This window comes from Neochlamydia sp. AcF84, from assembly GCF_011087585.1.
Lineage (GTDB): Bacteria > Chlamydiota > Chlamydiia > Chlamydiales > Parachlamydiaceae > Neochlamydia.
This window is the reverse complement of record NZ_VJOT01000038.1, coordinates 1-57,671: the sequence shown is the minus strand read 5'-3', so window position 1 is coordinate 57,671 and position 57,671 is coordinate 1. Positions and strand designations below refer to the sequence as shown.

General features: G+C 38.0%; 45 protein-coding genes and 6 pseudogenes (1 of these 51 running past the window's edge). 18 read left to right on the top strand and 33 right to left on the bottom strand.

What is annotated here, in order from left to right:
* Nucleotides 1–1,579: the 5' portion of a tetratricopeptide repeat protein gene (locus NEOC84_RS03700; protein WP_166155403.1), read on the bottom strand. Its footprint begins 1,145 nt before the window's first position; the window shows 1,579 of its 2,724 coding nt (coding positions 1–1,579); its start codon is at nt 1,577–1,579; its stop codon lies beyond the left edge, outside the window.
* Between the two features lie 347 nt (nt 1,580–1,926).
* On the opposite strand from NEOC84_RS03700, the gene NEOC84_RS03695 reads away from it, so the two are divergent.
* Both NEOC84_RS03695 and NEOC84_RS03690 read left to right on the top strand, forming a co-directional pair.
* Nucleotides 1,927–2,277 (top strand): DUF6444 domain-containing protein, encoded by a 351-nt coding sequence (locus NEOC84_RS03695; protein ID WP_166155401.1) that lies wholly within the window; start codon nt 1,927–1,929, stop codon nt 2,275–2,277.
* Nucleotides 2,267–3,376 (top strand): IS66 family transposase, encoded by a 1,110-nt coding sequence (locus tag NEOC84_RS03690; protein ID WP_166155399.1) that lies wholly within the window; start codon nt 2,267–2,269, stop codon nt 3,374–3,376. The genes NEOC84_RS03695 and NEOC84_RS03690 overlap by 11 nt, the downstream gene beginning before the upstream one ends.
* 115 nt (nt 3,377–3,491) lie before the next feature.
* On the opposite strand, the pseudogene NEOC84_RS09880 reads toward NEOC84_RS03690, so the two are convergent.
* The 7 genes and pseudogenes from NEOC84_RS09880 to NEOC84_RS09875 all read right to left on the bottom strand — a co-directional run.
* Nucleotides 3,492–3,857: pseudogene (locus NEOC84_RS09880) on the bottom strand (IS1634 family transposase); the annotation flags it as partial.
* Nucleotides 3,858–4,026: 169 nt separating this feature from the next.
* The gene (locus NEOC84_RS03680; protein ID WP_166155395.1) at nt 4,027–4,548 is read right to left on the bottom strand and encodes a hypothetical protein; all 522 of its coding nucleotides are present in this window, start codon (nt 4,546–4,548) and stop codon (nt 4,027–4,029) included.
* A pseudogene (locus tag NEOC84_RS03675) lies at nt 4,545–5,108 on the bottom strand (IS1634 family transposase); the annotation flags it as partial. The gene NEOC84_RS03680 and the pseudogene NEOC84_RS03675, both read right to left, overlap by 4 nt.
* A gap of 17 nt (nt 5,109–5,125) precedes the next feature.
* Nucleotides 5,126–5,371, bottom strand: a complete 246-nt coding sequence (locus NEOC84_RS03670) for a hypothetical protein (protein WP_166155393.1) — start codon at nt 5,369–5,371, stop codon at nt 5,126–5,128.
* A 247-nt stretch (nt 5,372–5,618) separates the two neighbouring features.
* A pseudogene (locus NEOC84_RS03665) lies at nt 5,619–6,791 on the bottom strand (IS701 family transposase).
* 73 nt (nt 6,792–6,864) lie between these two features.
* Nucleotides 6,865–7,713: pseudogene (locus tag NEOC84_RS03660) on the bottom strand (IS5 family transposase).
* Between the two features lie 113 nt (nt 7,714–7,826).
* A pseudogene (locus tag NEOC84_RS09875) lies at nt 7,827–7,976 on the bottom strand (IS5/IS1182 family transposase); the annotation flags it as partial.
* A 391-nt stretch (nt 7,977–8,367) separates the two neighbouring features.
* Between NEOC84_RS09875 and NEOC84_RS03655 the strand changes: the two are divergent.
* Nucleotides 8,368–9,993, top strand: a complete 1,626-nt coding sequence (locus NEOC84_RS03655; RefSeq protein ID WP_166155391.1) for an IS1634 family transposase — start codon at nt 8,368–8,370, stop codon at nt 9,991–9,993.
* Nucleotides 9,994–10,130: 137 nt separating this feature from the next.
* On the opposite strand, the gene NEOC84_RS03650 is transcribed toward NEOC84_RS03655, so the two are convergent.
* The 5 genes from NEOC84_RS03650 to NEOC84_RS03630 all read right to left on the bottom strand — a co-directional run bounded on the left by NEOC84_RS03650 (nt 10,131) and on the right by NEOC84_RS03630 (nt 15,749).
* Nucleotides 10,131–11,861: an Mbeg1-like protein gene (locus NEOC84_RS03650; protein ID WP_166155389.1), complete on the bottom strand. Its 1,731-nt coding sequence runs from the start codon at nt 11,859–11,861 to the stop codon at nt 10,131–10,133.
* 448 nt (nt 11,862–12,309) lie between these two features.
* On the bottom strand, nt 12,310–13,464 hold the full coding sequence (gene dnaJ / locus NEOC84_RS03645) for a molecular chaperone DnaJ (protein ID WP_166155387.1): 1,155 nt from the start codon (nt 13,462–13,464) through the stop codon (nt 12,310–12,312).
* Nucleotides 13,465–13,642: 178 nt separating this feature from the next.
* Nucleotides 13,643–13,822, bottom strand: coding sequence for a 30S ribosomal protein S21 (gene rpsU, locus NEOC84_RS03640; protein WP_039384980.1), 180 nt, complete (start codon nt 13,820–13,822; stop codon nt 13,643–13,645).
* Between the two features lie 98 nt (nt 13,823–13,920).
* The gene (tsaB, locus tag NEOC84_RS03635; protein WP_166155385.1) at nt 13,921–14,607 is read right to left on the bottom strand and encodes a tRNA (adenosine(37)-N6)-threonylcarbamoyltransferase complex dimerization subunit type 1 TsaB; all 687 of its coding nucleotides are present in this window, start codon (nt 14,605–14,607) and stop codon (nt 13,921–13,923) included.
* Nucleotides 14,595–15,749, bottom strand: coding sequence for an HD domain-containing protein (locus tag NEOC84_RS03630; protein ID WP_166155383.1), 1,155 nt, complete (start codon nt 15,747–15,749; stop codon nt 14,595–14,597). Before NEOC84_RS03630 ends, tsaB begins: the two co-directional genes overlap by 13 nt.
* Before the next feature lie 362 nt (nt 15,750–16,111).
* Here NEOC84_RS03630 and lon point away from each other — a divergent pair, with 362 nt between their 5' ends.
* Nucleotides 16,112–18,628 carry an endopeptidase La gene (gene lon / locus NEOC84_RS03625; RefSeq protein ID WP_166155381.1) on the top strand — a complete coding sequence of 839 codons (2,517 nt, stop codon included), beginning with the start codon at nt 16,112–16,114 and terminating at the stop codon, nt 18,626–18,628.
* A gap of 252 nt (nt 18,629–18,880) precedes the next feature.
* Here the strand turns inward: lon and NEOC84_RS03620 are convergent, their stop codons facing one another.
* Together NEOC84_RS03620 and ychF are read right to left on the bottom strand one after the other, a co-directional pair.
* The gene (locus tag NEOC84_RS03620; RefSeq protein WP_213152504.1) at nt 18,881–20,023 is read right to left on the bottom strand and encodes a THUMP domain-containing protein; all 1,143 of its coding nucleotides are present in this window, start codon (nt 20,021–20,023) and stop codon (nt 18,881–18,883) included.
* 12 nt (nt 20,024–20,035) lie between these two features.
* Nucleotides 20,036–21,136 (bottom strand): redox-regulated ATPase YchF, encoded by a 1,101-nt coding sequence (ychF, locus tag NEOC84_RS03615; RefSeq protein ID WP_166155379.1) that lies wholly within the window; start codon nt 21,134–21,136, stop codon nt 20,036–20,038.
* A gap of 869 nt (nt 21,137–22,005) precedes the next feature.
* Between ychF and sctU the strand changes: the two genes are divergently transcribed.
* From sctU to NEOC84_RS03570, 9 genes are all read left to right on the top strand, one after another.
* The gene (sctU, locus tag NEOC84_RS03610; protein WP_166155377.1) at nt 22,006–23,079 is read left to right on the top strand and encodes a type III secretion system export apparatus subunit SctU; all 1,074 of its coding nucleotides are present in this window, start codon (nt 22,006–22,008) and stop codon (nt 23,077–23,079) included.
* 3 nt (nt 23,080–23,082) lie between these two features.
* Nucleotides 23,083–25,263 carry a type III secretion system export apparatus subunit SctV gene (sctV, locus tag NEOC84_RS03605; protein WP_166155375.1) on the top strand — a complete coding sequence of 727 codons (2,181 nt, stop codon included), beginning with the start codon at nt 23,083–23,085 and terminating at the stop codon, nt 25,261–25,263.
* Nucleotides 25,264–25,301: 38 nt separating this feature from the next.
* Nucleotides 25,302–26,210 carry a hypothetical protein gene (locus tag NEOC84_RS03600; RefSeq protein WP_166155373.1) on the top strand — a complete coding sequence of 303 codons (909 nt, stop codon included), beginning with the start codon at nt 25,302–25,304 and terminating at the stop codon, nt 26,208–26,210.
* Between the two features lie 21 nt (nt 26,211–26,231).
* Nucleotides 26,232–26,552, top strand: a complete 321-nt coding sequence (locus NEOC84_RS03595; RefSeq protein ID WP_039384997.1) for a TyeA family type III secretion system gatekeeper subunit — start codon at nt 26,232–26,234, stop codon at nt 26,550–26,552.
* Nucleotides 26,553–26,559: 7 nt separating this feature from the next.
* On the top strand, nt 26,560–27,033 hold the full coding sequence (locus NEOC84_RS03590; RefSeq protein ID WP_166155371.1) for a CesT family type III secretion system chaperone: 474 nt from the start codon (nt 26,560–26,562) through the stop codon (nt 27,031–27,033).
* Nucleotides 27,034–27,222: 189 nt separating this feature from the next.
* Nucleotides 27,223–28,824, top strand: a complete 1,602-nt coding sequence (locus tag NEOC84_RS03585) for a 4-alpha-glucanotransferase (RefSeq protein WP_166155369.1) — start codon at nt 27,223–27,225, stop codon at nt 28,822–28,824.
* 6 nt (nt 28,825–28,830) lie between these two features.
* Nucleotides 28,831–30,387: a transglutaminase family protein gene (locus tag NEOC84_RS03580; RefSeq protein ID WP_166155367.1), complete on the top strand. Its 1,557-nt coding sequence runs from the start codon at nt 28,831–28,833 to the stop codon at nt 30,385–30,387.
* Between the two features lie 219 nt (nt 30,388–30,606).
* Nucleotides 30,607–31,623: an HIT family protein gene (locus NEOC84_RS03575; protein ID WP_166155365.1), complete on the top strand. Its 1,017-nt coding sequence runs from the start codon at nt 30,607–30,609 to the stop codon at nt 31,621–31,623.
* Nucleotides 31,624–31,634: 11 nt separating this feature from the next.
* A complete protein-coding gene (locus tag NEOC84_RS03570; RefSeq protein ID WP_166155419.1) occupies nt 31,635–32,225 on the top strand; it encodes a cob(I)yrinic acid a,c-diamide adenosyltransferase in 591 nt (196 codons plus the stop codon).
* Between the two features lie 249 nt (nt 32,226–32,474).
* On the opposite strand, the gene NEOC84_RS03565 is transcribed toward NEOC84_RS03570, so the two are convergent.
* Together NEOC84_RS03565 and ispG are read right to left on the bottom strand one after the other, a co-directional pair.
* The gene (locus NEOC84_RS03565) at nt 32,475–33,413 is read right to left on the bottom strand and encodes an ankyrin repeat domain-containing protein (RefSeq protein WP_166155363.1); all 939 of its coding nucleotides are present in this window, start codon (nt 33,411–33,413) and stop codon (nt 32,475–32,477) included.
* 455 nt (nt 33,414–33,868) lie between these two features.
* A complete protein-coding gene (gene ispG, locus NEOC84_RS03560) occupies nt 33,869–35,785 on the bottom strand; it encodes a (E)-4-hydroxy-3-methylbut-2-enyl-diphosphate synthase (RefSeq protein WP_166155361.1) in 1,917 nt (638 codons plus the stop codon).
* A gap of 641 nt (nt 35,786–36,426) precedes the next feature.
* Here ispG and NEOC84_RS03555 point away from each other — a divergent pair.
* On the top strand, nt 36,427–37,107 hold the full coding sequence (locus NEOC84_RS03555) for a DUF4116 domain-containing protein (protein WP_166155359.1): 681 nt from the start codon (nt 36,427–36,429) through the stop codon (nt 37,105–37,107).
* Between the two features lie 627 nt (nt 37,108–37,734).
* Nucleotides 37,735–40,341, top strand: a complete 2,607-nt coding sequence (locus NEOC84_RS03550) for an AAA family ATPase (protein WP_166155357.1) — start codon at nt 37,735–37,737, stop codon at nt 40,339–40,341.
* A gap of 58 nt (nt 40,342–40,399) precedes the next feature.
* Here NEOC84_RS03550 and NEOC84_RS03545 read toward each other — a convergent pair whose 3' ends face one another.
* Both NEOC84_RS03545 and sthA read right to left on the bottom strand, forming a co-directional pair.
* Entirely contained in the window at nt 40,400–40,921 is a 522-nt protein-coding gene (locus tag NEOC84_RS03545) for a hypothetical protein (RefSeq protein WP_166155355.1), read from the bottom strand.
* Nucleotides 40,911–42,323: a Si-specific NAD(P)(+) transhydrogenase gene (sthA, locus tag NEOC84_RS03540; RefSeq protein WP_166155353.1), complete on the bottom strand. Its 1,413-nt coding sequence runs from the start codon at nt 42,321–42,323 to the stop codon at nt 40,911–40,913. Before sthA ends, NEOC84_RS03545 begins: the two co-directional genes overlap by 11 nt.
* Nucleotides 42,324–42,485: 162 nt before the next feature.
* On the opposite strand from sthA, the gene NEOC84_RS03535 reads away from it, so the two are divergent.
* Together NEOC84_RS03535 and rpmB are read left to right on the top strand one after the other, a co-directional pair.
* Nucleotides 42,486–42,923: a hypothetical protein gene (locus NEOC84_RS03535; protein ID WP_166155351.1), complete on the top strand. Its 438-nt coding sequence runs from the start codon at nt 42,486–42,488 to the stop codon at nt 42,921–42,923.
* 113 nt (nt 42,924–43,036) lie between these two features.
* Nucleotides 43,037–43,312 carry a 50S ribosomal protein L28 gene (gene rpmB / locus NEOC84_RS03530; RefSeq protein ID WP_039385022.1) on the top strand — a complete coding sequence of 92 codons (276 nt, stop codon included), beginning with the start codon at nt 43,037–43,039 and terminating at the stop codon, nt 43,310–43,312.
* Between the two features lie 828 nt (nt 43,313–44,140).
* Here the strand turns inward: rpmB and metG are convergent.
* The 14 genes and pseudogenes from metG to NEOC84_RS03460 all read right to left on the bottom strand — a co-directional run bounded on the left by metG (nt 44,141) and on the right by NEOC84_RS03460 (nt 55,988).
* On the bottom strand, nt 44,141–46,192 hold the full coding sequence (gene metG, locus NEOC84_RS03525; RefSeq protein WP_166155349.1) for a methionine--tRNA ligase: 2,052 nt from the start codon (nt 46,190–46,192) through the stop codon (nt 44,141–44,143).
* Nucleotides 46,193–46,245: 53 nt separating this feature from the next.
* The gene (locus NEOC84_RS03520) at nt 46,246–46,857 is read right to left on the bottom strand and encodes a hypothetical protein (protein ID WP_166155347.1); all 612 of its coding nucleotides are present in this window, start codon (nt 46,855–46,857) and stop codon (nt 46,246–46,248) included.
* A gap of 21 nt (nt 46,858–46,878) precedes the next feature.
* Nucleotides 46,879–47,202 (bottom strand): hypothetical protein, encoded by a 324-nt coding sequence (locus NEOC84_RS03515; RefSeq protein WP_166155345.1) that lies wholly within the window; start codon nt 47,200–47,202, stop codon nt 46,879–46,881.
* Between the two features lie 24 nt (nt 47,203–47,226).
* Entirely contained in the window at nt 47,227–47,808 is a 582-nt protein-coding gene (gene gmk, locus NEOC84_RS03510) for a guanylate kinase (protein ID WP_166155343.1), read from the bottom strand.
* Nucleotides 47,798–48,685, bottom strand: a complete 888-nt coding sequence (locus NEOC84_RS03505) for a YicC/YloC family endoribonuclease (protein ID WP_166155341.1) — start codon at nt 48,683–48,685, stop codon at nt 47,798–47,800. Before NEOC84_RS03505 ends, gmk begins: the two co-directional genes overlap by 11 nt.
* A gap of 346 nt (nt 48,686–49,031) precedes the next feature.
* Nucleotides 49,032–49,784, bottom strand: coding sequence for a hypothetical protein (locus tag NEOC84_RS03500; protein WP_166155339.1), 753 nt, complete (start codon nt 49,782–49,784; stop codon nt 49,032–49,034).
* A 119-nt stretch (nt 49,785–49,903) separates the two neighbouring features.
* Nucleotides 49,904–50,587, bottom strand: coding sequence for a ribonuclease HII (locus NEOC84_RS03495; protein WP_166155337.1), 684 nt, complete (start codon nt 50,585–50,587; stop codon nt 49,904–49,906).
* Between the two features lie 9 nt (nt 50,588–50,596).
* The gene (gene rplS / locus NEOC84_RS03490; RefSeq protein ID WP_166155335.1) at nt 50,597–51,013 is read right to left on the bottom strand and encodes a 50S ribosomal protein L19; all 417 of its coding nucleotides are present in this window, start codon (nt 51,011–51,013) and stop codon (nt 50,597–50,599) included.
* Between the two features lie 35 nt (nt 51,014–51,048).
* A pseudogene (trmD, locus tag NEOC84_RS03485) lies at nt 51,049–51,708 on the bottom strand (tRNA (guanosine(37)-N1)-methyltransferase TrmD); the annotation flags it as partial.
* 12 nt (nt 51,709–51,720) lie between these two features.
* Nucleotides 51,721–52,053 (bottom strand): 30S ribosomal protein S16, encoded by a 333-nt coding sequence (gene rpsP / locus NEOC84_RS03480; protein ID WP_166155331.1) that lies wholly within the window; start codon nt 52,051–52,053, stop codon nt 51,721–51,723.
* A complete protein-coding gene (ffh, locus tag NEOC84_RS03475) occupies nt 52,044–53,372 on the bottom strand; it encodes a signal recognition particle protein (protein WP_166155329.1) in 1,329 nt (442 codons plus the stop codon). Before ffh ends, rpsP begins: the two co-directional genes overlap by 10 nt.
* 41 nt (nt 53,373–53,413) lie before the next feature.
* On the bottom strand, nt 53,414–54,262 hold the full coding sequence (gene prmC, locus NEOC84_RS03470) for a peptide chain release factor N(5)-glutamine methyltransferase (RefSeq protein ID WP_166155327.1): 849 nt from the start codon (nt 54,260–54,262) through the stop codon (nt 53,414–53,416).
* A gap of 242 nt (nt 54,263–54,504) precedes the next feature.
* On the bottom strand, nt 54,505–55,569 hold the full coding sequence (prfA, locus tag NEOC84_RS03465; RefSeq protein WP_166155417.1) for a peptide chain release factor 1: 1,065 nt from the start codon (nt 55,567–55,569) through the stop codon (nt 54,505–54,507).
* 80 nt (nt 55,570–55,649) lie between these two features.
* Nucleotides 55,650–55,988, bottom strand: coding sequence for a type B 50S ribosomal protein L31 (locus NEOC84_RS03460; RefSeq protein WP_166155325.1), 339 nt, complete (start codon nt 55,986–55,988; stop codon nt 55,650–55,652).
* A 310-nt stretch (nt 55,989–56,298) separates the two neighbouring features.
* Between NEOC84_RS03460 and NEOC84_RS03455 the strand changes: the two genes are divergently transcribed.
* On the top strand, nt 56,299–57,159 hold the full coding sequence (locus NEOC84_RS03455) for a rhomboid family intramembrane serine protease (protein WP_166155323.1): 861 nt from the start codon (nt 56,299–56,301) through the stop codon (nt 57,157–57,159).
* Nucleotides 57,160–57,671: the final 512 nt, after the last annotated feature.

Here is a 57,671-nt window from a genome sequence, read left to right as displayed (position 1 = left end):
GTTTTATTCCTTGTCTTTCCGCTTTTTCAATTAGCAACTCTTGTAGGGAGGAATGAATTTCCCATCCATTTTTTCCATCTATTGAAATCAAAGAATAGCTTTCTAATAAATCTAATATTGGATTAAACAAACTAGAGTTACTCGCATGATTTTCAAACCATAATTCTAAGAGGGATCTCTCAATAAAGAAAGGATTTAGAAAAGGTAGGATCGATAAAAGGACAGTGCTTTCACTTTGTTTTTTCTCGCATTCTTCTATGTTCAAAGAATGTACGGCTTTTATAATCTGAGTTGCCTCGATAGAACGCAAAGAAGCCCTCTGAGAGATTCCTCTAATCGCTTTTAGCCTTTTTATATAAGATTCTATTAATGTATCAAAAGAATTATCTTGCTGAGCATCCTTTAAATAAATAGCCGCTTGCTTAATAGCTAAAGGTAAGTAAAAAAGTTGGTCAACTAGTTCGCGTTTTGAGTTATTTGCTTTCTTAAGAGCCCAATGGTCATTACCAAGATTAAAATTAAGAATCTCCACAGCTTCTTGCATATTAATTGGGTTGTTTTGCAGATCAAAAAGTTTGACCCCCTCTAACTTTTCCTCAGTAACGAGTAAAATCCCCCCCTTTTTATTATTTGGAAAAAACTTTTGCAACCTTTCGTAACTTTTAGCATTAACATTGTCTATTACAAAAAGCCAATCAGGCCTTCTTTTAAGTCTATGATTGATTTGCTCGATGATGGCTTCTTCTTGTGCTGCAAGAGGTACATGAATTCCTAAGTCCTCAGCAAGTTTTCTATATGCATGCAAAAATGTTTCTTCGTTTTTCATATCAGCAAAGAAAAGAGTTCTTAACTTATCAGGTTGCCTCCTCATTTCCTGTTCATAATGTATTGCATATTGTTTGGCTAAAGTTGTTCTGCCAGAACCAGCTATTCCTATAATCGCTACTTTTTGGATATTAGATTCTACTTCTTTAAAAGAGTCTTTTAACTTAATCAAGTTGTGGGTTGGAATCCAAGATTCCTGCTGAGATAAAATTTCGTCTGAAAGGACCACATGTTCTTCTTTAGATATTTCTTTTATATATTCTTTAATTAGAGAGCGCAAGATTAATAATGCTAAAACACTACCAGACGCTCCTAATAACAGCCAATCCTTCTCAAAAGGAGCCATATTTATTAAGCGTTCCTGGCTTTTGTTAACAAATTCTTGCCAAGTTTTACTTCCGTCTTTCGCCCCCGTATGCATTTTTCTTAAACCTCTCAACACCTTGGAAGGGCTTTGCTGGAATTTGCTAGCTATATTTTGACTATAAACGTGTTTGCTTTTGGGCCAGCAAGAATGAAGACGTTGGTTTTGGGATATCCCCAAAACGGTTATCCGATATTTTTTATGAGAGACAAATATTGAGGTAGATGAATGATGTTTATAAAACTCCTGGAATAGAGTGGGGGTAGATTTAGAACAGAGAAAAAAAGAAGAAAGCCCTTGAGGCGCTGCATGAAAAGAAGAAGTGTTTCCAAATTTAGAATAAAGGCCTCTGCTTAGAGGAGAAGATAATTTTGAAGAGGAAATTGACATATTATTCACCTTAATTTATGTTAAGACGTAGTTAAAAAAATGAAAAAGCCAATATTCAGGTTTTAATGGCTTAATTTACTTATATTTTAAGTTGTTTTTCCTAAATATTCGCCAATCCAACATTATAAGTCAAAAATATATCAAAATATTTTCTTTCAAAAAATGTTTTGAATAAGGAAAAGCCTTTTTATTAATAATAATTGTCAGTCTATCTCACTAATTGATCCATTCAAAAACCTATTAAACTAAACGAAAAAGGTAACTATTCAGAACTCTCGTTTGTTTAGAAAATTTTGGAACTTGAAAATACCTTTCCTCTTAATAAAAAGTTTAATATCATGATAGGCATGACTAACAAGCCAGAAAAACCAACTGCAATTCGATCGGATGTATTCACATCGCTTCCTCAAGAAGTTCAAGCTTATATTCAGCTTCTTGAGAAACGGGTTGTTGTGCTGATGCATCAAGTTGAAGAGCTTGTAGCAAAAGTTGGAGAACTTGAGGTTCGCTTAACTAAAGATAGATCTAATAATCATAAGCCTCTCATCAGTGACGGCTTAGGAAAAAAGCCAAAAACTAGCAGTCTGCGAGGTAAACCTGATAGAAAACCAGGTGGCCAACCAGGACATATCGGTCGAACATTAGAACAAGTTTTAAATCCTAATTACATTGAAGTTCAAAAGGCTCATGATTTGTGAAAAGTGTCAGAGCAATTTATCTAAAGTAAAGACAAGTGGCTTTGAAAAACGACATGTGTTTGATCTACCAGAACTTGTCGTGGAAGTAACCGAGCATCAAATAGAGATCAAACGGTGCCCTTGCTGCAATTACCGTGCTAAAAATAAATTTCCAGAAAATGTTAAAGTGCCCACACAATATGAGGAAGGTATACTTTCCTTAACTGCCTATTTCGAGCATCAGCATTTAATTCCTATGGAAAGAAGTGCTCAAATTTTTGAAGACCTCTATGGCCTTTCGCTGTCAGCAGGAACATGCCAAAATACAGATAAAAAACTTTATAAAAATCTGGAAACTTTTGAATTAAACCTTAAACCCCATCTGCTTGCTTGTAAGGTTTTGAACTTTGATGAGACTGACATGCGTTGTGAAAAGAAATTACGCTGGATTCATGTGACCTCGTCTGCTTGCGCAACTTTTTATGAGATGCATCATAAAAGAGGACAGCAGGCTTTGAATGATTTTGCTATTCTTTCTAATTTTACAGGCAGTGCTATCCATGATCACTGGTCGCCTTACTTTACCTACCAGCAGGCCCAATATGCGCTGTGTAATGCCCACCATTTAAGAAAGCTTAAATATGTATTCGAGCAAGAAAAAGGAGCATGGGCGCAAAAGAGGGCCTTTCTTCTTTTAAAAGCCAATAAAATGGCTAAGCAAACAAGAGATGAAGGTAAAGAAAAAATGGCGCTGCAAGATATTCAAATCATTCAGCAAGAGTATGCCAGGATTATTCTAGAAAAAGTAAGTTACTATCAAGGCGTTTTAATGGCTGATGAGCAAGAAACCAAGCTACACTTCTCTAAAGAAAAAGTCGGTCAAGCAGGTTGCAATCTTTTGAGAAGACTACTACATAAGACGCATAACGTCTTAGCTTTTATACATGACTTGAAAGTGCCTTTTACTAATAACCAAGCCGAACAAGATCTAAGAATGCTGAAAGTTAAACAGAAAATCTCGGGATGCTTCCGCTCATTTGAAGAAGGGACCATTTTTTGTCGCATACGCAGTTATATCTCAACGGCAAGAAAACAAGGCTGGAGCATTTTAGAACCGTGATTTCTCACCACATTTCAGAATAATAGAATTTTTGATAAGGAGGCTCTAAGCATCTCAGGATAATTCTATGGCGTTCTTTCAAATTGGTAAATTGCAATTTTCTATGGTCAATAAAGAACATATGTAAGCCTAGGAAACAGAAAAACACCCAGCGTGTGGTTGGCTTTTGCGTAGGTTTCTTAAGCTGATTTAAGAAGTTCTCATCATTTTCTCGCAATTTTTCTCGAATTTTATATTCAAGGACAGAATGGAGTAGAAGGCATAGAGTCGTTACCATTAAAAGCGCTTCTATTCTTTCTGGCTTTTTTAGAAAGAAAGAAAGAAAGAAAGAAAGAAAGAAAGAAAGAAGAGACTAGGAAATCGGGGCTTTTCAAGAATCTAAATCCTCTTTCTACACTTTGCTGTGCCTTATATGTTTTCAATAACTCTTGAGCAAGAAAAGCGGTTACATCCATGTCATTGTTGCTAAGATGAAAAATCCTTTGCTCCTCTCTAACTCTGCCTTGTTAAGCAAAGAGCAGGCTACTGTACCTTCTAGACGATAGCTAAGTATAGAAGGTGCTTGCCCAGATTTTGGTCGACCAGATGTAGTCCCGACTTTAACAGTTGTTTTTTAAGTAGTTATGCCTAAGCGGCTTAAGTCTTAAAATTCAGACACAACAGTTGGTTGTTTGAAAAGATTTTAAACGATCAAGGGAAATCCCCAAAGTTTTAAAAATACAGATGGCATCCTCAGAAAGTGCTGAACGTATCACATTCTTTTTATTTGAATCCTGCTCTTCAAAATGCATGGTATGCACACTTGACAGAGCATAATTGATTCTATCAGGCGTTAATGGCGTTCCATTTCTTTTCAAGAGCAATTCTAGAAGCCTTTCAAGAAATAAATTCATAAAACATAATAATATATGGGTTTTTATTTGATGGGGTGACCAGTGAAAAATTGGACGCGTTTTAAGTGTGCATTTGGCAATTCGAAAAGCTTCTTCTACCTGCCAAAGGTCTTTGTACCTAGCCAAAGCCTCTCGTACGCCAAGTTGAGAGCTGTTTGATACCGCAATACCGTGAAAACCATCCCATTTAGCATCTTCTGCTATTGCCGTCTCATCAATTGTTAAGAGTGAGCCTTTTTTAATATTTGTGTACTTCTTATAAGCTCCATTGTTAATCACTTTTTAATAGAAGTCTCATCCGATGAATTACAAAGCTTCTTTTTGAATTTTTCAATTACACGCTCTCGGTCTTCTTTATCTTTCCTAGCTCTGTTAGGACTGTAAGTAGCAGTAAGCAAAGTGTCTTTATATTGAGGATGTTCCATAGTACGAAAAAGAACTTTTTCTTTTTCTATGATAGCTTCTTGATGGGATAATGGCGAATAAGTCGAAAGATCATTAATTTTTAATTTTTTAGACATAGATTTAAGTTTAGTGGCAATGACAAAATGAAATTCTGCATTCTGAAGTGCTTCTATATTTTGCTTGCTGGCTAGGACGCGATCACATACAACCGTGACGTTTTTAATCGAAAAGCTGTTTCTTAACTTTTCTAAAACAGGAATCAGTGTTTTTGTTTCGGCTAGATTTCCTTTAAACACTTCATAAGCAATGGGCAACCCGCGTACATCTACCACTAAAGCCAGAACGATCTGAACCATATAATATTTTTGATCTTTGCTAAAACCAAAATCTTTGATCTCATCTTGCACCACACTTTCAAAGTAAAGGGTGGTGACATCAAAAAAGAAACAATCTACAAGCTTTTCAGAAAATTTACATGCGGTGCTAAAAACGCCTCTTTTTGAATTTCAGCCTCCAGCGATTCTATCGCATCCATCGTTCGATAGATATGCTGCAAGTCAATTCCTTGAAATCCATGCTCTTCTTGCCGTTTATAGGTGCACATTTTACTACTAGGACAATCAAAACGCTGAACAAGAATCAATTTTACTATTTCTTCTAAAGCAAAGGCGCTTTTTCCTTGAGAACGTATCTTCAATCCACTTCACCGCTTTATAAGCTGAGCTTTTATTAACTCCCTAGCATTGGCTAATATGAAAATAGATCTTAGTACTACAGTGGTAAATGTAAACATAGCTTTCTTTGCCTTTGATAATGGTAGTAACAAGCACTCGCTTGATGCTTACGACGCCAATTAGACCATTCTAACCAATAGCTCCAGCATTGCTTGATAGAGGTATGTGCATATATCACTAAACGCCTAGCTTCTTGTAAGGTATATCTAATTAAATTAAATTCCGTACTTTTAGAAACTTCTTCATATGAAGCCGACGAGCTTTTTTTTTCTTCTCCAGTAGATTGAAAGCATCGCGCAAGCCCGAAAGGAAAGTTAAAGCTAATAAACAAAGCGTCATGTGTCGATACCAGCCTGTGTAGCTTCTCACCTCATAGTGGTCAAGTCCAATTTCTCCTTTAGAAGCTTCAAAGCATTCCTCGATCGTCCAACGACTTCCTGCAGCTTTGACTATATCTTGTAAAGTAACATTATTAGGACAACAAACTATATAATAAGCTACATCGCGAGGGTCTTTCATGTTACGTCTTAATAAAAGCCAACGTGTCCACCCTTCAGGGCTATCTGAATTGGCTTCTAGACGATACCAATGATAATAGCGTTCGCCTTTCGCTCCTTTTCCTGCCGATAAACTCTACCAATCTTTTGGCTTAATTTCTGCAAGAAAGTGGCTGGCTGGACTTCGATCAAAATCTACGCTCACATGGTAATTAGAGGGTACAGCTAATATATAAGGGCAGCATTCTTTCTCTAGATAAGCTCTTAAGGGATAAACTCCATATACCTCGTCTCCCACTACCCAAGAAGGCCTGATCCCATGGCCGAAAGCTCGCTGTAGCATCAACATGGCTAATTGTATTTTCGTTTTGAATTTAACTTCTTTAGATATACCCGCTCTTGCTCTACGTTCTTCATCTAAAAACCATTCTTCGGGGATATATAGCTCTCGATCAATTAGTACGTGGCCTTGGTTAGTTGCATAGGAAAGGAAAACCCCTACTTGGCAATTTTCAATTCTTCCTGCTGTTCCACTATATTGTCTTGCCACTCCTGCTGAATGCTTACCTTTCTTTAAAAATCCCGTCTCATCTATAGCTAGTATACCGCCTTCTTTATCTTTCAACACTTCCATTTGCAACCTATCTCTGATTGCATCTGCTTGCCATACACCACGGCGTAGTAGATGTTGAAAAGCATACGGGGTTTGTAAGCCGGCCTCTTCTGCCAATTGCCAGGTATTTTTACGTTCTGCTTTGCTCATTAACCCTTAATGTTATTGCAAAGCTACTTGTCTAGCTTCTTCTCGACTAAAAAAAGGCCTTAAAAATAAGGCTAGCTCTTCTTTTTTTTGTTTTATAGTTTGGTTTATTGCTTTCAATTCCATCCCTCACCTCCCTACTTAACAAATAAAATAGCATACTATATTTTTTATTACCACTGTAGTATTAGAGGATATCTTAAAACCCCTCCTTTAACTTATCAATTCGCCTTAACATCAGTCTAATCATCGATAGATAAATCCAATTCTCACTCGTAGTTGTTAGGTACTCATACTCTTTAGAAGTTCTTCGATTACGCCCAATCCATGCAAAAGTCCTTTCCACAATCCACCTCTTGGGCAGGACTTTAAAGCTTAAATTAATGGTTTTTAAAAACTCTTCTATTTTATCCTCTTGCACCCAGTATCTACGAGGAGGCCTTTTAACGATCTCAAAGTCAATGTTATACTGATCTTGGCAGGTTTGCTTTAATAAAGTGCCTTGATAGCCCATATCCGCCCAAACCTTAGTGATGGTTGAAAATAGGCTTTTGCATTTGTCTAACAGCTTAATTAAGGCCGTTCGATCGTTTTCGTTAGCAGCTCCTACATAGCATGTTAATAAAAAGCCTTGCGTATCCACTACAATGTGCCTTTTACGCCCCTTAACCTTTTTAGCTCCATCATAACCTGTGATCCCCCCCCTTTCTACTGTTTTAACTGACTGGCTATCGACGATGGCAGCGCTGGAATTAAGGTCCCTCCCCATTATAACTCTTAATTTTTTCCTTAAATGATGATTAATTTTCTCAAACAAATGTGCGTCTTTCCACTTTTTAAAGTAAGTGTAAACTGTTTTCTAATGAGGAAAGTCTTTGGGTAGATAATGCCACTGGCAACCGGTTCTTAAGACATAAAAAATAGCTTCCAATAGTTCTCTTTTTGTATGTTTAAAGGGCCTGCCTCCTTTGCTGTAATCTACTTCAAAGTAAATTTTAATGGCTTCCCATTCACGATCTGATAAATGACTAGGGTATGTATTGCTCATCTTTACCTCCCTTTTCTCTCAAAAATTATCTTAAATAAGTTGTTTTGTATCAACCTATTAGATCTTTGATAAAGTAGATGGATAAGGCAAAATAGGGGGTTTTAAGATATCCTCTTATATTTGCGCATATATTCCAACGCCATCAATAGCATATCTTCGAGACCTAGTTTATATTTACGCCCACCTTTAATCTTCTTGGCCTGATCGGCTTGCTGTGAAATTGGCACCATCTTATCAAAGGTACTATGCTTTACCCCTGTCAACCTGCTAAAGCGTTAATCATCTAATTTCACTATCTTATCAAATTTCATGGGGACCCCTTTAAATATTGAGTCACCATTTTAGTAAAATTAACATTTTATTCCAGTTTCGAAAAAGATCTATTTTTATCACAAATGTCAGCTTAAATCCTATCTATTGAAGACATTTTTTAGCAAACGCTAACCATGTAGCTCGTAATAAGCAACGTATACCTTTTTAATATACACCATCTTTTATACTCCATGACTGCTTAACTCCCGGCTTTGACAGTTGCATACATTCGAAACACTTAAGCCTCTAACAATCAAAAGCTTTTAACTTATAATGTTGTGCATAAAAATACTATTGAAATTCTAGTTAAAAGCTGATATAAAGTAGTGCATGTATGTAAGAATGAAGACATCTAAAAAAGCAAAATATCCCACTTTGCAAATTGTTGAAGGTGTAAGGGAGGGCAAAAAGGTAAAGCAACGCACGATTGCCCATTTAGGAGTGATCAAAAACCAGCAAGACTTACAACGACTTAAGAACCTAGCGGACAAGCTTATTCAGCGATTAGAAAAAGAAGGCCTTGAAATTGATCCTAAAGTAGAAGTTAAAGAATTAAAACATAAAAAAACTATATATGATGGTTTTGGGTTAGTTCTAGATCGACTGATGGACCTAACAGGCTTTAATAAGATCATCCAATCAGCTGAGCGAAAGCAACATTTTAGCCTAGAGGAAAGCATTAAGCTCATGCTGGTGCAAAGATTTGATTTACCCAGCAGTAAGCGAAGAACTTATGAACGCCAAGAAGAGCATGGTTTTCAAGGCATTGATTTACAGCATCTTTATCGCTCGATGGATGCTATCGCCTCTTTGGATGAAGCTATTCAAAAACAGGCTTTTGAAACAGCTTGTAATATTTCAGGCTTAGTAGACTGCTTTTTCTTTGACGTAACCACTCTTTACTTTGAGAGCGTACAACAAGATGACATCAGGGATTTTGGGTTTAGTAAAGATCAAAAATATCATATGGTGCAGATAGTGTTTGCTTTAGTAGTTAATGCCCATGGAATACCAGTTGCCTATGAAATTTTTAAAGGAAACCTAGCAGAAACCAAAACCATGCTTCCCGTTTTAAATAAGCTAAGAGAACGGTTTTCCATCAATCATGTCACGGTGGTTTGTGATCGTGGCTTGGCAAGTAAGCTTAACATAGAAGCACTTCAGAATGCTAACTTTCATTTTGTAATAGCCACCAAATTGCGCTCGATGCCCAAGAAATTAAAAGTGAACGACCTATCGAATTATGTAGCTTTACCTAATCAAGCAAATATTGCAGAAGAAGATAGAGTTCTTTTCCACACGTTACCTCACCCTCAATATGCAGATACCCTGCTAATCGTCACTTATAGCCCTAGGCGGGCTAAAAAAGATAAAGAAGATAGAGAGCGGTTAATTGAAAAATTAAAAAGAAAGCTTTCTAATTCCTCCGACAAAGGCTCTATAAAAAAGCTAATCAATAATGCAGGGTATAAAAAATATGCGAATATACAAGCAGACGCTTTGTTTATGTTAAATGAGCAAGCAATCGAGGAAGATGCTAAATGGGATGGCTTTCATGGCATTGCCGTGTCCAATAGCGCAGAAATCAGTGTAGAGCAAGCTTTAGCTCGTTACCAGGATCTGTGGCACGTAGAAGAAGCATTCCGAGTGGCTAAATCTACGCTTAAAACCCGCCCTATTTTTCATTGGGCTCCTCGTCGAATAAAAGCCCATCTATTGTTATGCTTTATAAATTTATTTCTCGAAAGATTTTTAGAGCTACTGCTTCGCCAAAATAATTTCTATCTTACTCCCGATCGCATTAGGCATGCATTAGCTCAGGTGCACACAACCATTTTTGAGGATATATCCACAAAAAGAGAAGGTGCCATGCAATCGCTTCTTTGCCAAGATGCTCAAGCAATTTTCCAGGTGCTGGGAATACCTACCCAAAGAAATACTACCTTTCAATCTCAATGTTGTGCCTGAATTTTTTGATGTAAGTCTTTAAAAATTATCTAGTTATAAAATAACTGTCAAAGTTGAGAATAAGCAACGTATAACTTTTCTATATACACAATCTTTTATACCCCATGACTGCTTAACTTGGAAAAAGGATTAGTTATTCAAATAGAAGAATGAGTGAAATAATCAATCAATTCACGATTAAGAATTTTATTTTTTAGCCAAGCTATTTCTTCATTCTCTAGCAATTCTAGCCGCCGTTGCTCTTCTCTCAAAAGCTCTTTTTTTTGCTTTTTGCGTTGTTCATATTCTTCCATTATCATTTCTAATGAAGGGTTATTTCTAAACAATTCAAGGCTGCATTCCTTTTCAAATGCTTTTAAAGCTGAATTATCTACTTCATCCAAACGTGTTAAGTAGCGCCTTAGATCTAACGTTGTTATTTCTCCAGTAGGAATTTTTAGGAAATATTTTTCAACAATCTTGATATTTGAAAGAAGAGGTAAAATTTTAGCATCTATTCCTGTACACTTAGAGACATTAAATTTCTTATTAGGATTAAAAGTTTTAGCAATTTTACAATAATTAGATAATTCATCTAAAAATTTTCTTGTTTTTTTAGGAAAATGCATTAGATGAAGTTTATAAGGGTCATAAGATTTAACTTTATAATGAAATCTATGTTGATGAAAATAGGCATCCGAAAATGACATTTGATCCGGTTCATATTGATTGCTGGCTTTTGCAAATTTTAAAAAACCAGCATACTCATTTTTATCATAGTTTAATAAGTAATCAAAAGCTAAATTCACTAAACTGGCAAATTCTTGAGCAGATAGGCTTTTAGGGAGGGCTTTCTCAAAAGTTTCTCTAATATGGCTTCCTATGCCTCTATCCTCCTGCGCTTTACGATTCAACAGAGGCCAATCTACAACTTTTTTCATGGCTTTAGGAAGGCCTGTATGAGTATCAAATACTTGGGTAATTTTTTCAATACTATGAGCGTCTAAAATATATTTTTTTTGGGCTAGCAAGCCGTGATAATCTTCCAGATTAGGATAAATGCGATAAATAGTTCCAACATGGCGATTACATATATTAACAGGGTTAGGAGCAGATAAATAAGAAGTAATATCTAAATATTTCAGATTTAATTTTTCTTCTTTAATGCGAGGTTGTAATTTTTTAATCATGTTTTTTATGCCCGGACTATCGAAAGTGATTGTCGGACAGTATGTTCCTTCTTGAGCAAAATGAAAAGCCGTAAGCTTTGCTAACCATGCTCCTAGTGAATGGCCAGTAAGGGATAAATGGTATTTTCTTTCATCTGCTTCTTTTTGCATTTGAGAGGCAAATTCTAAAGCATAGCTAGGATGTTCTACAACCTCGTTTCTAACAATTGCTTGCACGTTTGTATGCCACGCTTTTAGATCTGTAGGACGAGTGCCTCTATGTGCTACGATCATATGGCGATGTTGATCGTTGATAAAAGCTGCCCCATAATAACCGCAGTTAAGCATTTGTTTTTCTCTCAAAAGTCGCCAATGTGATAGAGATGAAGGCAATCGACTAGGGGTTTTCTGATAAACCTGTTGACTTAAGACTGCATGTACATAATCACTAGGACGATCAGGAAAATTTTTAAATAAATTCTTTCTATCATTTTCAAGATGCTGGGTGAAAGAATTACTTGAAGAATAATAACGTATGTTTTTACTTTTTATTATCGAAGAGGCTGGAAAATTTAATGATAAATTACTTCTAATCAAATTACCACCAATCAAAGAAAATGAAATTTTTTTATTCATGTCTTGCAATAAGAAAGGGGAATTTAGGAAAATTTTTTTAGAAAAGTGGGAGGTGTGTAAAGAAGGAGAAGAGATAGCTTGCATAAATGTCCCGGTAGATGATTAAAAAACTATAGCTATACCAAGAAGAAAAAAAAGATGTCAATACAATTTTTAACCTGACTTATCCGGTATGGATTGTAAATTGTTGAGTCAAGAGATTAGAAAAGATCAAGCCCTTAATGATATCTATAACGATGAAATGAATGGAATAAAATTGTAGTTATCATGCTTCGGTCTACTTGATAAAAAGAGGATGTAAAAAAAGAAATTATTAAATTAGGATAGTTGATTATCTTCATCCCGCTAAAAATAAGATGAGAAACCCTTGTGGATTAGTAGAAAGCTTATCTTAGCGAACGTCTCATTATAACTACTAGTTAGCACCCATAAGAGTTGATTTTTAAAAAATTAAAGCTAAGTTAGCCAAATGCATTATTTCTCTATAGATTTCCTCTAAATATAGCGATAGAAGCAAATTTGCCCCCATGACTTATTTAAAAATGCTTTTTATTTTATCCAAAAAGGAGTTGCTTTTAGGTAAATTGGCAGGACCTTGCAAGGTAGAAAACTCTTTTAGCAATTTTATTTGCTTTTCGGAAAGCTGTGTAGGTGTTTCCACAAATATTTTAACTAGCAAATCCCCTTTTCCTTGTCCATGCACACCAGGAAAGCCTTCATTCCTTAGTCGGAATACCTTCCCATTTTGAGTGCCTTCTGGGATGGTAATACGGCAAGTATGGCCATAGAGACCGGGAACGTCTTTTTTGCACCCTAAAGCAGCTTCTGTAAAGCTAATCGGCAGATCTAGCAAAACATCATTCCCTTCACGTTCAAAAATTTCATGCGGCTCGACGTTAATAAAGACATAAAGATCTCCTGCTGGCCCACCACCATGCCCCGCATCTCCATAACCGCTCATCTTAAGGCGCATGCCACTATCCACACCTGCTGGTATATGAATTTTAACATGCTGCTTTTCTTTAATTAAACCCTCTCCTCGACAATCTTTACAGGGCTCAGTAATAATTTCCCCTTCTCCATGACATTGAGGACAAGCCATAGACATGCTAAAAAAGCCTTTCTGCTCATATACTTGTCCGGCGCCATGGCAACGCGGGCACTTTTTCTTGCCCTTAGACGAGGGGGTGCCTTTACCATGGCAAGTCTTACAAGTCACATAGTTATTGATGGCCAATTCCTTATCAACACCCTTAGCTGCTTCTAGAAAGGATATAGTAATATTGGCACGTTTGCTAGCTCCTTGGCGGCGCATTTGAGCTGAGCCTCCCACAAAGTCATTTCCACCAAAATAACTTTCAAATATAGACTCCCCACCCATTCCACCAAAAGCACCCATAAAAGTACGTAAAGCTTCATCGACTGAAGAGAATCCTGAAAATCCTCCTCCAGCAGCTCCTGCCGTTGCTCCTAAGCCTTCTTTACCATACCGATCGTAAGTTTGGCGTTTTTTATCATTGCTCAATACTTCATAGGCTTCTGAAATTTCTTTAAAGCGTTTTTCAGCTTCAGCATTGCCGGGATTTTTGTCAGGATGGTATTTGATGGCTTTTTTTCGATAAGCCTTTTTAATTTCGTCTGCTGTGGCAGTTCGTGGAATTTCCAATGTTTCGTAATAGTCAGCCATAATGCTCACATAGATGTCTTGAGAGTGTATGTCTTTTAACTGAAAAAACATAGCACTCGGTGGAATTCAAAAAATTTAGCCTAAAGGGTAGAGGTATTTATTGTAATAATAAATGTGAACACCCTTTGGGAACTTATATTAAATCATCAGCTTGTTACTTAAACAAGCCTATCTGGTTCTAGCGCTGTCTTTTGTATTTTAAAGCAGCCTTGGATTTTGCACGCTTTTTAACCGATGGTTTAGCATAAAAGCGATGGGCTTTAACAGATTTCATTACACCTTCTTTATCTAATCTTTTTTTCAAGGCGCGAAGGGCTTTATCGATGGGTTCGCCAATACGGACTTTTACTAATGACATTTCGCTAAATTCCTAATTTTATAAGTTTAGTAATCACGGCAACAATTTTGCCAGTTTTCTAATGATAGAAGCATCATACACAATCGATGGGTAATTTATCAATACTGAATACTCTTTTGCAATTCTTTCTCTATTTCCGCTTGGGTTTTACGCAAATATAAAATCTCGAGAGGCTCTCTTTGCATGATCTCTCCCCTTCTCCATTTATCTTCCGATAAACGGCTTAAATAAAGCGCATCAGGGCCTTTTTCTTCCCATATCCACTGCTGGTTAGGATAGATATTTTCTATCTTTTGTTTCAGTATGCGACTATTAGGGGTAAGTAAATAGTTTACGTTTTGTAGATATGCACCTACTTCGCTTAAGGGAAGAAGTTGTACTTTTCCCTCCTGCTTATAAGCTCCTCGGCTAGCTTGGCCTTTTAGTACGTACACTCCCCCTATCTTTGCATCAAAAAGTACAGCATACGAACCCTCTTGAGAGGGGAGAAATCCTTCCAAACTACAAAAAGTAACCAATGGCTTTCTTAGGGAAAAAGCGACTGCTTTAGCAACCACCACCCCTACCCTTATACCCGTATAAGAACCCGGACCAATTCCTACTGCTACATAGCTTAAGTCTGCCGCTTTTCTTCCTAAATGTTGCAAGCCCCGTTCAATTTCGGGCAAAAGGGATTGAGAGGTATTAAATCCAAAGGGAAAATTGCCTTGAAAAATTACTTCTATCCCATCAAAGAAGGCTGCGCAACCGCGCTCACTACTGGTATCAATTACTAATGAAAACATTCTCTTAAGTCAATCCTATGGGGAAGGGTGAGTTTTTCTAAGGTACGTATAAAAAAGCTGTCGGTCATTCCAGAAATATAATCAACCACCATTTGCACTAAAGAAGTAGAATTTTTGTAATCTTCATTTTTATTAAAGGTATAATTTTTCCACAGATAACTTTCTTCGTGTAAATGATTAAGATCTTCTAGTAATAATTCAAATAAAAGACGATACGCTCGCTTGATCTTGCTAGATTCCACTTTAAGTTGAGGATGAACATAGATATGGGTAAAATTAAAATCGCGTAAAAACTTTAGGGCTTCAAAAGCTTCCATAGAAATACCTATGTAAGCTTGCTCATAACTTATCCTAATAATTTCTTTAGCAAGAGTAGCCAGAATTTCTTGATTTGTAGTACCTAGAAATGTTTTGGGCACCTGCTCTTTAGATATGATTCCTAAACGAATAGCATCTTCAATATCTTTGCCTATGTAACTCATGGTATCACATAGCTTCACTAAGCATCCCTCTAAGGTTCCTGGAATTATGTTAGACTCCGGTTCCCTTGCTTTCTGCTTTTTATCATTCAAGTGATCTTCCCATGTTTTATTAAAACAAGGATGGATGATAGAGCTGTGCATGGCGCCATCGTGACAAAGGAAACCATCATAGACAGCAAGTCCAAGATTAAGAGGCTCTATGTCAGTAAAAAGCCGACATGATTGCAAAGGATGGGCGAACGCTCCATTTTCAAACATCTTTGAGAGTTCGGATAAATACTCCTCACCTTCGTGACCAAAAGGAGGATGTCCCACATCATGACCTAAAGAGATAGCCTCTACTAGATCAAGATTCAGGCGTAAAATTTCTGCTATTCCCCTAGCAAAGCTACTAACAAATTGTACATGTAAGCCACGATGGGTAATGTGATCATTATCGACTAAGTATACGACCTGAGTTTTATCATTATAGCGAGCATACGCTCTAGAGTGAATGATTTTATCTACATCGCGTTTATAGGGTAAACGATAATCTTCCTCATTACCAGCCTGCCGACTATGTTCCGATGTACGGGCGGCTAAAGGATGCAAATAAGCTTTTTCCTGTTTCATTAATGCATGACGATAAAAGGAAAGAGTTTCACTAAAAGGGATGGTCATGTATTTACACTCATTCTTTTAAAAATTCCTCATAGTAAATCTTAGTGAAAAATAATTTATAAAACAAGTCGTTTGAGTGATAAACCAAGAATAATAGTGGATAGAAAAAAAGTTTTTTCGATGGTATTCAAAAACAGCCTAACTGACCCCTATTAATGATTAAATATTTTTTTAGAAAATTAACTTTCTTGTTATTCTTAATAGACTAGCTTAGAATAAAGTTTATCTAATAAAACTTTAATAAGAACACCTTTGGCAGGATCTCTGCTGCCTTAAGGAAAAAGCGCTTTCTTAATTGAATGTTTATTCTTTATCCTCCATAATATTATCACTCATATAATTTAAATGGTAAGAGGCCAAGTTTGAATCTAGAAGATATTGAAGATAGTTCTTTTACTCAGCAGCTGGAAAATGCTGTGATCAAGACCCTTGAAAATCAACAAAAAACAGAGAAGAGAAACTCCTTTCCGAATGAGCTATGTATATTTCCTCTTTTGAAAAGACCTTTCTTTCCTGGGATGGCAGCTCCTATAGTTATTGAACCTGGACCTTTCTTTGAAACTTTAAAAATAGTGGCTAAAACTGATCATAAGTCTATCGGTTTGATTTTAACCAGGCAAGAAGATGTTGATATCTATAAAGCTAGCTTTGAAGATCTTTATCAAGTGGGGGTTATCGCTCGTCTGTTGCGAATTATTCCTTTAGAGCAAGGAGGCGCACAAGTTATACTTAACATGGAAAGGCGACTGCGTGTTTTACGTCCTCTTTCTAACTCTAAAGTTTTAAAAGCCAAAGTTTCTTATTTTGAAGATAGCCCTACGCTTACCGCTGAGCTTAAAGCCTATGCTATTAGCATTATTTCTACCATTAAAGAATTACTCAAATTAAACCCTCTTTTTAAAGAAGAATTACAAATTTTTCTTGGTCATTCTGATTTTACCGAGCCAGGGAAACTTGCAGATTTTGCTGTAGCTTTAACGACCGCTTCCCGAGAAGAGCTGCAAGAAGTATTAGAAACGTTTGACATCCAAAAACGCATTGATCGAGCTCTTTTATTGCTTAAAAAAGAATTAGACTTAAGTGTGTTACAAAATAATATCAATCAAAAGATTGAATCCACCATCTCTAAAAGCCAGAAAGATTTTTTTCTGCGAGAGCAGCTAAAAACCATAAAAAAAGAATTGGGGATTGAAAAAGATGACAAAGCTCTTGACAAAGAAAAATTTGAAGGGCGTATCAGAGAACGTAAAATACCCGCGGATGTATTAAAAGTTATAAAAGATGAAATGGAAAAGCTCTCTGTACTAGAGACGCAATCTGCTGAATACGCTGTATGCCGAGGATATTTAGATTGGTTGACCAATTTACCTTGGGGCATTCAAAGTGAAGAGTGCCAGGATATTATGAAAGCTGAAAAGATCCTTGCACACGATCATTATGGCCTAGAAGATATTAAGCAGCGCATCCTGGAATTTATAGGAGTAGGCAAGCTTGTTGGAGGAGTAAAAGGCAGTATATTGTGCTTAGTAGGCCCTCCCGGAGTCGGCAAAACCAGCATCGGTAAAAGTATAGCTCGTGCTTTAAATAGAAAATTTTATCGCTTCTCTGTAGGGGGCATGAGAGATGAAGCAGAAATTAAAGGACATCGCCGCACCTATATTGGAGCGATGCCAGGAAAATTAATTCAAGCACTCAAGTTTTGCCAGACCATGAATCCCGTGATCATGCTCGATGAAGTGGATAAGATGGGAAGTAGTTATCATGGAGATCCAGCATCGGCATTGTTAGAAGTTCTGGATCCCGAACAAAACCGTGAATTTTTGGATCACTACCTAGATGTTCACTGTGATTTATCTAATATACTCTTCATTGTGACTGCAAATGTTTTAGACACAATCCCCGAACCTCTTAAAGACCGCATGGATATTTTGCGCCTTTCCGGCTATATCATGCAGGAAAAAATAGAGATTGCCAAAAAGTATTTACTTCCTCGCAACCGTAAATTAATGGGGTTAAAAGCTAAAGATATCACCTTTACGACTGAAGGCTTAAGAGCCATTATCAATGGTTATGCGCGTGAAGCCGGAGTAAGAAGCCTTGAAAATAATATTAAAAAGATCATGCGTAAGGTTGCTCTACGCATTGTTCGAGAGGCATCCATAGCTGTAGAAAAACCTCGTAAAAATAACAAGCAAAAGCCTACCCAAGTTTCAACTCCTTCTTATCGTGTTACTCCCACGAGTTTACATGAATATCTTGGTAAGCCTATATTTACCTCAGATCGTTTTTATGAACATAATCCTATCGGGGTTAGCACAGGCTTAGCATGGACTTCAATGGGTGGAGCCACCCTCTACATTGAAGCAATTAAAGTAGCCGCGGAAAAAACGGAGATGAAGCTAACGGGCCAAGCGGGCCAGGTCATGAAAGAATCTTCTGAGATTGCCTGGAGCTATTTACATAGCGCCTTAAACAAATATGCCCCCAGCTATAGTTTTTTTGAAAAAGCGCAAGTTCATATTCATATCCCTGAAGGTGCTACTCCTAAAGATGGCCCATCGGCGGGCATCACCATGGTTACAGCCTTATTATCTTTGTTAACCAATACCCCTGTGCTTAACAATTTAGGAATGACAGGAGAGCTAACTTTAACCGGCCGCATTTTGCCTATAGGGGGAGTAAAAGAAAAGCTAGTGGCAGCTAGACGCTCGGGTCTAAAAACTCTTATCTTTCCTAAAGATAATTTAAGAGACTACGAGGAACTTCCTGAGTACATTAAAAAGGGAATAGACATCCATTTCGTCCAACATTATGATGAAGTCTTTCATATTGCCTTTCCTGATCTTGGGCAAGCTCTAGAAGTTAAGCTGGAAAAATAGAAATTTAAAAAAGTTCTCCGTAATAGCTGACTTTGCGGGAATGCATGCATATAAACTATTTAAATATCTAAGAAAATATTAATAGCCCATATGCCCGCATTTTTTTATAAACCTTTCGGTATGAGCAATTTATAAAATCTAAATTTAAGACTTAACTTTTACAAGCACTTAGCAATCAGTAATTTAAACTAAAAAAAGCATGCGGGTAATAGAGTATAGAAAAACTTTGTCTTTTGTTTAGGCAAGCTTTTATTAATAAAGATCAAATTCAAGCAAGCGACTATCGACGCTACTATTAGTAATAACATGGCGACGACTCGCTGATAATCCAATTTCTTTAACCAAAGGTGTATTAGCCGTAAAAACAAATCCTCGCGCAGGTTTAGAAACTTTATGCTTCATAAAGTCTCCTAGCGCTCTGTATAGTGGAATAAGCGTATCTACACTGTCTAATCTTTTTCCATGAGGAGGGTTTGTTAAAATCATGGTAGGCAAGATTGAAGGACTAAACTCTCTGAAGTCAGCTTGCTTGACTAAGACATCCTTTAAAAACCCTGCAGCCCGCAAGTTACCCTGGCAGATACGCGCTACATTTTTATTGATATCTATCCCAAATAAATGATTTTTGGGGATCGCTTGCCGTAAAGCATCTATTTCCGTTTTTACTTTCAACCATTCTTCAAAAGAAAAATGAGGTAAGAGCATAAATCCCCACTTTTGACGCAAATAGCCAGGCGCCGTGCGCGAAGCGATTAATGCAGCTTCTATTAATAACGTTCCTCCCCCGCAACAAGGATCTAGTAAAATTTCATGAGGTTGATAATCAGCTAGGCGTAGCAAGGCTGCAGCTAAAGATTCCTGCAAAGGGGCTTCTGCCGACTCTTGCCGATAACCCCGTTTATGCAAGGGAGTTCCAGAAGTATCTACGCTAATAGTCGCTTGATTATCATGAATAAATAAATTTAATTGCACATCAGGATTTTTAACATTTACACTTGGGCGATTGCCGGTCTTTGCCCGTATTTGATCACAAATAGCATCTTTAAGAACCTGCGCTGCAAATAAGCTATTCTTTAGCTGACGATGGGAAACATTAGCATCTATGGCAAAATTTTTTCCTGAAGGTAAGTATTTTAGCCAATCAATACTGCTTCCCCCTTTGTACAAGCCTTTTTGATCATAGCAGGGAAACTGAGCAAGCGGAAGTAAAACCCTTCCTGCTATACGAGAGCAATAATTAAGGCGAAAAATAGCGGGGAAACTTTTATCCAAGACATAAACCCCTCGGAATCCTTCTCGTACCTGTTGAAAGCCTAATTCCGCTAATTCTTGGATTAATAAAGATTCTAAGCCTTGTCCACAAGTCACAAATAGATGATTAGGATTTTCTAACACAATAAAACCTGCTTAATTATGCATAAATAAAATAACATCGCCGTCTTTTACCACATATTCTCGTCCCTCAGAGCGAGCTTTTCCAGCTTCACGTGCGGCTACACGGCCTTTATAAGCAACCATATCTTCATAAGAAACGACTTCGGCACGAATAAATCCCTTTTGGATGTCTGAGTGGATCTTACCAGCAGCTTCTGCCGCCGAGGTACCTCTATTGATAGTCCAAGCGCGCGTTTCAATTTCCCCGGTGGTGATATAACTAATAAGCCCTAACATCTCATAGGAAGCTCTAATTAAGCGCTGAAGCCCCGATTCTTGCAATCCTAAGCTGTCTAAAAATTGTTCACGTTCGCTTAAATTAAGCTGGGCAATCTCCTCTTCTATACGAGCACAAATAGAAATTACAACATTCCCCTCTGCAGCCGCATAGTCACGCACGCGCTTTACATAAGAATTTTCCATGTCGGGAAGATCGTTTTCCGAAACATTAGCAGCATAAATGACTTTTTTCATGGTCAATAAGGGATAAAGCTGAAGAACTTCCCGCTCTTCGGGTGTAAATTCTAACATTCTCACCGGCTTGCTGGCATTTAAGTGCTCTTGCACACGATTAAGGACCGCCAAGGTTAAGGCTAGCTCTTTTTTTCCTTTAAGCTGCTTTTCAACGCGAGGTATAGCATTTTCAATCATCTGCAGATCTGCTAAGCACAGCTCAAGGTTAATCACTTCGATGTCTCTGATAGGATCTGTTTGTCCTGATACATGCACGATATCGGAAGAATCAAAACAACGCACTACATGAACGATAGCATCTGTTTCTCGAATATTAGCCAAAAATTTGTTCCCTAAGCCTTCACCTTGGGAAGCACCCGCCACTAGCCCAGCAATATCGACAAACTCCATAGTCGCATAAATGATTTTATTGCTATGGGAGATCTCGGATAAAACATGTAGCCTTGCATCTGGTACTTCTACCACTCCAACATTCGGATCGATAGTACAAAAAGGATAATTAGATGCAGGTGCTTGATTGGATGTTAGAGCATTAAATAAAGTAGATTTTCCCACATTTGGGAGGCCTACAATGCCGCAAGAAAGTCGGCCGGCTGCCATATAGATACCTCATAGTAATTGGTGGCAAAAGTATAGGAGGAAATAGTAAAAAAAACAATAGAGAATAATGAGCGGCTTTAGAATGAGAAGGAGATGGGATAAGGGTGTTTTTTCTGCTGACTGCTCATAGAAAAATTAGAGGGTAAGCTTAATTTTTAGCTGTTTAAAGAGGATATTTATAAAATGATTGTTCCTGATCAAAAGACGTGCCTATCCTTGAAAGGATATTCCTCCTTTTTATTTCCTAATAAAATTTTTCTCCTTAACAGAAGCACATTTCTGATTTATTGACCTTATGTTAAAAGATCAGTATAATTGCACTCCTAAGCTTTAATCTTTAAGCCTAAATAAGGTATCATAAAGCCCATCTAAAGATTTAGAAAAAAGCTAAGAAAATTATTATTTTTTATTAAAACTTTTCTTATAAAGTTTGAAATTTATTTTTACACACTTTAATCAAGCTTATTGCTACCCTTTTGCCTATCACCTCTAAGCCCTTCACAATTAGCAAGTTACTAGCTAATTGAAATAAATAAGAATCCTGATTATAATTGGAATAGGTTAGAAGTTTAGCTTTAATTCCTTTTTTAACGCATTTAATTTCTATCTTAAGTCTATTGCCCTCCACCTAAAAAGCTTACATTCCTCCTGTTAACATTAGATAAATTAAAAAAAATAAAATTTGCTTTGTAGACGGTGGAAGCCATTCCAAAACTCCTTGACCATTCAGAGAGAAAAGAATTATACTAGACTTGTAAAGTGAAAGAATTTTTTGTCATCATTTAGGCACTGAGAAATATTTAAATTTTGTTGCCCCCAATAAAATTTCTTTATTTTTGCCAATTTATTTCTAAGCAAAGGCTGTGGCTATGGGCGAAAAAACCGAAGAAGCAACACCAAAAAAGTTAAGGGATGCGAAAAAGAAGGGTCAGGTAGCTAAATCTCAAGACCTTCCTTCTGCTTTTACCTTTATTGTCTCGGTTTATGCAGCCGTAGCATTAAGTTCAACCCTCTATCAGCAATTAGGAGATTTCACGGTAGGGACTTTTCGCATGATAGCCACCACTAATCTGGATGTGGCTATTCCTCAACTCTATTACCAATCTGCTATTGTAATCTTTATAGCTAGCATTCCTCTGATGGCTATCGTATGTGTAGTCGGCGTTATCGTCAATTTTTTAACCGTTGGCCCGGTTTTTGCTATAGAAGTATTTAAGTTTGACCCCAAGAAATTTAATCCGATACAAAACTTAAAAGCAAAATTTAAGCTTAAGACTTTAATTGAATTGTTGAAATCGACGTTAAAGTTGTTTATTGCTAGCTATTTAATCTACCAGGTCATGATGAAGAGCTTACCCATTTTGATAAAAACAGTATCTATGCCGATGATCTCTGCTTTGTTGGTTTTTGATGCTTTTTTGATGGAAGTAGTAGCAAAAATAGGCTTATTTTTTATTATCATAGCGGTAGCCGATTTTATCTATCAGAAGAAAACATTTGCTAAAGAAATGAAAATGGAAAAATTTGAGGTCAAGCAAGAGTATAAAAACTCGGAAGGAGATCCTCATATTAAAGGTAAACGAAAGCAAATTGCCCATGAAATTGCTTATTCAGAAGGACCTGCAGCAGGTGTTAAAAAAGCCAAGGCAGTTGTCACTAATCCTACTCACCTAGCTATAGCAATAGGATACGAACGAGAGATAGACGCAGCTCCTTACATCTTAGTAATGGGTAAAGATTTACTAGCAGAAAGAATTATTAAACTTGCCGAAGAATACGAAGTTCCGGTTTTACGGAATATTAAATTAGCCCATCGACTCTGGGAATCTGGGGAAATCTATCAGTACATTCCCGAAGACACCTATGAAGCCTTAGCAGAAATACTACGGTGGGTTAGCTCGTTAAATACCGAGGCTCAATACGATTATATAGGGGAAAAGTGACACATGAACTTTTTTAGAAAAATTTTGGACGGAATAACTGCCCGCCTAGGAGGAGAAAGATCGCTTGAAAATATTTCAAGATCAAGTGATGTCTTTCTTGCTTGCTTGATCATTGGTATTTTAATGATGATCATCCTTCAGCTGCCTCCTCACCTCATTGATTACTTAATTGCCTTTAACTTAGCTATCTCAGTGGCTCTCTTAATGGTAGGGATGTATATCCCTAGCGCTGTGCATTTATCTATTTTTCCCTCTTTACTGCTGATTACGACTCTCTACCGGCTAGGATTAAATATTGCTTCTACCCGTCAAATTTTATTACATGCTAATGCCGGCGAGATTATTTATGGTTTCGGTAATTTTGTTGTCGGCGGCAACTTTGTAGTGGGAGGAGTTATATTTCTTATCATTACCTTGGTCCAATTTATTGTCATCACTAAAGGTGCCGAACGGGTGGCAGAGGTAGCCGCACGTTTTACTTTGGATGCGATGCCCGGTAAGCAAATGAGTATCGATGCTGATATGAGGGCAGGGATTTTAGACCAAAACCAAGCCCGTGAAAAACGTCTAGCCATCCAAAAAGAGAGCCAGCTATATGGTGCGATGGATGGTGCGATGAAATTTGTGAAAGGTGATGCGATCGCAGGCATTGTAATTACCCTCATAAACATTATAGGTGGAATTATTATCGGTAATACGATGAATGGAATGACCATGGCGGATGCCGCCCAAACCTATAGCGTTTTATCGATTGGTGATGGTCTGGTATCTCAGATTCCATCTTTATTGATTACTATTACTGCAGGTTTAGTTACTACACGTGTTTCCAATGAAACTTCCGATTCTAACTTAGGTGCTGAAATATCAGGGCAAATTTTAAAGCAGCCTAAGGCTCTGTTGCTGGCTGCGGCCTTTTTAATGGGCATGGCCATTATGCCTGGATTTCCTGCCGCCCCCTTCTTAATCCTTTCTGCAGGCATGGGTTTAATTGGCTACTCTCTTATGTCAGCGGCAAGGTTGAAAAGAGAAGCGGCAGGCGGCCTTACTTCAGCAGGCGGGGGAACCATCTCTTCAGTAGCCGCAGCAAGCCCAAGTATAGACACTTCTGTTTCCGGCCATAAAGTAATTGCAGGTGGAGGCATTGATAATTACGCTCTCACCCTTCCTGTGATTCTAGAATGTGGTAGACACTTAAGTGGAGAGATCCAAAAAGCCCAAAAAGGACAAAGCTTTGTCGATCAAATGATTCCTAAGATGCGACAAGCTCTCTATGCCGATCTGGGTGTGAGATTTCCTGGCGTGCACGTACGTACAGACTCCCCTGTCCTTGAATCTGATGAATATTCCATTCACCTAAATGAAGTTCCTATTATTCGAGGAAGAGCTTTAGAAAACAGCGTGCTAACAAACGAAAGTGAAGAAAATCTTAAGCGCTACAACCTTCCTTACGTGAGCTATAAGAACTCCTTAGGGATGCCTTCCTTATGGGTAAGTATACAAAACAAAGAGCTTTTAGATAAAGCAGGTATCAAATATTGGAATGCCTTAGAGGTGATGGTTTTGCATGTATCTTACTTTTTTCGCCATTATGCTAATGAATTTGTGGGCATTCAAGAAGTAAAATCGATGATTGAGTTTGTAGAGAAATCTTTTCCTGATCTAGTCAAAGAAGTTACCCGTTTAATTCCCCTCCAGAAAATGACCGATATCTTTAAACGTTTAATTCAAGAACAAGTTTCAATCAAAGACTTACGCACAATTTTAGAAGCTTTAAGTGAATGGGCTCAGACAGAAAAAGATACAGTTTTGCTGACTGAATATGTACGTTCCTCCCTTAAACGCTACATTAGCTTTAAGTATTCACAAGGACAATCTGTTCTTTCGGTTTATATTTTAGATCCTGAAATTGAAGATATGGTGCGAGGGGCTATTAAACAAACTTCTGCTGGCTCCTATTTAGCTTTAGATCCTGATTCTGTGCAATTGATTCTGCAAAGCATCCGTAATACCGTGGCGCCTCCTCCTCCTGGAGGGCAACCCCCCGTTATCCTAACAGCCATCGACGTTCGCCGATTCGTTCGCAAGCTTGTAGAGATGGAGTTTTCTGACATCTCGGTAGTTTCCTACCAAGAAATTGTTTCTGATATTCGTCTTCAACCCTTAGGGAGAATACAGATAGGATAGCCTAATTTTAACGTTAAGTTTCACAAGAAGGTAAGACTATGGTCGTAGATCTTGGACATTTACAGAACCCTGATGGATTGAAACAAATCTTGATGGGAATGAAAGAGGATCAAGCATCCGATAAATTGGTAGCAAAAGCTGCTATTATCGCTTCTGAGCAGAAAGCAGAATTGCAAGAGCAACAATCGGAGGAAAAAAACCCCTTAGCAGCAGCGCTACGCCGCTCAGATCGCCAGATTAAAGCTCATACTTCTAGTGTTAAAAAAGCTAAGGAAGCCAAATTAGCGCAGAAAAAGTTAATGCCACCTAAAGAGCTAGAGGAAGGGGCTCAACAATTCTCCAAGAGAAACCCTCAATTTCCTCCTGCAGGCTTACTCGCCTTAACTGAAAAGCTTAAAGATGGCATGAGTAAGCAAGATATCTTGGAAATGATTCATAAAGAATATCCCAATCCCATTGAAGCTAGCTTAGCTTTAGAATTTCTTATCTCTGTAGCCTTAGAGGATTTTAAAGACACTCTTCAGGTTGCGCAAGTAGATTTGAACAAGGAAATCATTGATAAACGTGAACAGGAAGTAGCCCATAAGGTCGAGACGGAAGCCAAAAAGGCTACACAAGAAGCCACAGAAGCGGCTTTAAAAATTGTCCAAGGAGGGGATCTCAATAAATTATTAGATTACTTGATGTCAAATCCTATTGAAGCCACAGCTATTTATAAAATGTTAGATGAAGGCTATGGAAAAAATCTAAAAAAAATTGAGTCTTTTCTTTTAAAAAAATGTGGGATAGAAATAAATAAGCTGAAGAAGCTAGATGATAAAGAAGATGTGGCCCACATGAAAAATACAATGGCTCTTTTAAAAAAATTGCAAGCTATCATGGGCGTTGACAGGTATTTTGAAATTCGAAACGCTAGCAAACCTATAAAAGCCGCTAGAGCTGGCTAGAATTTTTAACCACGATTGATTATGGCAAAATTTACTGCCCATGAAGTTTCTAGGCAATTCTTATATCTGGCTGCAGAAAGATTTTTGTCGTCCGATAAGATTATCCAGGCAGCCGTGAAAGCTGGTGCACAGACAATAGAGGATAAGATTACTTTAATCAATCAGATGCGTGATGCAGTTAGACAAGTTTCTATCCATCATATTTTTCGCTCTGTCCAGCATCGCGATGAAATGTTTAGTGCCATCCTGGAAGCTTTAAGTGACTTAGAAGATCAATTAGAAGAAGAGCTAATTAAACAAGAAGAAGAACAGCAGCTACATATTAACCCTAATAATGAATGAGGTTTTAATGCCTTCTCATAATCTAGAATCGCTTCTGAAAGATCTTGGAGAGAAAATTGAACTTTCGCATTTAGAACCGACAGGAAATAATAATATCACCCTTCTTTTAAAAGGCAACAATGAGGTGGTATTGCAGAAGCATAACACTCAGCCTTATCTGATCATTTCGTTTGAAATCCTTGAATTGCCGGCCGGCCGTTTTCGTGAAAATATCTTTCGCGAAGCTCTTAAATTTAATCATCTAAATAAAGCTCATGAAGGCATATTTGCTTTTAGTAAAAAAACTCAAGTGTTTTTTTTGTTTGATATGTTACCTTTTGATGAAATCTCCGGTGAGCAAGTCAATACAATTATGCAGAATTTATCAGAAAAAGTGACTCTTTGGAAAGAAGCTCTTAACCGCGGAGAGATTCCCACCATCGGCTTTTCTAGCTTAACTTCTCCAGGAGGAGGTAGCAGCTTTTTTGGCATACGGCCTTGATGGGCTCATATTTTCTTAAGGCCAGGCAGCTAAGCTGTCTTTATTCTTTAGAGAGATTTTTGGCCAAGAAAGCCTAAAAACAAGCATAAAGCTGCTTATCTTATTTTGAAAATCAATGGCTAAGGATGCTTTAGCCCTTTTTTTGTATTTATTCTTATATAGACTATCTATTAATCTGCAGGCATGACAATGATAACGCCCCAGCTTTGTAACTCGCTTTTGGCCACTCCCTCAGCTCCCGGCTGGAAGACAGTGGGCATAAAACCACACCACGGCATTAATGTTCCCCTATTCTCTTTACATACCCAAGTTAGTGGAGGCATAGGCGAATTTCATGACTTAAAATGGGTGATTGATTGGTGCCATCAAGTTAATTTTAATCTGATCCAGCTTCTTCCTCTCAATGACACGGGCCCTGAACCTAGTCCCTATAGCTCTATTTCAGCTTTTGCTTTAAATCCTCTACATATAAGTCTTTCTTCCCTTCCAGATGTAGAAACTTATAAAGATTTAACAGGCCTACTTGCTGAATTGCAATTGCTCACAAAAAAACAGCGTGTGGATTACCCTACCCTCCATATTAAACGCGATCTCTTTTTGCAGCTCTACTATCAATATACGTATGCGCATCAATCTCAATCTCCTGGCTACCTAAATTTTACTAAAGAAAATCCTTGGCTGCAGAGCTATGCTCTTTTTAAGGCATTAAAAAAAATTAGCAATTGGCAACCTTTAGATAGCTGGCCTTCAGAACTTCAAGATCCTTGTTCAGCAGAAATAAAGCGGCTGCAAAAAAAATATGAAACCCAAATTTCCTATCATATATTCCTACAATATCTCTGTTTCAAACAATTTGAAGAAGTACGAAAGTATGCTCGATCTAAGGACATCTTATTAAAAGGCGATATCCCTATCCTCATTAGCCGAGAAAGCGCTGATGTATGGCTTCATCGTAAACTTTTCATCATGGATCAAAATGCTGGGGCTCCCCCCGATATTTATAGCCAAGAAGGGCAAAATTGGCACTTTCCTCTTTACAATTGGGAGGAGATGGAAAAAGATCATTATACCTGGTGGCAAGAGCGTTTAAAAGTGGCCGGTCGCTTATATGATATTTTTCGCATCGATCATGTCGTGGGTTTTTTTCGTATATGGGCCATCCCTTTAGGTAAAGCTAGCGCTGAGGGAAATTTTTTTCCTGAGGATGAAACACAATGGGTTCCTTTAGGTAAAAAAAATCTTGCGAGGATGCTAAAAAATTGCTCGATGCTACCGATTGGTGAAGACTTAGGGGCTGTCCCTGCGAAGGTAAGAGAATGCTTAAAAAGCTTAGGGATATGCGGCACAAAAGTTATGCGATGGGAAAGAGATTGGCAAGGAGATAAAAGCTTTATTGATATCCATGCTTATCCGCCAGAGAGCATGACCACAGTTTCTACCCATGATTCCGAAACGTTAAAGCAGTGGTGGAAAAATCATCCTGAGGAAGCCCTTTATCTATGCCAAGCCAAGGGGTGGGAGTATGAGCCTGCCTTATCATTTGAGAAAAATCTAGCCATCCTTAAAGACAGCCATCGCTCTCCTAGCCTTTTTCATATTAATCTTCTCAATGAATACTTTTCTCTTTTTCCCTACATGGCCTGGGATGAGCTCAGCGATGAGCGCATTAATGATCCATCGGGACACTCCACTACCAATTGGACCTATCGCTATCGCTTGTGTTTTGAAGAGATTTATCATAACAGCGAATTAATAGCTCTCATGAAGAGCTTAGTTAAAGTAAAAAATTAAATGAAAATGCGCTTGATTTTCTTTATCTTTCTTATTTTTTTCTATCCATCTTTAGGGAAAGCAAGAGAGCCTAGTCATGCTAAGATTAAAACGCTCTATAGTAGCTTAAATCCTCATTCGATTGCAGAGCACCTTGCCTTCTATCAGATTTATCCTCAAAGCATAGAAGGCAAAAAAGCTTGCCATGAGGCATGGCAACTTCTTAATAAAAGCAGTGGTAATGAAATAGTTTCTTTATCCTCCTTGCCTGATGTAAATTCCATCCTTCAAGCGATCATTGCTTTAATTAACAAAGAACCTAATGAAGAGCTCCCTACTCTTTCAGGGGCAGAACTAAATGTGATAAATAAGCTCTGTAGTCAACTAGGCAATAGAAGTCTAAAAGGCTATAAGGCCACTTCAGAAGCAGATATGATTGCTTTACCTTCCCAAGAGATTGATTTAGCACGAGGGATTTTTTTATCGCAACTAGGTGAGGGGCCGGCAGCCATTTTACAAATTGATAGCTATGAAGCGCTGATAGATTTGATGGCTCTTCAAATATTAGCTCAAATTCCTACAGATGCTACTCCTGAACAAATAATTAAAGCGATTAATCATTTTGTGTTTACCGAAATGGAGTTTCGTTTTCCCCCTCACTCTTTATATGCTAAAAATATAGATATTTATACTTTTTTACCCGCTGTACTTGATTCTAGAAAAGGAGTCTGCTTAGGAGTTTCTATTCTTTACCTTAGCTTGGCCCAACGTCTTAGTTTACCCTTAGAGATGATCACTCCGCCTGGCCACATATATGTCCGTTATCATCAAGGTGACAAGGTTATCAACATTGAGACAACGGCACGAGGAGTTGAGCTTGAAAGTGAGGAATATTTGAGCATCGACACATGCCAGCTGCAGTTACGCGATCTTAAAGAAGTTATTGGCTTTGCTTATATCAACCAAGCTTCTGTATTTTTACAGGAAGAAAAATATGATCAGTCCTTAGCTATTTACCTAAAAGCCCTCCCTTATTTACCTCACGACATTTTGCTAAAAGAACTCTTGGGCTTTAATTATTTATTTGTGGGGAATCGTGAAAAGGCAATGGCTTTGTTAGAAGAAGTTAAAAATTATATTCCTACCTATACGATTAGCGGCAGTTCCCTAGCAGAAGATTATCTTTTAGGGAAAATAGATGCAGAAGGAATAAAAGCCATATTTAGGCGCGTAGATGAAACACGTGCCTCCATCCTCGAAAAGCAAAGCCGACTGGCTCAAGCTCTAAAAAAACATCCTCAGTTTCGAGCCGGCATGGCCGCTTTAGCTATCACATGGCTGCAACTCCATCGCGAAGGAGAGGCTCTTGAAATATTAGAGAAACATCATGCCCTTGAACCCTTCGATCCTACGACCAACTATTACATGGCAGCACTCTATGCAGAAAGAATGGATTATAATAAAGCCTGGGATCATCTAAAACTAGCAGAAAAAATTGCACATGGGCGTACTCATTTTCCACTTGCTTTAAAAGAACTTAGATATAAAATTGCCTACTTATGCCCGGAATTTCTTGCGGAGTAGATTGAAAAAAACTCTATGCATGCTTGCAGGCAGGGGTTAAAGCAACCCTTATAGCTTAAAGATGAGTGAGCAAAATTTTAGGCTTACTTTGTAAAAGCAAGATGAAGAAAAAGCATCCTACATTTACTTCTAGGAGTCAAAGTCATTTTTATTAGAAATAATAAATTAAGAATGGATGACATTTGAAGTCGTAACCTACATCTTAAGAGGCTATAGCTGATGATAAAAAAGATCTCCCTTACCCTTCTATTGATACTCACCCTGACCGGTTTGGCATTTTTTTACTTGGCTCCTCGTAGGCAGTTTCTCCATTATCCTCAGAATACTATTTATCGTAGCCAAACGGTTCAGATCGCCGTACCTTCTTGCCCCCTACAAGCAAATTCTTTGATAGTAGAATCTATATTTCCCGAGAAAAGTCTCTCTCAATGGACTAAAAGGCAGCATGCTGAATCCTATCATCTTCTAGAGAATACAGCTCTATTATGGAAAGATAATGAATTTATCGATAATTTTATGATTGTTGCTACCATTCCTCCACGCATGCATGCTGATAATTTTTTCTGGGAAATTATTCCTTATACAAAAAAAAATTATAATTTATTTGAGCAGCTTTTAGTGCTAGGAAAGTTAACCTTTGATAGTCCCTGCCTTCCCAAAGCTGAACGTCAATCCATTAAAAGGAAATATCAAGATTATCTACCTTTTTTTTCCAAAAGTTATAGGCCTGTCCCTGAAGACAACTTTTGCCCTCCCGTCGATGCCTTTTGCCAGCCAGAGATTATTACCAAGCAGCTCCTCTACGAAGGTAAGCATATTCAGCTACTCTACAATCATGCCCCCATAGGGATAGGCGAAGAAAAACCTCATTTTTTAATTATTCCTAAAGCCCATCGTACAAATTTCATGGAACTTACCTTGGAAGAATATATAGAAGCTCAAGAGATTTCTTCTAAACTTATTTTATATTACAAGCAAAGAGGTTATCCTATTGTCTATATTTTTCATAAGTCAGGAAAGTATGCCGGACAAACTGTACCTCATTGGCATGAGCACCTTATTTTTGCCCCGCATCGCACCCATGAATTTGTAGGAAAATTAATGGCCTTGCAAAAAATGCTTCTTCCCACCTCTCCTCTTAATGAGAAAAAATTAAAAAAGCTTGTTGATAAATATCGCCTACAAGTAAAAGAGGCTTTAAACTCTTTAAATGATAGTAATTACACTAAGGAATAGCTATGGCTAAGATTAAAATTTATACTAAAACTGGCGATAAGGGTGAAACCACATTATTTTCTGGCCAGCGTGTCCTTAAAGATGATCCTTTCATCGAAGCTTTAGGCTCTGTAGATGAATGCAATTCAGCGATTGGAACGGCTCTTTCCCTATTACCTCATGATCCACAGTTACAGCTAACCAAAAAGCAACTAGAAACCATTCAACATACTTTGTTTGATCTGGGAGCCGCTATCGCTACTCCCCTCGGTCAGGCTTCAGCAAGTAAAGTTGAGCGCACACGTTTTGATCAGGAAGGCATTGAGATGTTAGAAAAATGGATTGACCTAATGGAAGAGCAACTCCCCCAACTTCATACTTTCATCCTCCCTGGCGGCCATCCTGCCGGTGCTTTCTTGCATCTAGCACGCAGCATTTGTCGCCGCGCAGAAAGGGATGTGATCCCTCTTACCAGAAACGCCGATATCTCAAAAAATGTAGCCATTTATCTTAATCGCTTGTCAGATTATCTCTTTGTGTGCTCTAGATATGCCAATCATCTTTGTAAGCAACCGGAGATCTTTTGGGCTATGCATAAACATTCTTCCCTTCTTGAAAGCTAAAGGAAAAGTGATCATCTCTAGGATAAAGGTTATCTCTTCATTTTTAAAGCTTAAATAAGTTTAATGGCAAAGGACTTTTACCCGGCTTAAGAATTTTTCCTTTCAAGGTAGCGTCTATGGCATATAGATAAAAAATGTGCTTAATCTCACTCTACTATATTTTTTTATAATGAATCAAAAAGTTTTATCCATTCATACAGTCTTAAGAAGCGCTTAATAGTGTTGAACTATCGCTTCCCCAAAAAGGTATTATTTGGTGTCTTTCGAAATAATATATATATCATTTTTTAAAGCTTTTTTCTCAAGTTTTTGAAGATTCTTAAAATATTTCTTAACACACACCATGATTTCATACCGAGCCTTTCTTTCAGGGGTAGAATTTTTATTTGGCAAAAATTTACATTTTTGCTTCGCAAAATCTTTTACATCTGAAGGAAGGTCTAACTGTGAGGAGTATCCCTCTTGTAGGCGTTTTTTATCTAGCTTAAGCAGTTTTTTAGTAGCAAGGAAGTTACCCACTTCTATAGCGTGATATATAAAAGGAAGAGTTCCAGCCACATGAAGGTCAGCCCCTTTTGCTAATAGAAGCTTAATAATTTTAGGATAAAACCGTTTCTTACCGATAGTATAATGGAGAGGAGTTTTCCATTTCTTATCTATGGCATTCATATCTGCACCATAATCAAGTAAGCGAGACGTAACCCCCATTAGACCTCGCTTTGTTGCTAGATGAAGAGGTGTAGTACGTCTCTTACTGTTGCAATCGCTTATTTGCACATCCGCTCCTTTGGAGAGAAGGTAATGCACTAATTCTTCCTGACGAGAACGCACGGCTTCACTTAAAAAATTTTGCTGTTCCTTAAAGAAAGAATCAAGTATCGACGGATCTTTAGCTTCTATAATTTGTTTGACTCGTTTGAGCTGCCCCTGGCGGCAAAACCACTGCAGGGTGGAAACCTTAGGGTCTTTTTTTTCATCAATAAATATTGGAAGGCTCTCATCTCTGGATAAGTGAGTAAACTTTTTACACACTAATCTTAGTTGGCGCATTTCCTCAGCACTTAGATAACGTAAGATAGCAAGAAACAATTCATCGGGCCAAGATTCAAATGAGCTTACCTTCAGGGAGTATCTTTCATGAAAAATAGTAGATACAGAAATAGTCGAATTATTTGTTATTAGATGCATAAGGTTAATCTCCTTAATTCCTGCTCTCCTAATACAAAAGAGGGTTGTAGTTCAATAATAAGCGATCACAGGATATAAAAGGCTTTTTAGATATTAGAAGGTATAGGTTACTTGGTACGAGCTGCATGGATAACGTCTGCTAGAAAATCTAGAATAGATTTTCCTTGTCGATAAAGAATTTTGATACAGCTAGGCAGCACTTCCCTCTATCTTTTGCCATAGGTAGGCTGGCTACCTAGGCATAATTAACATGCAATGGCTAGATTTCTTAAAGATTCATAAGCGACATTATGGGTTATAGGAATAGCAGGATGTTTCAAATAAGCAGGGAAATGGGAAATGTTTGGTTTACTTTAAAAGCTTGTAGCCAAATCTCTGCAATTTCTTTACATTATTTATAAACCAACTCTTACCTATCCTTATCGCTAAAGATTTTGGGAAAAATTTTCCTGTTTTTATGCCAAACAGGGCTCTTGCCATCTGCCATACGATTTGAGTAATTCCACTAACTTGTCATCAGCTTCAGCGAAAGGAATATTTTTCTGCACACATTCTTTGCCTACATATAGATCGATCATGCCTGCCTTGGACCCCACATATCCAAAGTCCGCATCAGCCATCTCCCCAGGACCATTGACAATGCAGCCCATAATAGCAATCTTGACTCCAGGTAGATGTGAAGTTCGCTCACGTATCCTTTTAGTCACTTCTTGCAGATCAAATAAAGTTCTGCCACAGCTGGGGCAGGAGATAAAGTCGGTTTTAACCATGCGCATACGAGCCGCTTGCAAGATACTAAAACTTAAATGACGCAAATAATTAATCTCGTAAGGAGCCTCCAGCCATATTCCCTCTCCCAGTCCATCGCAAAAAAGAGCGCCATATTCCATAGAAGATTGAATCACTAGATCTTCTTGGCTGCCGTTATAGTGAAAGTTAAGGATGACGGGAATACCGATCTGGTTTTGCTTTAACCAATCAAAAAAGCGTCGCGCTTTAAAAACACGAGAAGAAGAAGGACGAAATATAATCAAGGAAGGCTGTAAAGAAGGAATAGCTTCCCATTCGTCAGGAGATTCATCACTAATGGCGAGTGCCCAAGAAGCTTGAGAGTTTAACAAAAACTTATGCTGACTAACATATTGACGAGCTTCTATCAGATTCAATAAAGGCACTGCTCCTTCTTGAGAATGAGAGGAGAAAATACTTATCCCTATCTCTTGTAAAGGCTGCAGAACCTGCTTGTAAAAGTGGCCATCCGGAATAACAAGACCATCTACGGAAGAGATTTTAGGTTGAGGTCGTCCCAATTGTACCTCACAACCTAGATGCTGATAAAACAAGGCATCTTCTTGATTGCTTTTAAGAGCAGAGACCCAAACTGTGCCATCTTTATGCATGCCGATAGACTTCGGATAAGTGATCGCACGTCTTTCAATATTCTGGAAATCCCGACAGCGCTCTTCAAATATTAGCTCATTTTGTTGAGAATATTCTTGGGTAAATTTGATTAAACGTCTGCAAGGATCAATCTCATGCCAGGGATCCTCCGTCAAAGAGACCCGAATAGTATCTCCAATCCCATCTAACAGTAAGCTCCCAATTCCCATGGCAGATTTTATCCTTCCATCTTCCCCTTCGCCGGCTTCTGTAACCCCTAGATGTAAAGGATAGTCCCACCCTAATTTATACATCTCTGCTACAAGTAAGCGATAAGCCAAAATCATGACCTGAGGATTAGAAGATTTCATAGAAAATATAAAATCATGGTAGTCATTTTTACGACAGATCCTCGCAAACTCCAGCGCAGACTCTACCATTCCTGCAGGAGTATCACCGTACCGATTCATAATCCTATCGGAAAGAGACCCATGGTTAGTTCCTATGCGCATCGCGCGCTTCAAGCTTTTACACTTTTCTACTAAAGGAGTAAATTTTTCTTCAATTTTTAATATTTCTTGAGCATACGAATAGTCATCATAATCGATCACTTTAAAGCTTGCTCTTTTATCGACAAAATTACCCGGATTGATACGCACCTTATCAACGAAATCTATCACCCGCATAGCAGCTGGAGGAAAAAAATGGATATCTGCCACCAGGGGGATCGAATATCCTTTTTGAAGCAAGCCATTTTTTATGGCTTCGCAGCTATCAGCTTCTTTCATACCCTGTACAGTTACACGTGCAATTTCACAACCAGCATCGGCTAAACGCATAATTTGCTGGATTGTCGCTTCAGCATCCCGTGTATTGGAAGTGGTCATGGACTGAATGCGAATAGGATTGTTACCCCCCACTCCTACAGGGCCAACCATCACCTCACGTGTTGAGCGTCTTTTCAGCTGAGCAATCGATTCGCAGTATTTCATGAAATATACTCACTGTAAAATTTCCTTTAAGCCATGAATTCTATCTTGATAATTCTAATATTGCAAGCAATCCTTCAAGAGAGCAGCCATTCCCGCAAATAAAAATTTTAACATTATTTAAAGATAATCCTAAGGTCTGCTTATCTAAAAGCAAAAGGGTACCTTCAGCGATTCCCGCTAAAGAAAAATCCCCTCTGTGATAAACTAAAAAAGAAATTTTTTTAGCGGGAATCGCTGTCAAGAGAGTAAGGATAACCCTTAAAAGCTCTTTGCTCTTCTGTTATTAGCTTTAAAAATTGAAGTAAAATTGGTTCTTCGAATGTTTAGGTGATAACACATTTCTTTAATGATAAAATCATCAAATAAAACTTTTTACATATAAATCCTCGAAGAGCCGATAAATTATTTATTTAAAAAAAACGTACGATCCATCTATTCAAAGTAAATACCGAGGCAAAAGTAGGATAAAGGATAAAAGAGCAACGCACTGAGATAAGAATTATAGGATAAAAAATGCTTAATAAAATCTTTATCCAATTTTCCTGTAAGTTAAACTGCTTATATCTTAAGCTGCTTCATTGATTTCAAATAGGATTATTTTTAAAATGTAATCCACAAAAATTGATAAGCAAAGGGTTGCCATGCGAACAAATTTTTTATCTAACAGCTGCCGATTTATCGTTAATAAGAGCGACTACTTGCCTTTTGTTAGCACTGTAACTAATTTAGTCTATATCTTTCAAAAAGCTGTTATTTTACCTATCAAGCAAAAAGGCTGTATGCCTAAAAGCTCCTACTATAATCATCTTAGTCAAAAAAGCTTTGCGCGCTGTATAATCTTGTTGCTCCCTGCCTTAGGAAATATAATAATTGGAATTTATGATTTTGCTCATAGAAAAAATTACAATAAAAACACGGGGGTAGAGCCAATCAATTATAATGATGGCACTTCTACCTTTACCCATCAACCGTTTAAAAACGATATTAAAATAGATCTTGCCACTGAAAAGCAAGACGATTCGGATCTTGGGTATGCTAACGAAGCAACCCCGTTTGAGAAAGTATATTATCAGGCGTGCCTCGAACTTGTCCAGAAAGATGGTTTGGTCCTTAAGTATACTCCTACGTTTCGCAATCATAAAGAATTCGTTCTTGCTGCTGTACGACAAAATGGCCTGGCGCTAGATCATGCTAGCCCAGAACTTCAGAATGATAGAGAGGTGGTGCTTATCGCAGTTCAACAAAATGCTTCAGCCGTTCAGTATGCTAGCCAAGAGCTTCAAAATGATCCGATAATTATTGCTCTAGCTACAACCCAATAAACTTACAAAAAGCTAAAGTCATCGCTTAAGTACAAACTCTCTTTCTAAAAAAACCCTTTAATAACTGGGAGAAGAAAAACTTTATTGCAAGCATGCCATGAGTTTAGGCATTTGAATCAGGTCAAAAGCAAGCAAACATCTCTAAGCTAAGGGTTTATTGGCTATTAACATTCAACGTCTTTATAGAATAAAAAAATTTTGTCTCTTCCTTTTATCGAAAAAGTCTATCTTGTTGATTACTCAAGAAAAAACTTTAATTCACTAGATTTAAAATTTTTCTCTTTATTGCGACTTACGTAAAGAAAAGCGAGGGCGTGTAATTAAACATACCATTTTTAATTTCTACACGATTGAAATGGTGTCTTTAGATATTTATTTAAGAGCGCGATTAGAAATGATTTTTTTCTTTCTTAAGAGATAACTTCTCGTAAGCTTTTTGCGCGTTAGAAACAGGCTAAAGAAACTTTTATAAGGGATAAATACAACCTTCCCCCGCTTTTTATATAAAGGGGCTAAAAAAATAGCCAATCAAGAGAAGCAACTCTTAAACGCAAATATTTTTCATATTGACAAATGCTTATGTTATCCGTAAATTGATACTTTCTATCTTATAAGCGGAGAGTTGAAATGGCACAAAATTTCACAGAAGCCGTCATAAAAGCCTTAGAAGAAGCTTTCAAAATTGCTCAGCAACATAACCATACAGAAGTTACTGAAAATAATCTACTTAAAGCTTTTTTAGATGATCCGCAAGGCTATTTCACTTCTATTCTTACGACTCTTAATACAAAGCCACAGCTATTAATAGAAGAAGTGCAGCGTGCTATCGAGCAACAGCCTACCTATGCAGGCTCCCCTCAACCTCCGCAAACCGCCCGTAACTTACAGATGCGCATTGCTGATGCTCAGAGTATAGCCAAGCAAATGAATGATACTTATACTAGCAGTGATCATTTTTTACTTTCTTACTGGAGAAATGCTGGAGAACCTTTTAACTCTTGGAAACAAGCTACAGGCATTCCCTTAAAAAATGTTGAGGAACAAATTAAAAAAATTCGAGGAGCGCGACATATGGATTCGCCTAACGCAGAAGCAAGTTTACAAACCTTAGAAAAATATTGTAAAAATCTCACTCAGCTTGCTAGTCAAGGCAAATTAGATCCTGTCATTGGCCGTGATGAAGAAATCCGACGTACTATGCAAGTCTTAAGTCGCCGCACTAAAAACAATCCCATGCTGATTGGGGACCCGGGGGTTGGAAAAACAGCTATAGCCGAAGGACTAGCTCAAAGAATTATTTCCCAAGATGTGCCGGAATCCCTTAAGAATAAGCAATTGCTAGCCCTCGATATGGGTAGTTTAATTGCAGGTACCAAGTATCGGGGTGAATTTGAAGAACGTTTAAAAGGTATCTTAACTGATATTGAAAATAGTGAAGGGCGCATCATCTTATTCATTGATGAAGTTCACACTCTGGTGGGAGCAGGTGCTACCGAAGGGTCCATGGATGCTGCTAACTTATTGAAACCAGCTCTGGCACGTGGTACTCTCCATTGCATTGGAGCTACGACTCTTAACGAATATCAAAAGTATATTGAAAAAGATGCCGCTTTGGAGCGCCGCTTTCAGCCTGTCATGGTTCAAGAGCCTACTTTAGAAGACTCTATAGCTATATTAAGAGGCCTGCGTGAACGTTTTGAAATCTTTCATGGCGTACGTATCACTGAATCAGCTATTCATGCTGCAGTATTCTTATCCTATCGTTACATTACTGATAGACGCCTACCTGATAAAGCGATCGATTTGATCGATGAAGCTGCTAGTATGATTCGCATGCAAATTGGAAGCCGGCCTCTACCTATCGATCGTAAAGAACGGGAGCTAAGTAGTCTAATTGTAGAACAAGAAGCTTTGCGACGTGAAAACAGCCCCTCCTCTAAAGAGGAAGCTGATAAGCTTGAGGCTAGAATTGCTCAAATCAAAGAAGAATTAGCTGTTTTAAGAAATCAATGGAATCAAGAGAAGAAACTTATAGAAGAAGTACAAAAGAAAAAAAATGAGCTTGAGCAGTTGCGATTCTATGCCGAAGAATTAGAACGCAAAGCTGATTATAACAAAGTGGCTGAAATACGTTACAGCACGCTCCCTAAGGTGGAGGCAGAAATTGCTGCTATTCAAAGTAACCTCAATGAAAAAGTGGCTCGCTTACTACAAGAAGAGGTAGATGAGAACTTAATCGCCCATATTGTCTCAAAATGGACCGGTATTCCTGTCAGCAAAATGTTAGAAGGAGAAGCCGAAAAGCTTCTTAAATTAGAAGAAGTGCTAGCCAAGCGCGTTGTAGGTCAAGAACTTGCCGTCACTGCCGTCAGCGAAGCTATCCGGCGTTCTCGCTCAGGCTTAAGTGATCCAGGACGTCCTGTAGGTACATTTCTCTTCCTCGGTCCTACAGGAGTAGGAAAAACGGAATTAGCTAAAGCGCTTGCCGAACAACTTTTTGATCAAGAAGACGCGATTATTCGCTTGGATATGTCAGAATATATGGAGAAGCATAGCATAGCTAGAATGATAGGCTCCCCTCCTGGATATATAGGTTATGAGGAAGGAGGACAATTAACAGAAGCTATACGAAGGCGTCCTTACGCGGTGGTTTTATTTGATGAAATTGAAAAAGCCCATTCTGATGTCTTTAACCTTCTTTTGCAAATATTTGATGAAGGCCGCATTACAGATAGCAAAGGAAGAACAATAAACTGTAAAAATGCTATTTTTATTATGACTTCTAACATTGGCTCGGATTTGCTATTAGAAAAGCTTGAAAAAAATCAAACGGGCTTATCTAAAGAGCAAATTTTATCTCTTTTACAACCTGTAATAAAAACTTATTTTCGACCAGAATTTATTAACCGCTTAGATGATATCCTTCCCTTTCTACCTTTGCAAGAAAAAGACATGGAAAAAATTGTCGCTCTTCAACTTAAACATCTAGCTAGACGTTTAAAAGATCGCGAGGTTAACTTAGAATGGACCCCAGAAATTTTAAGCCATCTTTCACGCGAAGGTTATGATCCTTTATTTGGCGCACGGCCTTTAAAACGCTATATTCAAACTGAAGTGATCAATAATCTTTCTAAAGCTATCCTTGAGGGTAAGATTCCTTCGAAAAGTTCTATTGAGTTATATACGGAAAAAGACCAGATTGGGTTTAGAATAAAAGAAGGCCCTAAATCTTAAGAAAAAGAGTAAAGGTCAATGTCTGGCTTTTACTCTTTTGCCTATCAATACCAATACCTTAAGGTTCTCTGTACTTGGCGAATTCTCGCATCCAGCGGCTATTAACTGCTTCACCCGTAAGGAGAAAATACATTAATATCAGCCCTATTCCGTAACTGAGATGAAAAATGCAAACAAAACAGCCTAGCGTAAAAATTAGCATTTTCTTAAAACATCTCCAGGCCAAAGAAGTTTGTTTATTCACCCCCACAAATTGACGTAACAATATCAAAGAAATTGTCCCTAGGCACAATGTTATTATTAAAGCTAAAATGGAGCCCAATGCCATCACTAAGGTGGCTAAAAAAGCCACCATTCTTAGATAAGACGGATAGTTTCCTTGGGACAGAGATTGAACGGATTCAAATATCTCCCCCGGATTTTGACTTGGGTCGAAACTAACTTTTTCAGCTTCCTCCGCTGATGAAGAATTTATATCCAAAAAGACATATTCGGTAACCTTTCCCTCACTGCCATCTTTTGAGAGCTCGCTATTCCTAGCTTCTGCTCTTATCTCTGATTTCTCTTTATTATTTGACATCGACATACTTTTTATAACTAATTTTATTAAATCCATTGAGAGCAGCAATACGATAGCCTTCCGCATAAGTAGGATAGTTAAAGACCTGATCAATAAAATAATCTATTTTTGCATTAAAACTCATGGCCACTTGACCAATGTGGATAACTTCTGTAGCACTTCGCCCAATAATATGGACCCCTAAGATTTCTAGTGTTTCGGCATGAAAAAGGATTTTAAACATCCCGGTATTGCTTCCTACAATATGGCTGCGGGCGATCTCATAATAATAAGCTCTTCCTACTTCATAGCGAAAGCCCATCTCTCGTAGCTCATCTTCATTATAGCCGCAACTGGAAATTTCAGGTATAGTATAAATACCGATAGGATAAAGATTAGGAAATAAACGATGATGGACACCAAAAGCGTGGCGTGCTGCTAAGCGTCCTTGCTCCATACTAGTCGAAGCTAAGCAAGGCCCACCAATCACATCTCCTACGGCATAAATATTAGGCCGTTCGGTCTGAAATAGCGCATTGACAGGAATATACCCTTTGTTATTAACGCTTAAGCCCGCATTTTCAATATGTAAGCCATCCACATAGGCGCTCCGTCCTAGGGCAAAAAGTAGCGCATCCGCCGATATCTCTGTACCATCCTTGCATTTTACATAAGCTTTATTATTAATACGGGCAATTTGAGCAGCCTCTTTATTGCCTAGAAAACGTAATCCCAAATCCTTCAAGGAAGTTTGTAAAATAATGCCAATTTCGGGATCTAAAGAAGGTAAGATATGGTCCTTTTTATCAATGACTGTAACTTCGGTTCCTAAAGCAGCGAAAAAGCTTGCATATTCTGAGCCAATAATTCCTCCTCCCAATACAATAAGGCTGGAAGGAATCTTTTCTATCCCTAAAAGACGTGTTGAATCAAAAATTACATCATTATCGAAAGGTATATTATTAGGATTTCGTGGCTTGGAGCCGGTAGCGATAACCACAAACTCAGTGTTAATTTGATGAAGTAAGCGATAATCCTCATCCATTACAATCAACATGTGAGGATTTTCAAAACGGGCTGTTCCATTAATCAGGCGAATGCCATTTTTTCTTAATTGTCGATAAACAGTGCTTCTTTCTTCTTCAATCACTTTATGGAGCCGTTGGTTCAATTGAGGAATAGAAACCTCTTGTAAAGCAAATTCCCCGCTATTAAATCCCCTTTCATAAAAGCGGGTTAAATCAATAATTGCTTCCCTAAGAGATTTAGAAGGAATGGTACCTGAATACAGGCAATTTCCTCCCGGTTCGGGTAATTTATCAATTACAATTACTTTTTTACCTAATTTGGCCCCTTGAATTGCTGCTTTTTGTCCTGCTGGGCCTGCGCCGATGACCACTAAATCGACCGTCATTTCTTCCATTCAAAAACTCGCATTGTTTAATAGGTTGGTAGGATAATGAGATATGCCTTGTAATGATTAGACTTTATCTAGGTGAGATATATTACAAGAATGTAAGTTTGTCAAATATAAATTTTAATGATAAGATAAAGTAAGCAAGCCATAACAAAAAAGAGTAGCCTTATGCCTAAAACTAATTTTACTAAAGTGGAAGAATCCTTAATACAAGGACTTGACAAATTAAATATTAAAAAAATTATCGACTCTACCTCCAAGGATATTAACGAGAAAAGAGTGATAGATGAAACCCGCATCAATAAAAGAAAAACTGCTATCTATATGATCTCTGAACTTAAACGCCTTCATAAAAATGATGAACGTATCTATTTAAAACTAGGCACTAATCTTTCCCATATAAAAAAAATGTTAGAACATCCTTTGAAGCTTAATGCAGAAGAATGGGGAAACGTATTAAAGTTGCTGGACAAAATTGAGGCCTACAAAAGAGCATTTGCTCAAACTATAAAAGAAGTGAACAATGAAGAAATGATAGAAAAAGAAAGAAAAAAGCAGGGCGATAAGCGCTTTAATATTCAAGAAAAGTGGCTTCCCATCGACTGAAATTTCTAATTGCATGTTCTAGGGCCTCCTTTATTATATTTTTCCTTGCTTATAACCCGTATAAATGCTAATATCCCCTTTTCAAATAATTACGCTTCATCGGAGTTACAGTTATGTCAAAAATCTGTACTGTTACAGGAAAAAAACCCGCTCGTGGTTATAAGTACACAATCAGAGGGATTGCTAAAAAGAAAAAAGGGATTGGTCTTAAGGTTACTGGTAAAACTAAGCGACGTTTCCAGCCCAATCTTGTCTCTAAACGTATTTGGTTCGGCGATGAAAAACGCTTTGTGACTTTACGCTTATCTACACAAGCTTTAAGAACTATTGATAAGGTGGGTGTAAGCACTATTATACGCCGCTTAAGAGCTCAAGGCCATACCGTTTAAAAAAAACGAGTGTAAGTTAAAGTTATTCTACAGGCTTACACTCCTTGTAATTTTTTAATATTTATATGTCCCTCTATTCTCCTTCCAACATCTTCTTTATAGATTGATTAGGCACTGGTTCATCCATTGTTTTAAATCCAAAGCAAAAGGTTTATCCCCTTTTATCACTCTTACTCATGTTTAATAGCTAGCTTTGGCTTAAAAGCAAGCAAAGCTACCCGCACGACTTTTACAAGCTACATATGAGAAGTTTATCGTGCTATTTTTTAAGTATGATGGCTTTCTTTTATATGTAGAGCCCACCAATTAGGTAAAAAATAAAAGTTTTTGATTTTTTAAAAAAGCGAAAAAAACTAAGTTTCTCCTTAGCCATGCGGTTAGAAGAATCCTTTTTAAATAAACTCGCAAGTTATGGTCTAAAAAAATTAGCTCTTAAAAGCTAGCTGTCTTCTTGAAAGTAGGCTTTTTATACGCTTTTGAGCAGCTGTTTATGTAATACGCTTTTCATCTACTCTTTATGCAATCACGCACTTTATAAAGTCCCTTTTCTTAAGCAGAGAGGCATCTTTCAGAAGGTTGGGTATACAGACTAAGTTTTTTTAAAGCATATAATCATATACTTAATAGGAAGCTTGGTTTTTACGTAGAGAGCCGGCTTGGAAAAAGATTAATTTTTGTTAGCTATGCAGACGTGGTTTCTTTAAGCAGACTAAGTTTTTTCAAAGCGTATAAGTATATGTTTACCTAAAAAAAACCTTTTCAAAAGGATACCATGCTTGATTTATCTAAAGCTAGCTAATCATTCACTTTTAAAATTAAAAGGAGAGCCTAGCTAACAACTGCACCCGGTGAAATATCTTGAATAGAAAGAAGTTCTAGTTTTTTGTCATCCGAGGCTGCTAAAAGCATTCCTTGGCTAACAGTTCCCATTAAAGTGGCAGGCTTTAAATTAGCCACTACAATAACCTTCTTCCCTATTAATGCTTGCGGTTGATATTGTTGGCTGATCCCTGAGACTATCCTACGAGTCTCAAAGCCAAGATCTACTTCTAGCAACAATAATTTTTTACTTTTAGGCAGGCTCTTTGCATCTTTGATTACACCTACGCGTAAGTCTAGCTTCTGCAGCGCTTCAATCTCTATCATCTCCTTTAAAGGAGCGTAAACCATCTGAGAAGAATGATCTTTCTTTGCTTGCTCAGCTAGCGCCCGAAGCTGATTGAGCTCCTTTTCAATCTGTTCATCCTCTACTTTTTTAAATAGTATCTCTGGCGTCTGAAGTTGCTGATGAGCGGGAATAGATGTATTTAAAATTTGAACCCAGTTACCCTTCTCTAATTGAGAAGCATAGCCTAGAAGCTTCCACACTTTATCGGCTGACTCAGGAATGAGAGGAGAAGAAATAAGCGCTAAGCATTTTAAACACTCTAAACAACAGGCGATAGTGGTAGCTACTGCATGCTTGCTATCAGGGTTTTTTGCTTCCTTCCAAGGTTTTTTAGCATCAAAATAAACATTTCCTAGCTGGGCTAATTCCATAATTAATTGACTAGCCCGGCGAACTTTGAAGGTCTCATAGCAACAAGCGACTTCATTGGCAAGCTTACTTATATTAAGTAAAAATTCTTCATCAATTGACTCTAAAGCCTGCACAGCAGGCATCTGTCCACCACAATGATTTTTAGCAAAGACTAAAACACGGTTGACTAAATTTCCATACTTGCCTAGCAAGTCCGTATTGCAGCGCGACTGGAAATCTTTCCAAGTAAATTCCGCATCTGATGTTTCAGGAGCATTAGCAGCTAAAGTATAACGAATTTGATCTGTCGTATAATGATGAAAAAATTCTTCCAAATCAATAAACCATCCATCAGATTTACTAAACTGCCTTCCCTCTAAGTTTAAAAATTCATTGGCTGGAAGTTCATCGACTAGTTTAAAAGGTTGATTTTGTCCCATGGTCATGGCGGGAAATATAGCGGCATGAAAAGGGATATTATCTTTTCCTAGAAAATGAACTAGCTTAGTATTAGGGTCACACCAATAAGATTTCCATAAGTCGGGATCGCCTTCTTTTTGAGCCCATTCAACGCTTGCCGATATATATCCAATAGGAGCATCAAACCAAACATATAAAGCCTTTTGCTCTGCTTCAGGTAAAGGAAGAGGAACCCCCCAGCTCATATCACGGGTAATAGCACGCGGCCGTAAATCCTCTATATAGCTTTTAATAAAATTCACAACATTGGGCTTCCACTGTTTGGTTGCCATCCATTTCAAAAGCTTATCTTTAAACTTATCAAGGAGTAAAAACCAGTGCTTGGTAGGGCGAAGGACTAAAGGTGCCTCTGATAGCTGAGAACGAGGATTAATAAGATCGGTGGCTTCGTAGCTAGCACCGCATTTAGGGCATTCGTCACCTCGTGCCTGCGCAAATCCGCATTTAGGGCAAGTTCCCACGACATATCGATCGGCTAAAAATCGCTTATCGACTTCCGAATATAGCTGGTCAGTAACTCTTTCTTCAATATAGCCATTGGCCTGCAGATCTAAAAAATATTGTTGAACTAAGGGCTGATGGCCTTCCCATGTAGTCCTTGAGTAATTATCAAAAAATATATTTAATTTTTTGAAAAATTCTCGATTAATCGTGTGATAAATATCTACATGTTCTTTAGGAGACCGGCCTGCTTTTTCAGCACCGATCGTGATAGCAATCCCATATTCATCTGAACCACACACATACAAAACATCATTTTGCATCAGGCGTTGAAAGCGCGCATAGACATCCCCGGGTAGATAAGCACCCGCAATGTGTCCAAAATGGAGCGGCCCATTAGCATAAGGGAGAGCAGAAGTGATGAGTATTTTTTTTTGCATGAGATTCTAATATTTCCTATTTAGTTAATTTTCCAAGCTAAGGATAGATCTATTTAGAAAGTACTCTTGGGTTTTTGAACCACTAACACTTCTAAATTAGTTAGAGGGACGATTTTCCACCCTAACAATATTTTCTTTTCCATATCCACATATAAAGGTCCGGGAACAGCTTGGGTATAAAACTTTTCCGCCTTACTAGGCGCAGGCTCGGGACTAGAATATTCAGTTTGAAAGCCCTCTAATGAAGAGTGAGCTGAGCGAATAACTTCTTGTTGATAAATAGATAAGCTTCCCCAGGATACATAATGGCCTGGATAACGCTTATTAAGAAAGCTCCAGTCCACTTTAATTGCTCCATACCAGGAGATGGCATTAGAAAAAATACGCCTAGTTTCTCTACATAAAGCCGCTTTTTCTAGGTTAAACATGCGATTATCATATTGATGCATTTCAAAAAGAAAACGTAAAACTTTCTCTTTGCTCTCGTAAGACAGATCTGAAGCATGTCTTAAAGGCATCTTCCCATAAGGACTTCGGCTAGGTGATTGATTAATTACTTTATATCCAATTACACCAGTTATTGCAGCAAATATAAGAGTAAATAAAATAGCTATACATAAATAAACAGTATAAGCATAATCAGCCGTAGGATATGTCTCCAGCATTTTCTTTCCTCATCTTACCGCTTAATCGGCGAGAATTTTACGAGCTCTCTTTCTTTCTGAAGATCCTTTGGAAGAGCTTCCTCCATCATTTTCTCCAAAATAATGCCGAGTAGCGTCTTTCTCCTCCTGCCTTTTATTTTCAAGAACGACAGGCTCAAGGTGATCTTTACCCGCTACGATTTCTTCTAAGATCTGCAAGGCTCTATTTTGCGTGTCTGATTTCACGCGTGGATCTCGCCCCGTTAAAATCATATTTTCAGCTAAAGAAATGGCATAGCCTACCATCTCAAACTGATTTTTAAATTTCTTTTTTAAGGCTTCATTGGTGATATTTTTTTGTATCATTTATAAACTTCCCTTTCTGTAAATTTAATGTATGCGATGCATTTCAGCTACAATTATACTTTTTAAAGCTTCGTAAGCTACATCCAATTGCTCATTAACAATCTTGTAGTCATATTTTTTTCCTTGCTCTATTTCTCGGCTTACACACGATAAACGCTCTTCGATCACGCTGAGAGATTCTGTTTGACGCGCTAGCAAGCGCCTCCTTAGCTCTTCTAGGGAAGGTGGTGCTAAGAAAATAAAAGTTCCTTGAATTCTATCTTTTAGTTTAAGCCCGCCTTGTGTATCGATAACCAGGACAATATGATAACCTTTTTGCTGCTGTTCTTCAATCCAAACACGTGAGGTTCCATAATAGAAGCCATAAAGCTCTACGTACTCTAACAACTCCCCTGCTTTAATCTTAAATTCAAAATCATTTTTATCAATAAAATTATAGTCTACCCCATCTGTCTCTCCAGCACGAGGCTTTCTTGTCGTGTAAGAAATACTGGGTTTTACATTTGATAATTCTTGAACCAGTCTTTTAACTAAAGTTGTTTTACCTGTGCCTGTAGGGGCGCTAATAATAAATATTCGCCCTTTTTGTTGTGTGCTACTCGACATTTTGAATAATCTCACGGATTCTTTCCAATAGGCTTTTGATTTCTACGACCCGCCGTGAGACTTCTAACTCAGAAGATTTTGCCCCAATCGTATTGATCTCCCTATTCAGCTCTTGAAGAATGAACTCCAGCTTCTTAGCTACAGCTTCTTTTTGCGAAGATAAGACATCATTAAATTGCTTAAGATGAGCTTGAAAAAGAGTAATTTCTTCACTGATGTCAATTTTTTCTGCATAAATTCCTATCTCCCGTAAAAGCCGCTCTTCATCTTCTCTTGGTCCTATGGAAAATTCTTTTAAACGCTCGGCTAGTTTCTCTCGATAACGCTTAGTCGCCTGAGGCGCATAGTAGGCAATTTGCTCAATATCTTGATGTAAAGTCTTTAAGCATTGAGAAATGTCAATAAATATAGGGCGGCCTCCGTGTAGCTTCATTTCCACAAAGCTTTGCATAGCTTTTTCAAAAGCTGTACTTAGAGCTTCTCGATAAAGCTCTTCATCCTCCATCTGCTCGTCAAATAGCAGGATGCTAGGTTGCTCAGCCAGCATTTTCAATGTTAGCTCATGCGTTACAGGAAGCTTTAAAGTAAAAGCTAAATCCTCGGCAGCCTTTTGAATCTTTAGGGCTAGAGGGAGATTGGCTACTACATTTAAAGGAGTCGTCTGATTAAATACTACCGAAAACTTAACAGTTATCTGCCCTCTTCCTATTTGGGCAGAAATCCATTTTTTTATTTCAGCATCAAAACGCATTAACTCTTTTGGGAGTAATACATTTATTTCCAGATGTTTACGATTAACCGATTGAATTTCCGCGGTGAATCTTCCTAGTGCTGTCTCTATAGCACCCCGGCCATAAGCCGTCATACTTCTTAACATTTAAAAAAGCTTAAATTTATTAATAAGGGCGCATTTTATCAAAAATTTGCATAAAAATATAGCTTAATTTATGGCTAGCAGAAATCTAGCTGATTGCCTTCACTCTGCCTTGCTTTAAGAGCAGCTTACTTGCTACTTTATAGCTTTCCAAGCATTTTATAAGATAAGGATTGAAATAACCTTTGGTTATCAGTGATTAGCATGCTTATTGCTGCCTTCCCGCTTAAAGGAAGCAGGCAGGCACTATCAAAAAGTAGAGTAGAAAATATGAGAGTATAAGCGGCTGCTCGCCGCTTAAAAATTTAAAGAATATATTAAGGAGATTCCTGATTTCTAGGACTAAGCTTTATGAAGCCTTTCTTGGGGAAGGCATAGCTTTCAGAATCTCTTTTTGCTTTTCCGTGGATTTAATAGCTCTAAGGCGGCGCTTATCAGATTTTTCATCTAACTCTTTAGCCAATGTTAGCGCTTTACGCTTTTGAACGCGTTGTTTTTCAATAGCTTTTTCTTCTTCTATTTTTTTCTCTTTCTTAGATTCTTGAGAGCGAGAGCGATAGGTAACTTTTTTCTCTTCAGGCATAGTTGCTTTAGCGGCTAATGCATGCTTTGATTTAACAGGAGAGCTAGCTACAGGATGATTAATGATACGAGCTTGGCTATTCACTTTTTTCTGAATGTCAAGCTTAAAGGTTGCTTGAAGGCTTTTAGCTATCCTTTCTAATAAGGAAATATCTTGGTGCGACATCTCTTCTACTTGATCTTCTAAATTTTCTTTGGTGATATCAATGGAGATTTCTATCTGTGTCTTATCGGTTTTGTCTTGCTTCTTTAGGATAATGCTTGCAATTTCGCTAGGTTTCAATCCTTTACCCGCATATTTTACTGTACCTTCGCGACGTTTGCCGACTTTAAGCCAAATCTTACCCTCATTAAGCTTAGTGATTAAAGCCTCTATTCTTTCTATACTATCGTGCTGATTTAGCTTCACTCTTTTGATCGTATAGCTTTTTTTTCCATTTTCACGTGATACACTCTCTGCCACTTCATATAAACGAAGAGCATTAATGTCATTAAACAAGTCTTGCGTGTTTATTTTCATACCTATACCTTAATTTTAACCTTAAATTATCATATACATATATTAACTTTCAAACACAACTAATTTATAAATATTATATTAAGATTGTAATGAAACTCAGTTACCTAGGGAAAAATTAATTAGAAAGTTAAGGAGAATTGAGCATTTTTTATGCCAAGTTGATCTCTAACTGGCCCAAAACTTTGGCGATGGATCGGGCATACTCCATGCAAATTAAGTGCTTCTAAATGCTTGGCCGTCCCATACCCTTTATGTTGATCAAAACCATAAAGAGGCCATTTTTGATGATATTCGATCATCAGACGATCGCGAGTTACTTTCGCAATAATAGAAGCAGCTGCAATAGATTGCGATTTAGTATCCCCTTTAATGATCTTTTGAGTAGGAATACTAGGATGCGGAAGCTTTAAACCATCTACAAGCAAAAAATGAGGCTCTAAGCTTAACTGCGCAACTGCCCTAAGCATTGCCGCTATAGTGGCCTGATAAATATTGATTTTATCAATAGTAGGAGAATCAATGACCCCTATCCCATAATGAATAGCGTCATGGCGGGTAAGTATATTATACAATTCCGTACGTTTATCGCTGGATAATTGCTTGCTGTCGTTAACTTCAGGAATTAAAAGGCCTACAGGAATGATGCAAGCTGCTGCAACTACAGGTCCTGCTAAAGGGCCTCGCCCGGCTTCATCGATACCTGCAATAACCTGATAGCCTTGTTGCCTGGCTTCTTCTTCAAATACAGTAAGGCTAAGCAAGCGCTTAGTTTCACGCTTGCCAATCTTCTTTAACTCTGACATTTAGCCATTTTAGCTTTCGCTAGCAACATTTGCAGCTACTGGCTCTTTTTCAACTGCAGTGCTTTTGCGATTAAAACCTACGCGACCTTTAACTTTAGAAGCTTTTCCCGAAGTTCCTCTAAGGTAGTACAATTTAGCACGGCGCACTTGACCTTCTTTTACGACTTCGATTTTTGCTATGCGTGGGCTATGTAAAGGAAATAGACGCTCCATACCTTCTCCATAAGCCACCCGATGTAAAGAGAATGTTTCGGAAAGCCCTGCACCTTTACGGGCAATCACTGTGCCTGTAAACACCTGAATACGCTCTTTCTGACCTTCAATAATACGAGTATGCACACGGATAGTATCGCCAATTCTAAAATTGGGAATATCTTTTTTAAGTTGTTCGTTTTGGATCATTTCGACCAAAGCATGTTTTCTCATTTTTTCTACTCCTCAAGATTTATATTTAACTTTTGCCATAAATCGGGCCGTACACGTTGAGTTTTTTCTAACGATTTTTTACGACGCCATTCGGCGATCTTTTTATGGTCCCCACTTAATAGAATTTCGGGGACTGCTTTACCTTCATAGCTCTCTGGCCGAGTGTAATGGGGACACTCTAATAATCCATTCTCAAACGAATCTTCGGCGGCCGCACTTTCATGCCCCAGCACACCGGGTACAAACCTAACGAGTGCATCAACAAGAACTATGGCACTTAAACACCCATTCGTTAATACATAGTCTCCAATGCTAATCTCTTCATCTACCTCATCTAGAATACGCTCATCAATTCCTTCATAATGCCCACATAACAGAATAAGATGATTTTGTTGAGCTAATTCTCGACATTTACCAGCCTTGAGGAGAGGCCCTTGGGGCGACATATAGATCACTTTAGCGCCAGGCTTTTTAACGCTCCGTATGGCGCTGAGGACAGGTTGGGGCATCATGACCATTCCAGGCCCACCCCCATAAGGTCTGTCATCAACTTTGTGATAGCGATTGTCTGCAAAAGTACGTATATCAATGAGATTGATATCTAAAAGGCCCTTTTTCCTGGCCTGCATGATAATACTTTCATCAAACGGCCCTTTAAAATAGTTGGGAAATAGCGATAAGATATCAATCAGCATTGGCGTAAGTTTCTAAGCGCTCACTTTTTTACGAGCCTTACGTTTAGCAGCATATTTTGCTCGTAATGCTAGTTTCTTATCCACCAAACCACGTACAAGGCTAGGGGCGCTTTTTTTGATTAAAGCTTCTGCAGAATCGGTCAAGACAGCACCTTGGCTGAGCCAATGTTGTGCACGTTCTGCATCTAAAGAAAATTCTTGCTCTACCTGTGTAGCAAACGGATTGTACCAACCGATTGCTTCAACATATTTTCCATCACGTGGTGAGCGGCAATCAGCCACCACCAAACGGTAGAATGGACGATTGTGACGGCCTTGCTGTCGCAATCTAATTTTTAACGCCATAGGGATCCTCCCATCATTTTTTCTAAATTTTTCATATTAGGCATATTCTTAAAGAACTGCTTTGCTTGTTTAAATGATTTAACTAGCTTATTGATATCTTCCATCCCTGTCCCACTCCCTTTCGCTATTCTTTTACGCCTGGAGACGGAAAGCTCTTCACTTTCAGCTCTTTCCTGGGGAGTCATAGATAATATAATAGCCTCTATTTTAAAAAACTCTTTTTCATCAATTTCTAAAGATTTAAGCGCACTCATGCCGGGCAACATGCCTAAAAGGCTCTTAAGAGAACCCATTTTTTTTACCGCTTGAATTTGCTTAAGATAATCTTCATAAGTAAAGGTAGCTGAACGTATTTTTTGTTCTAAGTTTTTGGCTTCTTCTTCACTAATATGCTCTTGAGCTTTCTTGACCAAATTAATGGTATCGCCCATACCTAGAATACGATGAGCCATAGACGATGGATTAAAAACTTGAAGATCATCAACTTTTTCGCCTATCCCTTCAAATTTTAAAGGAGCGCCTGTCACTTCTCGTATCGATATGGCTGCCCCTCCGCGAGCATTTCCATCCAACATGGTCAAAATTGAACCCGTTATAGCCATACGTTTGTTAAATTCTGCGGCACTGTTAACAGCATCTTGTCCCGTCGTGGCATTGGCAACAAATATAATTTCTGAAGGCTGCAAAACTTTTTTGATTTCTTCTAACTGCAGCATAAGTTCTTCATCGATATGGAGTCGTCCTGCTGTATCTACAATCAAAACATCAAAGTCTTCTTTTTTAGCTTTTTCTAATGCATGTCGAGCCACTTTTATAGGATCTTTTTCCGCAGGAAGGCTAAAGACAGGGATTTCAATTTGCTGCCCCAACGTCAATAATTGCTCAATAGCTGCAGGTCTTTGTAAATCACAAGCTGCTAGTAAAGGTTTTTTACATAGTCCTTTTTTCTTTAAATAGCGTGCTAATTTAGCCGAATGTGTCGTTTTACCTGCTCCCTGAAGCCCACATAGCATAATAACAGGAGGTTTTCCTTCTAGCTTTAGCTCAGCTTCTCCCCCGCCCATCAAAGAAACAAGTTCTTCATGAACAATTTTGATAAACTGCTGACCTGGAGTAACCGCTTTGATAACCTCATCACCTAAAGCTTTCTCTTTAACCCTTTTAATAAGGGTTTTAGCCACTCCATAGTTGACATCAGCTTCAAGCAAAGCTAAACGCACTTCACTAACAGCGTCAGAAATGTTTTCTGCGGTAAGTTTTTTTGCACCAGCCAGTTTTGAAACCAAACCACGCATTTTTTCAGTTAGAGCACCAAGCATGAAAATCCTTAAAAATTTCAGTGGAGACAATACTTGAAAACTTATTCATTTTCAAGGAAAAAGAATCGATCTAAACCAGCCCAATCTTTATCAACCCTATAATTTCTCCATCCGGATTGACTAAATAGTTTGCATAGAGAGGGCCCTTGGCTACTTCCTATTTCAAGCCACACTTTTGCTAGAGGAGCAAGACAAGCCTTCATTTCCTCGCTTAAACGCTGATACATCTCTAAACCGGTAGGTCCTGAAATCAAAGCTAGGCGGGGTTCAAAATCCCGCACTTCAGGGTCTAACCCTGCAAACTCATATTCGGCAATATATGGGGGATTACATATTAGATAATCTACCTTTTTGCCCTCAAAAGGTTTTAATAAGTCGCCTTGTAAAAAATGCACTTCCACCTGATTTTCTTTCGCATTTTTTTTAGCAAGCTCAAGTGCTTGATGAGAAATATCAGACAAAGTAACTTCTAAAAGAGGAAACCTTCTCTTTAATGAAATTCCTATACATCCAGATCCACAACATACATCCCATAAATGCAGGCCGCAAACGTCAACCTGTTCGAGCTGTTTAACAATTTTATCAACGAGAATTTCTGTTTCTTGCCGAGGAATAAGGACATCTTTGTTAACAGATATTTGGCATCCATAAAAATCCATTTTTCCATGGATGTAGCCAAGAGGTTCTCCCTTAGCCCTGCGAGCCAGACGCTCTCGACAAATTTTTAATTCCTGCTCTTCTAAAGGACGATCAAACTGCTGGTAAAGCTGTATACGAGAGAGTTGTAAAGCATCACATAACAAATATTCAGCTTGAAGCTTAGGATTTTTGATTCCTTTTTGCGCTAAATATCCAGTTGATAGATTTAATATGTCTTGAACGGTATTCAACCTTCACTCTTTATGTATAGTATTTAAGGGCAGAGCTTTAAAAAAAATGTCAATTAGAGATAAAAAGACGCATTGCACCCTCGGCATGAAAGCTTAAAGATTTTTAGCATCTTTTCTGCCTGTTAATCTTAACCTTCCTTATTTGCTTAATTTTAAGTTTAGCATGCATGAGAAAAAGCTTGTTTACTTCAGAGTGATAATTAAAGAGCCAGCAAAAATATGAATGTAGGGATTAAGCTTTTTCAAGTTCCAAACATTTCCTTATAATAGTGAGCTACTAAGGCGGAAGTTATATCTTCCATATCCCCTTCCATAATTTTATCCAAATTGTATTTGGTAAGGTTGATTCGATGATCCGTTAAGCGATTTTGCGAAAAATTATAGGTACGAATACGTTCTGAGCGATCCCCGCTACCCACTTGAGCGGCGCGGTTAGAAGCTAACTCTTGAGCTTTTTTCTGTTGCTCTATCTCAGTAATTTTAGCTTTAAGTAAACGCAATGCTTTTTCTTTATTTTTATGCTGGCTGCGTTCTTCCTGACAGTAAACGACAAGACCCGTGGGCAAATGAGTTAGCCGTACTGCACTATCCGTGGTATTCACATGCTGCCCTCCTGCTCCCGAAGATCTATAGGTATCCACGCGTAAATCTTTTTCATCAACTTGTACATCTGAGTCTTCGTCAGGTTCTAAAAGCACAGCTACAGTGATAGCAGAAGTATGAACTCTCCCCTGCGCTTCAGTAGCAGGCACCCGCTGAACACGATGAGTTCCTCCTTCGTAGCGCAAATTTCGATAGACGTTTGGACCTGATAGAACCATGACGTATTCCTTATAACCACCCATATCAGAAGGGGTGCAAGATAATAGTTCATAATTCCATTGTTTACTGTCAGCATACATTTTATACATACGAACGCAGTCTCCCACAAATAAAGCAGCCTCATCCCCTCCTGTGCCGGCTCGCAACTCTAGGATGGTAGGACGATTATCATTAGGATCAGGAGGTACAAGCAGTGTTTCCAAATGTTTTTGCAACTCAGGAAGCTTGCTTTCAATTAGACGGATTTCTTCCTGCAAAACATTAGAAAATTCAGGATCGCTCTCTATTTTTAGAAGTTCTTTATTATCGGAAAGTTCTTGTTCAGCTTTTTTAAGAGCATCCCAGGTAACTTTGATCTCAGCTAGGTAAGAATGCTCTTGTGTCAGTTCTTTATATTTTTTCTGATCATTAAAGATCTCAGAGTGACCTAATGTGGCTTCAACTTCAGCTAAACGGAGGAGGAGTTGTTGGACTTTTTTTTCAATCATGATGAGGGAGATAAGCTTACAAAGCTCTCCTCTGACATGATTGTGGAAGAAAGCTTTGTAGGCTAGAATTTAAAGAATTATTTCCTTTTCTTTTTGGACTCTTTTTTTACTTCTTTTTCTTTAGGCTGCTCTTCTAATTTTCCTTCAGACTCTTCATGAGTCGCCTTGTTTTGAGCCGCAGCAGCATAACGTTTTTTAAATTTATCTACACGGCCTTCAGAGTCAACTAAAGCCTTGCTACCCGTAAAGAAAGGATGGGAAGCCGAGGAGGTTGATAAATGATAAACAGGATACTCAGCGCCTTCAAATTTATCCATTTGTTTTGGCTGTAAAGTAGATCCACATACGAATTTATGTCCTGTCGAAGAATCAACGAACAAGATTTTTTGATATTTAGGATGAATATCTTTCTTCATCAGAATTAACTCCAAAAAGGTTAGCAAATTTAATTTTCTTAAGTTACGAAAAAATGATAAAATGTATTCAATAAAAAAACAAGCCTTTTCTTTGCTGCTCGCTCAACACTTTTATCGTCAGAGTAGAAAATCTTTGGGATGCAAAAGAGATTTTGTGCTTAATTAGGGGCAATTGATTGAAATTTTTGCTTCTTAGCTCTAAGATGTCTAAACATTCGTATTTGCAAACTTTAAAACCCCATTTTTTATTATGTCTTATCATTCTTCTTTTCTCTCAAACTACGACAAGGTTCCTAAAAGCCTTAAAATCTTGATTTGCCTGACAGCTATAGTGACTATATGCAGTGCGGCATTAGAACCTCTTTTTACCACTCTCTTTAAAATATATGGACCTCAAGAGCTTTTAGGGCTCTCCCCTTGGGGTATGACAAACTCCTATTATTGGCAACTTATTACTTCCCTTTTTATTCAAAAACATGCGCATGGCATCAATTTATTTTTACTTATCAATCTTACTTTTAATATGTATATGCTCTGGCTTTTTGGATCCCAACTTGCTGAATCTTATGGAGATAAATCTTTTCTTGCTCTTTATTTTATTAGCGGCATCCTCGCCAACCTAGCAGCTTTAGCAACCGTTTACCTTTTACTACCTTATAAGCTGTTTATCATTGCAGGCTTAGCCCCCTCTCTATTAGCCATCTTTGTAGCCTGGGCCATGCTTCATCGAGAGACCACCCTTCTGCTCTTTTTTTTAATCCCTATTCAGGCTAAGTGGCTTCTAGCTGTTGTGGTTGCTTTTTCTCTTCTTATTCCTTTATCGGAACTGGATTTTGTGAATCTATTCTACCATATGGTAGGCATAGCTTCCGGCTATCTTTGTAGCACAGTTGTTTGGCAGCAACCGACGCCTTATCTATACATGCAAAACATAGACGAAATTTTTATGGTTGGGGGCCACAAATTTCGCGCTAAAATTCAACGCTACTTCTTTTCCACCCCGCAAAAGAGTAAAATTGTCGATATCAAAACAGGAAAAGCTACCTTAGGAGATGATGCATTTATTGACGAGATGTTAGCCAAAATTTCCCGCTATGGAGAACAATCTTTAACACGGCAAGAAAAAGACCGTATGCGTAAAATTTCGGAAGAAAAAATGAAGAAAAACTAGGAAAGCTTGCATTTTAGGCACCTAAAGCACACTCTAACTTGCCAGCTCTCTTAATCTCAAAGTAACATGTTATGCCTTTTTATAATTATAAAGCCTTTCCGAATACTAAATTTTGCTTGTTAACAAGTATATTTTATAGGAGATGGGATAGCTTTTATATAGGAGGAAGATCGCACCTGTGAACAAAAAAAAAGCTAGTAAGGGGGAATCTTCCTTTTACCAAATATGGAAATAGTTTTAATAAAAATCCTTCCACCGTAAAAGACCAAAACTTTCCTGAGAATGTTAAACAGGGAAATTGCATGAAGATTTAAGTTGACAAAGCAAGGGGTATAATTATCATTCTTTTCCTTAAAAAGGAGGAATGAATGAATACGCATAAACCCAATAGTGTTTTTGCTGTATTTAAGGCCCTGGAAGATCCAAGGAAGCAAAGAAACCAAATCTATAGTTTGTTTGATATTGTTACGATTAGCATTTTGGCGATTTTATGCGGTGCAGATGATTGGGCA

Bases quoted from the DNA above. Each gene is read 5' to 3' on its own strand.
- NEOC84_RS03505 (WP_166155341.1), bottom strand. From the start codon at position 48,685: ATGTTAAGAAGTATGACGGCTTATGGCCGGGGTGCTATAGAGACAGCA.
- sctV (WP_166155375.1), top strand. From the start codon at position 23,083: ATGAACTTTTTTAGAAAAATTTTGGACGGAATAACTGCCCGCCTAGGA.
- sctU (WP_166155377.1), top strand. From the start codon at position 22,006: ATGGGCGAAAAAACCGAAGAAGCAACACCAAAAAAGTTAAGGGATGCG.
- metG (WP_166155349.1), bottom strand. From the start codon at position 46,192: ATGCAAAAAAAAATACTCATCACTTCTGCTCTCCCTTATGCTAATGGG.
- NEOC84_RS03630 (WP_166155383.1), bottom strand. From the start codon at position 15,749: ATGACCATCCCTTTTAGTGAAACTCTTTCCTTTTATCGTCATGCATTA.
- NEOC84_RS03575 (WP_166155365.1), top strand. From the start codon at position 30,607: ATGATAAAAAAGATCTCCCTTACCCTTCTATTGATACTCACCCTGACC.
- rpsU (WP_039384980.1), bottom strand. From the start codon at position 13,822: ATGTCATTAGTAAAAGTCCGTATTGGCGAACCCATCGATAAAGCCCTT.
- NEOC84_RS03495 (WP_166155337.1), bottom strand. From the start codon at position 50,587: ATGTCAGAGTTAAAGAAGATTGGCAAGCGTGAAACTAAGCGCTTGCTT.
- NEOC84_RS03695 (WP_166155401.1), top strand. From the start codon at position 1,927: ATGACTAACAAGCCAGAAAAACCAACTGCAATTCGATCGGATGTATTC.
- rpmB (WP_039385022.1), top strand. From the start codon at position 43,037: ATGTCAAAAATCTGTACTGTTACAGGAAAAAAACCCGCTCGTGGTTAT.
- NEOC84_RS03520 (WP_166155347.1), bottom strand. From the start codon at position 46,857: ATGCTGGAGACATATCCTACGGCTGATTATGCTTATACTGTTTATTTA.
- rplS (WP_166155335.1), bottom strand. From the start codon at position 51,013: ATGAGAAAACATGCTTTGGTCGAAATGATCCAAAACGAACAACTTAAA.
- NEOC84_RS03515 (WP_166155345.1), bottom strand. From the start codon at position 47,202: ATGATACAAAAAAATATCACCAATGAAGCCTTAAAAAAGAAATTTAAA.
- NEOC84_RS03545 (WP_166155355.1), bottom strand. From the start codon at position 40,921: ATGTCAAATAATAAAGAGAAATCAGAGATAAGAGCAGAAGCTAGGAAT.
- NEOC84_RS03600 (WP_166155373.1), top strand. From the start codon at position 25,302: ATGGTCGTAGATCTTGGACATTTACAGAACCCTGATGGATTGAAACAA.
- ffh (WP_166155329.1), bottom strand. From the start codon at position 53,372: ATGCTTGGTGCTCTAACTGAAAAAATGCGTGGTTTGGTTTCAAAACTG.
- gmk (WP_166155343.1), bottom strand. From the start codon at position 47,808: ATGTCGAGTAGCACACAACAAAAAGGGCGAATATTTATTATTAGCGCC.
- sthA (WP_166155353.1), bottom strand. From the start codon at position 42,323: ATGGAAGAAATGACGGTCGATTTAGTGGTCATCGGCGCAGGCCCAGCA.
- NEOC84_RS03690 (WP_166155399.1), top strand. From the start codon at position 2,267: ATGATTTGTGAAAAGTGTCAGAGCAATTTATCTAAAGTAAAGACAAGT.
- dnaJ (WP_166155387.1), bottom strand. From the start codon at position 13,464: ATGGCTGACTATTACGAAACATTGGAAATTCCACGAACTGCCACAGCA.
- NEOC84_RS03535 (WP_166155351.1), top strand. From the start codon at position 42,486: ATGCCTAAAACTAATTTTACTAAAGTGGAAGAATCCTTAATACAAGGA.
- rpsP (WP_166155331.1), bottom strand. From the start codon at position 52,053: ATGGCGTTAAAAATTAGATTGCGACAGCAAGGCCGTCACAATCGTCCA.
- NEOC84_RS03585 (WP_166155369.1), top strand. From the start codon at position 27,223: ATGATAACGCCCCAGCTTTGTAACTCGCTTTTGGCCACTCCCTCAGCT.
- NEOC84_RS03550 (WP_166155357.1), top strand. From the start codon at position 37,735: ATGGCACAAAATTTCACAGAAGCCGTCATAAAAGCCTTAGAAGAAGCT.
- NEOC84_RS03655 (WP_166155391.1), top strand. From the start codon at position 8,368: ATGAAGACATCTAAAAAAGCAAAATATCCCACTTTGCAAATTGTTGAA.
- NEOC84_RS03565 (WP_166155363.1), bottom strand. From the start codon at position 33,413: ATGCATCTAATAACAAATAATTCGACTATTTCTGTATCTACTATTTTT.
- NEOC84_RS03650 (WP_166155389.1), bottom strand. From the start codon at position 11,861: ATGCAAGCTATCTCTTCTCCTTCTTTACACACCTCCCACTTTTCTAAA.
- NEOC84_RS03580 (WP_166155367.1), top strand. From the start codon at position 28,831: ATGCGCTTGATTTTCTTTATCTTTCTTATTTTTTTCTATCCATCTTTA.
- NEOC84_RS03500 (WP_166155339.1), bottom strand. From the start codon at position 49,784: ATGAAAATAAACACGCAAGACTTGTTTAATGACATTAATGCTCTTCGT.
- NEOC84_RS03595 (WP_039384997.1), top strand. From the start codon at position 26,232: ATGGCAAAATTTACTGCCCATGAAGTTTCTAGGCAATTCTTATATCTG.
- NEOC84_RS03590 (WP_166155371.1), top strand. From the start codon at position 26,560: ATGCCTTCTCATAATCTAGAATCGCTTCTGAAAGATCTTGGAGAGAAA.
- NEOC84_RS03460 (WP_166155325.1), bottom strand. From the start codon at position 55,988: ATGAAGAAAGATATTCATCCTAAATATCAAAAAATCTTGTTCGTTGAT.
- tsaB (WP_166155385.1), bottom strand. From the start codon at position 14,607: ATGTTTTCATTAGTAATTGATACCAGTAGTGAGCGCGGTTGCGCAGCC.
- NEOC84_RS03555 (WP_166155359.1), top strand. From the start codon at position 36,427: ATGCGAACAAATTTTTTATCTAACAGCTGCCGATTTATCGTTAATAAG.
- ychF (WP_166155379.1), bottom strand. From the start codon at position 21,136: ATGGCAGCCGGCCGACTTTCTTGCGGCATTGTAGGCCTCCCAAATGTG.
- ispG (WP_166155361.1), bottom strand. From the start codon at position 35,785: ATGAAATACTGCGAATCGATTGCTCAGCTGAAAAGACGCTCAACACGT.